Here is a 56,319-nt window from a genome sequence, read left to right as displayed (position 1 = left end):
TGGATGCGCGCCAGCAAATGGCGTTCGCACCATTGCAGCTCGTTGGCGGCCGGGCTGAAGTAGCCGCGCAGCACATAACCTTCGGCTTCCAGGCGGGCCAGGGCCTGTTCGACTGCCTGCGGCGGCATGCCCAACGGCGCGGCGATCTGTACCAGCGTCTGCGGGCCATGGGCGCTCAGGCGGCCACGCAGCAGTTCGCCCAGGGCATTGTCGGGCTCGATGGGCTGGTCGAAGCCAGGCAACTGTTCCAGCGCCGGTTCGAGGGGCGTCGCCGGGTAGATCGCCTGCAGCAGGTTCAGGCGCTCGCGGGCCAGCCACAACTGCTCACGGGGCAGGCGCAAGGTGCGGCCGGCCTTGGCCAGTTGCCTGAGGAACAGGTTCCAACCAGGGTTGGCGCTGACCTGCGCCTGGCTGATGGCGCCCAGGCTCATCAAGGTTTCGTGCATTTCGTCGCTATTGCGCGGCTGCGGCCAGGCCTCGGCGGCCACGGCAGCGATGGCGTCGGCGTCCAGTGCGCCCAGGTCGTCACTGCTGTGCACCTCGTTCCAGCGCCGGTTGAGCACCGCCTGGGTGCGCCGCTCTTCCAGCGGTGCGTCGTCGAGGAATGTATAAGGGCGGGCATTGAGAATGGCCGACGCCAGCGGCGATGGCGCAGGCAGATCGCGGCACAGCAGGCGTACTGCCCCGCTTTCCATGCGCCTCAACAGGGCCAGCCAGCCCGTGCAATCCAGGGCCTCGTGCAGGCAGTCGTCGAGGGTCTGCTCGACCAGCGGGTGCTCGGGTATCTGCCGCTCGCCGGCGATATTTTCCAGGCAGGCGATCTGGTCGGGAAATACCGCGGCAACCAGGTCTTCGCTTTTCATGCGCTGGATTTGCGGCGCTACTTTGCGCCCGCCCACGAAGCGCGGCAGGGCCATGGCGACACTGGCGTTCCAGCGCCAGCGCACACCGAACAGTGGCGCTTCGAGCACGGCCTGTATGAGGAGGGCTTCTGCGGTGCCGCTTTTCAGGTAACGCCAGACCTCGTCGAGGTCGAAACTGTGGCTGGTGGACAGCGACAGCACGATGGCGTCCTCGCTGGCGGCCGCCTGCAGTTCGAAATTGAAGGTGCGACAGAAGCGTTTGCGCAAGGCCAGGCCCCAGGCGCGATTGATGCGGCTGCCGTAGGGCGAATGGATGATCAGCTGGGTGCCGCCGGAGGCATCGAAGAAGCGCTCCATCACCAACGTTTCCTGCGAGGGCAGGGCACCGAGCACATCGCGGGTACGGGCCAGGTAGTCGAGCAACTGCTCGGCGCAGTCTTCGTCCAGCTCGAACGTACCCTGCAACCATGCCGACACCGCGCGGGTATCGCCGTCGGCCAGCGTCAGCTGCTGGTCAAGCTGTGCCTGCAGCCTGGCCACGGCCGCGGACAGTTCGTCGCTGCGGCCAGGCGCCTCGCCGAGCCAGAACGGAATGGTGGGCGGCAGCCCTTGGGCATCCTCCACCCGAACCCGGCCCGACTCGACGCGCAGGATGCGGTACGAGGCATTGCCCAGCTGGAAGATGTCGCCTGCGATGCTCTCCACCGCGAAGTCTTCATTGACGCTGCCAATGTTCAGCGCCTGCGGCTCCAGCAATACGCTGTAGTCGGCGTTGTCCGGAAGGGTGCCACCGCTGGTCAGCGCGGTCAGCTGGCTGCCGCGGCGGCCCCGCAATGTGCCGCTTACCGCATCGCGGTGCAGGTAGGCACTGCGTACGCCCTGGCGGCCGTGGTAGCCCTCGGCAAGCATGCGCAGCAGGGCCTGGTAGTGCTGCTGGTCGAGGTGGGCATAAGGTGTGGCCTGGCGCAGGCAGTCGAACAACGCCTGTTCGTGCCACGGCTGGTTGCAGGCTTCGGCGACGATCTGCTGGGCCAGCACGTCCAGGGGCGCCCGGGGTATGTGCAGCGCCTCAAGTTCCCCCCGGCGTACGCAGTCGAGCAGGGCCACGCACTCGATCAGGTCGTCACGCGATGTCGGGAACAAGCGCCCTTTCGGCACGCCATCGACCTGGTGGCTGGCGCGGCCAACCCGTTGCAGGAAGGCGGCAATCGAACCCGGCGAGGCCACCTGGCAGACCAGGTCGATGTCGCCAATGTCGATGCCCAGCTCCAGTGAAGCGGTGGCCACCAGTACCTGCAACTGGCCGTGCTTGAGCCGTTGCTCGGCGCTCAGGCGCAGCTCCTTGGCCAGGCTGCCATGGTGCGCGGCCACGGCATCCTTGCCCAGGCGGTCGCTGAGGTGGCGGGTGATGCGCTCAGCCAGGCGCCGGGTGTTGACGAATACCAGGGTGGTGCGATGCTCGCGGGCCAGGGCTGCCAGGCGGTCGTAGACCAAGCCCCAGACATCGGTGGCCATGACCGCCGCCAACGGTACCGGCGGCAGCTCGATGGCCAAGTCGCGTGGCCGGGCATGGCCAACATCGACAACCGCGCAGGGCCGGCCGCTCCCGACCAGAAACTGCGCCACCCGCGCCACCGGGCGCTGTGTGGCAGACAGGCCAATACGGCGCAAGGGCCGGCCTGCCAAGGCCTGCAGACGTTCCAGGGTCAGTGCCAGATGCGCCCCGCGCTTGTTGCCGGCCAAGGCGTGGATCTCGTCGACGATTACCGTATGCACGTTGCGCAGGCCTTCACGACCAGACGCCGAACCCATCAGTACATACAGGGATTCAGGGGTCGTGACCAGAATGTGCGGTGCCAGCTTGCGCATGGCGGCGCGTTCTTTTTGCGGGGTATCGCCGGTGCGCACGGCGGTAGTGATGCGGGGTGCAGCCAGGCCCTGTTCTGCCAGGGCCTGGCTGATACCCTCAAGCGGGGCTTGCAGGTTGACGCGGATGTCATTGGACAGCGCCTTGAGCGGCGAAACATAGACCACCTGGGTCTGCGCCGGCAGCTGACCCTGCTGCGCCAGGCCCTGGCAGAACAGTTCATCGAGCACGGCCAGGAACGCGCTCAGGGTCTTGCCCGAGCCGGTGGGGGCGGCCAACAGCATCGACTGGCCGCCATGGACCAAGGGCCAGGCCTGGGCCTGGGCATCGGTAACGGTTGCGAAGTGGCGGCCGAACCAGGTGCGTACGGCGGGGTGGAACAGTTCGAGCACCGGGTGCTGTTGGGCGGGCAGGTTCATGGGTTGGTTATGGAGGGGCACGGGCGCTTTGGCAAGGGGCCGTTCGTCTGGCCGGCACACCCGACAATGGCCTTGTCAGCCCAAGCGAGCCCGTGGGATCCTCCCCGGCCATTGTTGCCAGCGAGTTCAGCCCATGCCCAATACCATTCGCATCGCCGCCGCCCTGTTGCTCGACCCGCAGGGGCGCACCTTGCTGGTGCGCAAGCGTGGCACCGAAGCCTTCATGCAGCCGGGGGGCAAGATCGATGCGGGTGAAACGGCGCTGCAGGCACTGGTGCGCGAACTGCACGAGGAATTGGGCCTGCACATCGACCCGGCCCAGGCCGTGTACCTGGGCCAGTTCAGTGCCACGGCCGCCAATGAGCCCGGCTTCGAGGTGCAAGCCGAGCTGTTTCGAGTCGACAGCGCCGCTGCCGTGGTCCCGGCGGCAGAAATCGAGGAGGTGGTATGGCTGGCTGCAGATCAGGCGCCAGACCAGCCACTGGCGCCCTTGACCCGCGACCTGATCCTGCCGCTGTACCGCCAGTTGCTCAACGCACCGCGCTGACGCCGTCGAGGGTGGCGAAGGAGGTGTCCTTGGCGGTCAGCAGAAAGTCGCGCATGTACGGCGCATCGAGCATGTCGGTGCGCACAGCGGCATAAAGCGTGGCAAACAGGCCTTTCTCGCCCAGGCGCTTGCCTTTCACATAACCCCGCGCGCTGTACTCATGCAAAGCCCAGTGCGGCATGCCGCACACCCCCCGGCCGCTGGCGACCAGCTGCATCATCATCACGGTCAGCTCCGAGGTGCGCACGGCGGCCGGCTCGACGTCGGCCGGCTCCAGGAAGCGGGTGAAGATGTCCAGGCGGTCGCGCTCCACCGGGTAGGTGATCAGGGTCTGGTCGAGCAGGTCCTGGGGCACGATATACGGCTTGCTGGCCAGCGCATGCTGGTTGGCGACCGCCAGCATGGCTTCGTAGGTGAACAGCGGCACGTAGGTGATGCCGGCCAGGTCCACCGGGTCGGAGGTCACCACCAGGTCAAGGTCACCACGGGCCAGGGCTGGCAAGGGTGCAAAGGCGAAGCCGGAGGCCAGGTCCAGCTCGACTTCCGGCCAGGCATCGCGGAACTGGTCGATGGTCGGCATCAGCCACTGGAAACAGCTGTGGCATTCGATTGCCATGTGCAGGCGCCCGGCCGTACCGCCGGCCAGGCGTGCGATGTCGCGTTCGGCACCCCGTAGCAACGGCAGGGTGGCATCTGCCAGTTGCAGCAGGCGCAGCCCGGCGCTGGTAAAGCGTATCGGCTTGCTCTTGCGTACGAACAGCGGCAGGCCCAGGCGTTCTTCCAGCTCCTTGAACTGGTGAGACAGCGCCGACTGGGTCAGATGCAGGCGCTCGGCGGCTTCCACAAGGCTGTCGGCCTCGCGCAAGGCATGAAGGGTTTTCAGGTGGCGGATCTCCAGCACTGCTGACTCCGGGGTGTGAATGGGGTGAACGAAGCGATGAGTTGAGTTTCGCTCATGTTGGCAACGCTGTCGACTGGGCGTAGCGCCGCACCCCTTTGCGGCGGGCTCCACACCCACTGGGGCCCGAATACCCGCGCCGCAGGCGCTTCACACCGTTGTTGAGGTCAACCGAGGCCGTATTTTTTGACCTTGTCGAACAGCGTGGTCTTGGCCATGCCCAGCTCCTGGCTGGCCTGGCTGAGGTTGCCGCCGGTGCGTTGCAGTGCATCGCTGAGCAGGTTGCGTTCGAACGCCTCCACTGCCTCGGCAAAGCCCAGGCCTTGGCTGGCCCCACCGCTGGGCCCTTTCTTGAACGCCGGCAGGCCCAGGGCGTAGCGTTCGGCCACGTTGCGCAGTTCCCGCACATTGCCTGGCCAGTCGTGGGCGAGGAGGCGCGACAGGGTCTGGCTGTCCAGGGTCGGTGTTTCCCGATCGAAGCGCAGGGCCGATTGCTGCAGGAAGTGCTCGAACAATTGCAGGATGTCTTCGCGGCGCTCGCGCAGCGGTGGCAGCTCCAGGGTCACCACGTTCAACCGGTAGTACAGGTCGCTGCGGAACTGACCGCTCTGGCCCAGGCTATCGAGGTCGGCCTTGGTTGCCGCAATCACCCGGCAATCCACGGCAATGCTCTGGTTCGACCCCAACCGTTCCAGGGTGCGCTCCTGCAAGACGCGCAGCAGCTTGATCTGCAGGTTGATCGGCATGCTCTCCACCTCGTCGAGGAACAGCGTGCCGCCATTGGCGTGTTCGATCTTGCCGATACGGCGCTTGCCGGCACCGGTGAAGGCGTTGGCCTCGTGGCCAAAAATCTCGGTCTCGAACAGGTTTTCCGGCAGGCCGCCGCAGTTCAGTGCCACGAAGGGCTGGCCCTGGCGACGGCTGAAGTCATGCAGGCAGCGCGCGACCAGTTCCTTGCCGGTGCCGGTCTCGCCCTCGATGAGCACGTTGGCCGAGGTGTCGGCCACATTGGCAATCAGCTCGCGCAGGTGCTCCATGGCCGGCGAGCGGCCGATGATACGGCCTTCCAGGCTGCTCTGTTCGGCCAGCTGGCGGCGCAAGGCAACCACTTCGCGCGACAGCCCCCGTTGCTCCAGGGCGCGGCGCACCACGTCGACCAGGCGTTCCGGGGAGAACGGCTTTTCCATGAAGTCGTAGGCACCATTGCGCATGGCGCCAACGGCCATGTCGATGTCGCCGTGGCCGGTGATCAGTACCACCGGCAGGCTGCGGTCGCGGGCCTTGAGGCGGTTGAGCAGCTCCAGGCCGTCGATGCCGGGCAGGCGGATATCGCTGACGACGATACCAGCGAAATCGTCGCCGATGCGCTCCAGCGCCTGCTCGGCACTGCCCACACCTTCGCAGGCGATGTCCTCCAGGGCCAGTGCCTGCTGGCAGCCGAGCAGCACATGCGGGTCGTCTTCGACGATCAGGACGGTAAGAGGCGCTTGGTTCATGGGTGCTCTGCCGATTCGTTAGGGGGCGAAACCAGGGGCAGGGCCAGGACGAAGGCGCTCCCGCCGGTGACGGGGTGCTCGACGTTGAGGCTGCCCTTGGCCGCAGCCGCAAGGCTCGCCGACAGGGTCAGGCCCAGGCCCAGGCCGTGTTCGCCCGGTTTGGTGGTGAAGAACGGTTCAAACAGGTGCTTGCGCGCCTCGGCGTCGATGCCGTGGCCATTGTCACGCACCTGCAAACGGTATTTGTCGCCCTGCACTTCGCCCTCCAGCCACAGTTCGGGCTGTGGCTGCGCAGCCATGGCATCGAGGGCATTGCCGATCAGGTTGACCAGGATTTGCTCCAGGCGGGTCTGGTCGATGGCCAGTTGCTGGTCCTCGTAGTGGTTGTGGAGCTGCAAGTGGCAGGCGCTGATGCGGTTGCCCAGTACTTGCAAGGTGGCTTCTATCGCCTTGGCCAGGGAAGCCTGGCCACTGTCGTCGCTGCGCCGGGCGAACGAGCGCAGGCTGGCAGTGATGCGGCCCATGCGGTCAATCAGGTCGTTCATGGTGCGCAGGTTGGTACTGGCGGTTTCCAGCGCCCCGCGTTCGAGGAAGCGCACCGTGTTGCCAGAGAGCGTACGCAAGGCAGCCAGCGGCTGGTTCAGCTCGTGGGCGATGCTGGTGGACATCTGCCCGATGGCTGCCAGCTTGCCGGCCTGCACCAGCTCGTCCTGGGCGTGGCGCAGCGTTTGTTCGGCGTGTCGGCGCTCGCGAATCTGGCCTTTCAGGCGTTCGTTGCTGGCACGCAGGTCGGCGGTGCGTTCGGTAATCCGTCGCTCCAGCTGGCTGTTGGCTTCCTCCAGCGCCTCGCGTGCGGCCAGGCGGGTAGCGATGACTTTGCGCCGCTCGTTCCAGGCGATGCCGAGGATGGCCAGCAGGGCGAAGGCGACCCCCACCAGAATGCCCTGGACCATGGATTCGCGGCGCAGGTCCTGCAGCGGGGTGAGCAGGGTGAAATGCCAGGGCGTGTCGACCAGCCGGCGGGTCTGGGCCAGGTAGGCCACTTCGTGGGGCTCGCCGTGGGCAGTCTCGCTGTTGGCGGGGAAGGTCAGTTTTTCCACGCCATCGGCCAGGGTCTCGCGGGCCAGGGGCTGCAACTCGTTCAACGGCCACCAGTAATACTGCAGGCTGCGCGCCAGCCGTTCCTTGGTTTGCGCGGTCAGCGGGCGTACCGACTTCAGGCGCCTGGCAGGGTCGCTGGAAAGGATGATGATGCCGTTTTCGTCGCTGACGAATGCCTCCAGGCGCGCCCGCTGCCAACGTTCTTCCAGGGTATCCAGGCGTACCTTGATCACTGCCACGCCAATGATCTTGCCGTGTTCCTCGAGCCCGTGGGCAAGGTAGTAGCCAGCCTCGCCCGTGGTGCTGCCGATGCCGTAGAAGCGCCCAGGTTCGCCGCGTACGGCAGTCTGGAAATAAGCGCGGAACGACAGGTCTTCGCCCAGGAACGAATCGGCATCGCGCCAGTTGCTGGTGGCCTGGACCCGGCCATTGGTATCGAGCACGAAAATTGCCCGGCTGCGGCTGCGCCGGTTCAGGCCTTCGAGGTATTCGTTGACCGCCTGGCGCGAACCGCCATCCGGGTCGGTGAGCAGGTGCGAGACGCTGTCTTCCAGCTCCAGCAGGCTCGGCAGGTAGGTGTATTTGCTGATCTCGCTTTCGACCGTGCGCGCGTGCAGCTCCAGCTGGCGTTCACCGTTTTCGCTGAGGGTGCGGATACCGTTGCTCTCGCTGATCAGGTAGCCAGCCATACCCAGGCCGACCATCAGCAAAATGATCAGTGGTGGCAACAGCAATTGGCGGAGCAGGCGGGATTTCACGGCAGGCTTGGCAGGGAGAAGAAGCGAAGGATCGCATTTCATCACAGTGGCCTTGTCACGACCAGCGCCTGCTGCCCGATTGGGCAGCGGCGCCGACCGGTTCAATGAAGCAAAATCAGTGTTGCAGGATCTTGCTGAGGAAGTGCTGGGTGCGTTCGTGGCGGGCAGTCGGGTCGCCGAAGAACGCCTCCTTCTGGCAGTCTTCGATGATGTGGCCCTTGTCCATGAAGATCACGCGGTTGGCCACTTTGCGGGCGAAGCCCATTTCGTGGGTCACGCACATCATGGTCATGCCCTCGTGGGCAAGCTCCACCATCACGTCCAGTACTTCGTTGACCATCTCCGGGTCCAGCGCCGAGGTCGGCTCGTCGAACAGCATGACGATCGGGTCCATCGACAGTGCACGGGCAATGGCCACGCGCTGTTGCTGGCCACCCGACAGCTGGCCCGGGTGCTTCTTGGCATGGGCGCCAAGGCCGACGCGGTCGAGCAGGGCCAGGCCTTTCTTGGTGGCCTCCGCCTCACTGCGGCCCAGTACCTTGCGCTGGGCGATGGTCAGGTTTTCGGTGATGCTCAGGTGGGGGAACAGTTCGAAGTGCTGGAACACCATGCCCACCCGCGAACGCAGCTTCGGCAGGTTGGTCTTGGGGTCGGCGATCGAGGTGCCATCGACCACGATATCGCCCTTCTGGAACGGCTCCAGGGCATTGACGCACTTGATCAGGGTGGACTTGCCCGAACCCGAAGGGCCGCACACCACCACCACTTCACCTTTCTTGACCTCGGTGCTGCAGTCGGTCAGTACCTGGAAGTCCCCGTACCACTTGTTGACGTTCTTGATGGAAATCATACGGTGATCCTTTTTTGCAGGCGCTTGACCAGCCACGAAGCGGAGAAGCTGATGAGGAAGTACACGACCCCGGCGAAGATCAGGAACTCATGGGAGCGCCCGATGATGTCGCCGTTGGAGCGTGCCGAGTTGAGGAAGTCCACCAGGCCCACGGTGTAGACCAGCGAGGTATCCTGGAACAGGATGATGCTCTGCTGCAGCAACAGCGGGGTCATCTTGCGAAACGCCTGCGGCAGGATGATCAGGCGCATGGTCTGGCTGTAGGTCATGCCCAGGGCCTGGGCGGCGCCCATCTGGCCCTTGGAGATCGACTGCACGCCGGCGCGGACGATTTCACAGAAGTAGGCGGCTTCGAACATCATGAACGCCACCACGCACGAGGTGAAGGCACCCACCGGGGTGTCCTCGCCGGTGATCCAGCGCAGAACGAACGGTACCGCCAGGTAGAACCAGGTGATCACCAGCAGCAGCGGGATCGAGCGGAAATAGTTGACGTAGGCCCCGGCCAGCCGCGACAGCAGCTTGCTTGATGACAGCCGCATGAGCGCCAGGATGGTGCCCAGCACGATACCGCCCACCACCCCCATGACCATCAGTTGCAAGGTCATGAGCATGCCTTCCCACAGGGCGGGCAGGGCCGGGATGATTTCGCTGAAATCCATGTCCATTTACTTGCCCCCCACGGAAATCAGGCCAGGCACGGCGACTTTCTTCTCGACCATGCGCATCAGCAGCATCAGCCCCATGTTCAGGGTGAAGTAGATCAGCGTGGCCAGGGTGAACGCCTCGAACAGGTTGGCGGAAAATTCGGCGGTCTGTTTGGTTTGCGCCAGCAGCTCCATCAGGCCGATCAGCGATGCCACCGAGGAGTTCTTGAACACGTTGAGAAATTCGGAGGTGAGCGGCGGAATGATGATCCGGTAGGCCTGGGGCAGCAGCACGTTGGTGTAGATCTGCGGCAGGCTGAAACCCATGGCGCGGGCCGCGGATTCCTGGCCGCGCGGCAGCGCCTGGATGCCGGTGCGCACTTGCTCGCAGACACGGGCGGCAGTGAACAGGCCCAGGCAGATGACCACACTGATCAGCGCCGAGGTGGTCGGGTTGAGGTCTTGCTTGAACCATTCCTGCAGGCCTTCGGGCAGCAGGTCTGGCACCAGGAAGTACCAGATGAACAGCTGCACCAGCAGCGGCACATTGCGGAACAGCTCCACGTAGATGGTGGCGATGCCCGATACCAGGCGGTTCGGCACGGTGCGCATGACGCCGAGCACCGAGCCCAGCAGCAAGGCGATGATCCAGGCGGAGATGGCGATGGCGATGGTCCAGCCCAGGCCGGTGATGTACCAGTCGAGATAAGTCTCGCTGCCCACGCCGGTGGACTTGAAGAACACGCTCCAGTCCCAGTTGTAATTCATCGGGATTTCCCCTCAGACGGTTGTTTCACGGGCACCTTGGTACATCCGGGGGCGCTGGGCGCCCTCGGATGAAAGGTTAGACACTAATGAGTGGCCTGCAGGGTTTGATTCGTGCTGTCGAGCACCAGGCCGTTATCTGAGGATCAGGACTTCTTCTCGTCCGCGGCCTTGTCGGTAGGCTCGGCGATCAGTTTTTTCAGCTCATCGCTCATCGGGAACTGCAGGTTCAGGCCTTTTGGCGGGATCGGTTGCTGGAACCACTTGTCGTAGCTCTTGTTGACTTCGCCCGACTTGAAATAGGCAACGATGGCATCGTCGACCGCTTTCTTGAACGCCTCGTCACCCTTGCGCACCATGCAGCCGTAGATTTCATACGACTGCGGGGTACCGGTGATGACCCAGTCTGCCGGCTTGCGCGCCTTGGCCATTTCACCGGCGAGCAAGGCGTCGTCCATCATGAAGGCTACGGCGCGGCCGCTTTCTAGCATGTTGAAGGCTTCACCGTGGTCCTTGGCGGAAATCACGTTCATCTTCATCTGCTTGTCGGCGTTCATCGCCTTGAGAATGCGCTCGGAGGTGGTGCCGGCGGTGGTCACCACGTTCTTGCCAGCCAGGTCCGGGAAGTCCTTGTATGCAGGTTGACCGTCCTTGACCTTGGTCAGCAGGCGGGTACCGACTTCGAAGATGCCGACCGAGAAGCCGACTTGCTGCTGGCGCTCGACGTTGTTGGTGGTGGAGCCGCATTCCAGGTCGACGGTGCCGTTTTGCACCAGCGGGATACGGGTCTGCGAGGTGACCAGGTTGTAGCGGACCTTGATGTCCGTACCCAGTTGTTTTTTCAGGGCATCGACGACAGCCAGCTGAATGTCATGCGAGTAGCCCACGGGCTCGGGTTTGCCGGCCAGGTAGGAAAATGGAATGGAAGAGTCGCGGTGGCCCAGGGTGATGGTGCCCGAGTCCTTGATCTTCTTGAGGGTGCCGGTCAGTTCTTCGGCCATGGCTGGCGAAGCAATGATCGCAGCGGCAATGGTGGCGCCCAACAGATGACGAACGATACGCATCAAATTTTCCTCGACGTGTTTGTTTTTTTTATGGAGCCGTTGGCGGACTCTTTCGTTCAACGAATACAGCGAAGCGCTGTGCATTCGATTGAAGAGTGTAGAGCATGAGTCGTGCCAAACGGGTTTGACGAGCAAAAAACCTGATCGTCCGGGCGCTCGGGGCCCTGGCGGAGTGCGTCTATCTCGGGCTTTCGTTCGGTTTTCCGAACTATCCTGGTTGCCACGGTCGGAAAACCGATTGTTTGCCCGGGCGGGCTCGCTGCAGGAACCCAGGTTGGGGCTATGGGTGTACCTCAGCCTCTGGCTGGAGGGCTGGTTGACTCGGCGCCCTTGTCGCTGGAGCTGAACCGATGACCGAGCCATTGTTTCCCGCTGAATCGATCAATACCCTGATTGCCCGGCGCCTGCCTGCATGGCTGGTGGCCCATGGCAATGTCGACTGGCTGCTTGCCTTGCGCCGCGCGCTGCACGCCCAGGAAGAAGCGACCCATTCATTGCACCGAATCCTGCAAGCCATTCCGGCACTGGATGAGTTCGCAGCTACCCGTTTGAACCAGGTATTGAACCGTGCCGACCTGACGATCGCGGACTTGCGCCGCAGCCATGTGGGTATCGAGCGCACCGTTATATTGCCGCCGATGGCGCCGGGGTGGCCCATTCGCCGGCACATGCAACGATCTTCCACGCCGTTGCTGGCGGCGGTACTGCACAATTTCCATATCGTCGACACGCGCCCTTCGCCCAGCCGCCGGGGCTGGCTACTGGACGCAAAGGGCGAGCACGTGCCGGTGGGTTACGAGGTATTCGCCGGGCGCTGCCGCGAGGCCGATGTGGGCGGGCACTACCAGGCTATCCTGCGGCAGTGCCTGGCGCCGGACGATGCCCCAGGTGCTGCACCTGGCTCGGCCAAGGCCGCTGTACACCGGTGTTTCGAGGAAAACGCCCGCGCCGACCTGGAAGTGGCAGTGCGCTGCGCATTGCTCAAAGGTGACTTGGACGAGAACAGCTACCGTTTGCTATCGCCCTGTTTTACCGCGTTACCCATGGTGCCGGCGGTGCCGGGTGAGGTCGCACCACGCCAGTTGTACCTGCTGGGCAAATGTGTGCGCGGCGTGGTGACACTGGAGCTGCGGCCGGCGGTGGGTGCGGACTTGCAGGGTGTATGCGTCTGGGTACCGAATGACCCGCAGTCGCCGGTTCGCGTCTATCGGTCCTGGGAAGAGGTGTTCCGGGCGTTGGCCCGGCGCCTGACGACGGCACCCTACCGCCGGTTCTTCAGCCGCTTCATCAGCGAGCGCGACCGGGTTTGCTTTCAGCAGCTGCTCGAGGAGCGGATAGAGGCAAGTGCGGCGCACCAGGTGCCTGAGCTCGATGGCAGGCACCTGGCCATCGACACATCGCTGTTCAGCCATCTGCGTGGGTTGCAGATAGACAAACTGCTCGATGATGCCCACGTGCTGGCCGTACCTACCGCAGACCTCGATGAACATGAGCGCGATGCTCGGCTGCACGCCTATCGGGAACTGGGCCTGAACCTCTTGAACCTGGCAGGCATGTTCGTTCCGGTGCTGGGCGAGGGCTTGTTGGCCTACACGGCGGTGGAGTTGGCCGGGGAAGTGTACGAAGGCTACCAGGACTGGCACTCTGGAGTTCTGCGAGCGACATGAGGCTGTGCGTGTGCGCCTGTTCGCTGAAGCCGGTGGCCCAAGGACGTGTGAAGACCGGCTGCTGTTGACGTTGGAGCAGCTTGAGCTGGGTGTAATGGTGGAGCGCGCGGTAGGCGGTGAGCCGGCGGGGCTGGAGGGGCGTTTATGGCGTCTGGGGCGTTCGCTTTGGCGCCTGGACGAAGTCGACCGGCTTGCCGCGCGCCACATCGAGCGCCTGCGTGCGCAGCGTACGGTTGGCGTGGATGAGGTCGAGACCCGGCTGTACTACCGGCTCAAGTTGAGCGCCACCCTTGACCTGCCCATCGAGCACGATGAGATGCACTACCCAGGGTTTGCCCATGTCACCAGCAGCGACCTGCTGCGTGCTCGCGACCAGATTCTGGCAAACGAGACACCTGAGCAAGTGATTGGCTCCCTGGCGCAGCGGCCGTTCTGGGAGGTCCATGCCCGCGAGCGCCACCCGGCGCGCTTCGAGCACGCACTGCAACCGCTCAATGAGCGGATGGAAAGCCTCGAAGAGCAGGTAAGCCAGGGGCAGATCGACGACTGGACCTTCGCCCTGCGTTGCAAGGCCCTCAAGTACGAATACGAGCAGGCCGAGCGACGCTTGCTGCTAACCCTGGCGCAGGAGCTGCACAGCAGGCTTTGAGCCTGCGCAGCAGCGCCGCATCACGCGGCGTTGCCCTGGGCAAGCCCGACTCGGGTTTGTTGCAGGTAGTTTTCCAGGGCCAGGCGTTCTGCTGCATGGGTGAACAGGCCCAATTTGGTGCGGCGCCACAGGATGTCGTCGGCGGTCGTCGCCCACTCAGCCTCGCAAAGGTAGTCAACTTCGCGAGCGAATAGCCCACCGCCAATGGCCTGGCCGAGGTCATCCGGGCCATTCACGCCGTCGAGCAGTTGCCAGACACGGTTGCCATAGGTATTCGCCCAGCGTTTGGCGATATCCATCGGCAGCCAGCCATGGCGGGCCAACAGTTGCTCCAGCAGCGCTTGTGCGGTGGTCATGTGTTCGCCACCCGGCAGGGGGGCGGTGGCCGTCCAGCTGCCTCGCATCTGGCTGAAGAAGGGCTTCAGCTCGGCCATCGCCGATTCCGCCAGCTTGCGGTAGGTGGTCAGTTTACCGCCGAATACTGACAGCAGCGGGGCCTGACCGACCTCTGCCGACAGCGCCAGCGTGTAGTCGCGGGTGACGGCCGACGGGTTGTCCGACTCGTCGTTGCACAGCGGACGTACCCCGGAATAGGTATTCAGGATGTCGGCCTGGCTCAGCTGATGGTTGAAATGGGCGTTGACCACGTTGAGCAGGTACTGGGTTTCCTGGTCGGTAATGGCGACTTTCGCCGGGTCGCCGCTGTACTCCCGGTCGGTGGTGCCGATCAGGGTAAAGCGCTCCAGGTAAGGTATGCAGAAGACAATGCGCTGGTCTTCGTTCTGCAGGATATAGGCGTGTTCGCCTTCATACAGGCGCGGCACGATCAGGTGGCTGCCCTGGATCAGGCGAATACCATAGGGCGCATCGAGCTTGAGGTCGTCCTTGATGAAACTGGCCACCCAAGGGCCGGCAGCATTGACCAGGGCGCGTGCCCGAATGCGCTGTTGCTTGCCGTCGGCATGCAGCAGGTCTACCTGCCACAGGCCATCTACACGCTCGGCGCGCAGGCAGCGGGTGCGGGTCAGAATGTGAGCACCGTGTTCACGGGCGGCCATGGCATTGAGCACCACCAGGCGGGCATCGTCGACTGCACAGTCGGCGTACTCGAAACCACGGGTGATCTGCGGTTTGAACGGGTAGCCCGGGCCAAAGCGCAGGCTGCGCGAGGCGCCCAGGCGCTTGCGCTTGCCCAGGTGGTCATACAGGAACAGGCCAGCGCGAATCATCCAGGCCGGGCGCAGGTGCGGGCGGTGTGGCAGCACGAAACGCATGGGCTTGACGATGTGTGGCGCCTTGGCCAGCAGCACTTCACGTTCAGCCAGCGCTTCGCGTACCAGGCGAAACTCGTAGTGCTCAAGGTAGCGCAGGCCGCCGTGGATCAGTTTGCTGCTGGCCGATGAGGTGTGCTGGGCCAGGTCGTCCCTTTCGCACAGGAACACCTTGAGGCCCCGGCCAGCGGCATCGGCGGCAATGCCGACACCATTGATGCCACCGCCGATTACGGCAATGTCGTAGCAGTCGGCGAGTGCTGGCTGGGACGAAACGGACTGGGACACGGGCAAGGCCTCCTGAAACTGTTCATATCGAATATGAACATTAATGTTCGTTTTCGAAAATACTAGCGCAACAGCAGGGCGCTTGCCAGTCAGTTTTCATAGAAAAAACTGATCACATGGCAAGTAAATGAACATTAACGAAAATGCGCTTGAACCCTTCGCGCACCGAGTCGCCCGCAGATCGCGCAGCGCTCGATCTGAGGGCGTTACAGCCCGACGGCCGGTGGGGCGTTTACACCACTTCGATGCGGATCTTGTACTGGTTGAGCAGTTGAGTCAGGGCGGGGGCGGGGGCCTGGTCGGTCACCAGGCAATCCACCAGGCTGATCGAACCCAGGCGCACCATGGCGTTGCGCCCGAACTTGCTGGAGTCGGCGGCGAGGATAACCTGGCGGGCATTGGTGATGATGGCCTGGGACACCCGCACTTCCTGGTAGTCGAAGTCGAGCAGGCTGCCGTCCTCGTCAATGCCACTGATCCCTACCAGGGCGAAATCGACCTTGAACTGGTTGATGAAATCGACGCTGGCCTGGCCGACCACGCCGCCATCGCGGCGCACCGTGCCGCCTGCCACCAGCACCTCGAAATCATCCTTGGCCGCGAGAATGGCGGCCACATGCAGGTTGTTGGTGATGACTTTCAGGTGGTTGTGATTGAGCAGGGCCCGGGCGATGGATTCGGTGGTGGTACCTATGTTGATGAACACCGAGGCATGGTCGGGTATTTGCCTGGCCACGGCCTCGGCGATGCGTTGCTTTTCGTCGCGCATCTGGTCGGCACGCATGGCGTAGGCGGTATTTTCGACGCTCGAATCGTAAGCGGCACCCCCGTGGTAGCGGCGCAGCAGGTTGAGTTCGGCTAACTGGTTGATGTCACGGCGGATGGTTTGTGGCGTCACGACGAACAGCTGCGCCATTTCCTCGATACTGACATAACCGCGCTCTCGCACCAGTTCGAGGATTTGTTGTTGGCGTGGGGGCAGATTCATGGGCGGTCCTTTGGGGCTGCCGGACAAATTCTGCAATGATGCCGTAGGACGGAGACTACGGCCAGTGGGCTATGACGCATCGGCCCGGGCTGCGAACCGCGATCCGCGATCCCATGGCGGGACCGCGGCATCGCTGAGGGTGCCTCAGGCGTCGTGATCTTCCCAATCGCGGGTGCGATCGACGGCCTTCTTCCAGCCGGCATACAGCTTTTCTTTCTGCGCTTCATCCAACTGCGGGCTGAACTCGCGTTCGATGATGGCCTTGTCGCGCAACTCGTCCAGGCCGCACCAGAAGCCACAGGCCAGGCCCGCCAGGTATGCTGCGCCGAGGGCTGTGGTTTCACGCATCTTCGGGCGTTCCACGCAGGTGCCGAGGATGTCTGCCTGGAACTGCATGAGGAAGTTGTTGGCCACTGCGCCACCGTCTACGCGCAGTTCGGACAGGCGCTGGCCGCAGTCCTGTTGCATGGCGTCGAGCACGTCGCGGGTCTGGTAGGCAATCGACTCGAGGGCCGCACGAATGATGTGGTCCACCTTCACGCCGCGGGTCAGGCCAAACAGCGCGCCACGGGCATAGGGATCCCAGTACGGTGCACCCAGTCCGGTAAACGCCGGCACCAGGTACACGCCATTGCTGTCCTTGACCTTGCTGGCGAAGTACTCGGTATCCAGTGCGTCGTTGACGATCTTCAGCTCGTCACGCAGCCACTGCACGGTGGAGCCGCCATTGAACACGGCGCCTTCCAATGCATAGGCCACTTCGCCCCGTGGCCCGCAGGCAATGGTGGTGAGCAGGCCATGGGAAGACTTCACGGCCTGGCTGCCGGTGTTCATCAGCAGGAAGCAGCCGGTGCCGTAGGTGTTCTTGGCCTGGCCCGGTGCCACGCACATCTGGCCGAACAGGGCCGACTGCTGGTCACCGGCGATACCGGCGATGGCGATGCCGCTCTTGGTGTGGCCGTACACTTCCGACGACGGCCGCACCTCAGGCAGCATCTGCCGCGGGATGCCCAGGATCTCCAGCAGTTTGTCGTCCCACTGCAGGCTGTGGATGTTGAACATCAGCGTGCGCGAGGCATTGGTGTAGTCGGTGACATGGACCTTGCCACCGGAAAATTTCCAGATCAGCCAGGTATCGATGGTGCCGAACAGCAATTCGCCACGTTCGGCCCTTTCACGGGCGCCTTCGACGTTGTCGAGGATCCATTTCAGCTTGGTGCCGGAAAAGTACGGGTCGGTGACCAGGCCCGTGGTTTCGCGAATGTAGTCTTCATGGCCATCGCGCTTGAGCTGGGCGCAGATCTCGGTGCTGCGGCGGCACTGCCAGACGATGGCGTTGTATACCGGGCGCCCGGTTTCCTTGTCCCATACAACAGTGGTCTCGCGCTGGTTGGTGATGCCCAGCGCGGCAACCTGCGCATGGCTGATGCCCGCCTGGGCCAAGGCTTCGACCATGGTCGCGCTTTGGGTGGCGAAGATCTCCATCGGGTCGTGTTCGACCCAGCCCGCCTGCGGGTAGTGCTGGGCGAACTCGCGCTGGGAGGTACCCACCACGTTGGCGTCACGATCGAAAATGATCGCTCGCGAACTGGTGGTGCCCTGGTCCAGGGCGATGATGTAGTTCTTGTCCTGGGTGTCTGTCATGGTCGTAGGCCTTGCAAGAATAGGGGGTCAGGGCTGTATGTGATGCCGCGATCAACTGGCTTGAGTATCGCCCTGGCGGTTGTCATTTGTCTCAGGGTGCGCCGCAGTTGCAACAGGCAAGTTGCGGGCGATCAGGCCCCGATAGGCCGCGGCGCCCACGCAGGCGCCAACGATCGGCGCGAAGATCGGCACCAGGAAGTAAGGAATGCTTCGCCCACCTGTAAAGGCAATTTCGCCCCAGCCCGCCAGGAATGTCATGAGCTTTGGACCGAAATCACGGGCCGGGTTCATCGCGAACCCGGTCAACGGGCCCATGGCGCTGCCGATCACGGCGATCAGCAGGCCGATCAGCAGCGGCGCCACGGCACCGCGCGGCAGGCCATTGTTGTCGTCGGTCAGGGCCATGATCACCGCCATCAAAATAGCGGTGATCACCACTTCGACCAGAAAAGCCTGGCCGGTGGAGAGCGAGGGGTGCGGGTAGGTGGAGAACACCGACGCCAGCTCCAGGCTGGCTTCGCTTCCGCGTAGCATGGCGTGCGCCTGTTCGAAATCGAAGAACAGGTTGCTGTACAAGGTGTAGACCAGTGCTGCACCACAGAATGCGCCGCACACCTGGGCCAGCATGTAGAAAGGCAGCTTGCGCTTGTCGAAACCGGCGAACAGGGTGAGGGCGATGCTCACGGCCGGGTTCAGGTGCGCGCCGGAAATGCCGGCGCTGAGGTAGATGGCCATGCTTACCCCGACACCCCAGATGATACTGATTTCCCACAGGCCGAAGCTGGCGCCGGCGACCTTGAGCGCGGCGACGCAGCCGGTGCCGAAGAATATCAGCAAGCCCGTGCCGAGAAATTCGGCCAGGCATTGGCTGGACAGCGTGGGTTGGTGTAGAGCAGTCGTCATGTATGACCTCGTTGTTTTTGTTGTGAGGCGCTTGGCGCTCGACAGCAAAGCTCGGCGTCCATCCCCATTGATACCGAGCAGGGAAGTGCACCTTTAACGTGCACCACGTATTCAGAAACGAAAAAATATAGACAAGAAACGCTGATGTCAAAGGTCGAAAGTGAACGACCAGTCACGAAATGGCCGCTAAAATCGGTTTCGGATGCCCGTGCCAGAGCTGCGCGTTTGCGGTGCGCTGGCTGCCATGTGGGAATTGTCCTAAAGTAGCCGCCGAGCCGTCCCAGACCGGAGCCCCTGCATGACCCCCGCCCTAGACCTGTTGAAGAAGCATCGTGCCGAGCATCGCGTGCACAGTTACGAACACGACCCCAAGTCGGCGTCTTATGGGCTGGAGGCGGCAGAGAAGCTTGGGCTGGACCCGCAGCAGGTATTCAAGACGTTGCTGGCGAGCAGCGAGAAAGGCGAGTTGCTGGTGGCGGTGGTGCCAGTGGGAGGCACCCTGGACCTCAAGGCCCTGGCCCATGCTGCCGGGGTGAAGAAGTGCGAGATGGCCGACCCGGCGGCGGCGCAGCGCGCTACGGGCTACTTGGTGGGTGGAATCAGCCCCCTGGGGCAAAAGAAACGCCTGCGCACCTTCATTGATGAATCGGCGCAGAACTTTGCCACCATACATGTCAGTGCCGGACGGCGAGGGCTGGAGGTGGAGTTGGCGGCCGCCGTGCTGGCCGAGCATACCCAAGGTAAATTTGCCGGCATTGGCAGGGGCTGAGAAGTTGGGGCGGCCTTGCAGCCCCAATACGCTGTATCAGGTCGCCGAGCTGTAGCGACGAACCCCGTTCTCCAGGGGGGGCAACTGCGCTGCAACGCTACCGGGTGCCGGGAACAGCACCAGGTGGTCGGCTTTTACCGCAATGCCGACATCGTCACCCACCTGCTGATCGTCATGGCTGGGGAAGATCGCTTCCAGCTGGCTGCCAGTCGGCAACTGCAGGCGGTACAAGGTCGAGGCGCCGAGGAAGCTCTTGCCGACTATTTTGGCCTGCAGGGGGCTGCCTGGTGCATGCACGATATCGTCCGGGCGTAGCAACACATCCACCGAGCTGCCCGGGGCCATGATGTAGGCGCGGTTACCCCGCAACTCGCCCAGTTCGGTGCTGACCGCTTCGTGGCTGACCATCTGGCCACGAATGAAATAGCCCTGGCCGATGAAGCTGGCAACGAACGGTGTCTGTGGCTCGTGGTACAGATTGTAGGGTGTGTCCCACTGTTCCAGGCGGCCCTCCTTGAACACCCCGACCTGGTCGCTGACGGCAAACGCTTCCTCCTGGTCATGGGTGACCAGAACCGCACTGGTGCCGCGGCTTTTGAGAATGTCACGCACCTCATGGCTCAGCCGCCGGCGCAGTTCCACGTCGAGGTTGGAGAACGGCTCGTCGAGCAGTAGCAACTGGGGCTCGGGAGCCAGCGCACGGGCCAGCGCGACCCGTTGTTGCTGGCCGCCAGACAGCTCGTGCGGGTAACGCCCGCCCAGGCCAGCCAGCTTGACCAGTTCGAGCATTTCTTCGATGACTGCCGCCTGGCGGGGGTGCTTGGCAATGCCGAAGGCTATGTTCTGCGCCACGGTCAGGTGCGGGAACAGCGCGTAGTCCTGAAACACCATGCCGATGCGGCGCTTTTCCGGGGCCAGGGTGAAACCGGCTCGGGAAATCACTTCGCCAGCCAGCTGGATCTCGCCATCGTGCACCGGCTCGAAGCCGGCGATGGCGCGCAGGGTGGTGGTTTTGCCGCAACCCGATGAACCCAGCAGGCAACCGATGTCGCCTGCGTTCAGGTGCAGGTTGAGGTTCTGGACGATGCGCTGGTCGCCGTAGCCGCAGGCGAGGTTGCGCAGGTTGAGCAGTAAGGGTTGACTCATGCGTGGTGGTAAGCCGGTTCGACAAGGAATTCGAGGAGGGCCTTCTGTGCATGCAGGCGATTTTCAGCCTGGTCCCAAGCGACGGACCGAGGGTCGTCGAGCAGGTCATGGCTGATTTCCTCGCCACGGTGGGCAGGCAGGCAGTGCATGAACAGGGCGTCGGGTGCCGCCAGGTCGAGCAGTTCGCGGGTGACCTGGTAAGGCGCAAAGTGCGCCAGGCGCCGTGCAGTTTCCTCCTCCTGGCCCATGGAAGTCCAGACGTCCGTGGTCACCAGGTGGGCACCGCTTACGGCTTGCTTGGGGTCGCGCACGATTTGCACGTGGTCACCGCCAATGGCCATGAAGCGTGGGTCAGGCTCGTAACCTTCCGGGCAAGCGATACGCAACTGGAAGTCAAACTGCCTGGCCGCCTCGATGTAGGAGTTGCACATGTTGAAGCCGTCGCCGATCCAGGCCACGGTCTTGCCTTGAATGGTGCCGCGGTGTTCGAGGAAGGTTTGCATGTCGGCCAGCAACTGGCACGGGTGCGACTCGTCGGACAGCGCGTTGATCACCGGCACGCGCGAGTTGGCGGCGAATTCGGTGAGGGTGCTGTGGGCATGGGTGCGGATCATGACCACGTCGAGCATGCTCGACAACACGATGGCGCTGTCGCCAATCGGCTCGCCACGGCCCAGCTGGGTATCGCGCGGCGACAGGAAGATGGCCTGACCGCCGAGTTGGATCATGCCGGCTTCGAACGACACACGGGTACGGGTCGAGGACTTCTCGAAAATCATGCCCAGCACGCGGTTTTTCAGCGGCTCGAACAGCACGCCTCGCTTGCGCAGGTCCTTCAGCTCGATGCCGCGGCGGATCACCCCGAGCAATTCGTCGGTGGTGAAGTCCAGCAGGGAGAGAAAGTGCCTAGCGCTCATGATTGACTACCTTATCTGCAACAGTATGCAGGTCGACCGTATGGTTTTTTTGACAACGGGAGTGACCTGCGGCGTAAGCCGCACGGGGGCGGACGAAAAAGGGAAAGGCGCAATACTATAAGTAAATGTCGCCTAAAGCCAAGAGGGGAAACAGCAGCCCGCCTGCAAAGAAGTTGCAAGGCGTGCCTCTACCCATTGGGCTGTGCTGTTTTTTATTTGCTACAGCAGGTTGTACACGGCTTGCTGGCAATTTGGCAAATGGCTGTCGCAAATCGTGCCACTGATGTCGGTGGATTCACGCGGCGAAGCGCGCTGGCCGGGGTAGGGTGCGGGGCGCATAGTTTCAGCTCGTTCACTACCCAACAACAAGGCAGAGGCGGCCATGACCAAGACCCTGCATCACCGTGCGTGTCACCTGTGCGAAGCGATCTGCGGGCTCAACATCGAAATCAGCCATGACGACGCGGGGCGGGCGCAGATCAGCTCGATCAAGGGCGACCCCCTCGACCCGTTCAGCCGCGGCCATGTCTGCCCCAAGGCGGTGGCGTTGCAGGATATTCAGAATGACCCGGATCGTTTGCGCCAGCCCCATAAACGGGTAGGGGAGCACTGGCAGGCGATTGAGTGGGATGAAGCGTTTACCCTGGCCGCCGACAGGCTGTGGGCGATCCAGCAGGCCCATGGGCGCAATGCCGTGGCCGTGTACCAGGGCAATCCCAGCGTGCACAACTACGGGTTGATGACCCACAGCAATTATTTCCTCGGCCTGCTGAAAACCCGCAACCGTTTCTCTGCCACATCGGTGGACCAATTGCCGCAGCACCTGGTCAGCCACCTGATGTACGGGCATGGCTTGCTATTGCCGATCCCGGATATCGACCATACCGATTTCATGTTGATTCTCGGCGGCAACCCGCTGGCCTCCAACGGCAGCATCATGACGGTGCCCGACGTGGAGAAGCGGCTCAAGGCCCTGCGCGCGCGCGGTGGGCGCCTGGTGGTGGTGGACCCGCGGCGCAGCGAAACGGCGGCCATGGCCGACCGCCATCTGTTCGTTCGCCCCGGGGGCGATGCGGCGCTGTTGTGCGGCCTGCTCAGCACGCTGTTCGACGAGGGCCTGACGCGGCGCTCGCACGTGCCGGTCAATGGTCTGCAGCAGGTTCGCGCGGCACTGGCGCCTCTCAGCGCCGAGGCCATGAGCGCGCTGTGTGGCATCGAGGCGGCCGAGATCCGGCAGTTGGCACGGGATTTCGCCGCCGCCGACAAGGCGGTGTGCTACGGGCGCATGGGCGTGTCGACGCAAACCTTCGGCACCCTGTGCCATTGGCTGGTGCAACTGATCAACCTGGTGACCGGCAACCTCGACCGTGCCGGCGGGGCGTTGTGTACGGAGCCGGCCGTCGACCTGGTCGCAACCACCTCGGGTGGGCATTTCAATGCCTGGCAGAGCCGGGTATCGGGGTTGCCCGAATACGGCGGTGAGCTGCCGGTGGCGGCCCTCGCCGAAGAAATGCTGACGCCCGGCGAGGGGCAGGTGCATGCCCTGGTGACGGTGGCCGGCAACCCTGTGCTGTCCACGCCCAACGGTCGCCAGCTGGACGCTGCGCTGGAGGGGTTGCAGTTCATGCTCAGCATCGACCTCTACATCAACGAGACCACACGCCATGCCGACTTGATCCTGCCCTCGACCTCGGCGTTGGAAAATGATCACTACGACAGCACATTCAACCTGTTGGCCGTGCGCAACATCACGCGCTTCAACCGGGCGATCCTGGCCAAGCCGCAGGGCGCCTTGCATGACTGGGAAATTTTCGTCGGGCTGGCGCAGGCCTATGCCAGGCGTGCCGGGCTGGAGATCAAGCCGACCGTGGCGCCCGCACAGATGATCGACCTGGCCCTGCGCAAAGGCCGCTACGGCGAGGCAACCGCCTGGCAGCTATCCCTGGCCAAGCTCGATGAGCACCCGCATGGCCTCGACCTTGGCCCGTTGCGCGCCAACCTCGAGGCTCGCCTGGCCACTGCCAGCAAGGCGATCGAAGCGGCGCCCCAGGTGCTGCTGGACGATTTGCAGCGGCTGGCTCGGCAAGCACCGCCAGCGCCGAACGAATTGTTGTTGATCGGGCGCCGCCACGTGCGCAGCAACAACTCATGGATGCACAACTTTCATCGACTGGTCAAAGGCAAGCCCCGGCACCAGTTGTTGATGCACCCCCACGATCTGCAGCAGCGGCAACTGCAGGATGGCCAGCGGGTGCGGATTCGCTCGCGCACCGGTGCCCTGGAAGTCGAGGTACTGGCTTGCGAGGACATGATGCCCGGTGTGGTCAGCTTGCCCCATGGGTTCGGGCATGGCCGGCAGGGCGTACACCTGCAGGTCGCCCAGGCGCAGCCTGGCGTGAGTGCCAATGACCTGACCGACGAGCGCTTGCGTGATCAGGTGTCGGGCAATGCGGCGCTCAATGGCGTCCCTGTGCAGGTCGAGGCCGCTTGAGCGATGGTAAGGCCGAGCATGCTGCTCGGCTTTCCGTTACAATGCCTCACCGTGCCGACGATCGCGTCGGAAAGTTCAGCTGAGGTGCTAGATGGATATCATCGATACGATCAAAGAGCAGATTGCCAACAACACCATTCTGCTTTACATGAAAGGTTCGCCGAATGCCCCGCAATGCGGGTTCTCGGCCAAGGCATCGCAGGCTGTGATGGGTTGTGGCGAGAAGTTCGCCTACGTCGACATCCTGCAGAACCCGGAAATCCGCGCCAACCTGCCAAAGTACGCCAACTGGCCGACCTTCCCGCAGCTGTGGGTGGCCGGTGAGCTGGTCGGCGGTAGCGACATCATGCTGGAAATGTTCGAAAAGGGTGAGCTGCAGGCCCTGATCAAGGACGCCGCCGCCAAGGCCAAAGCTGCCGAAGCCTGATTTCGGCAAGCATGAAAAAACCCGCTGATCGCGGGTTTTTTTATGCAGCGGGTGGTTACTCTTCGCCCATCTGCGATTGCAGGTAGTTTTCGATACCGATCTTGTCGATCAGCCCCAGCTGGGTTTCCAGCCAGTCGATATGTTCTTCCTCGGACTCGAGGATATCTTCCAGCATGTCACGCGAGCCGAAGTCACCGGCGGTTTCGCAGTGGGCGATGGCGGCCTTGAGATCGGCCAGGCCCTTGTGTTCGAGCTTCAGATCGCACTCGAGCATTTCCTTGGTGTGCTCGCCGATCAACAGCTTGCCCAGGTCCTGAACGTTAGGGATGCCTTCGAGGAAGAGAATACGCTTGATCAACTTGTCAGCGTGCTTCATCTCGTCGATCGATTCCTTGTACTCGTGCTTGCCGAGTTTGTTCAGGCCCCAATCTTCGTACATGCGTGCGTGCAGGAAATACTGGTTGATCGCGACCAGCTCGTTTCCGAGGATCTTGTTGAGATGCTGGATGACGCTTACGTCGCCTTTCATTTGGGTTCCTGCCCTGTAGAAGTGTGCCAATAGCAGGAAGTTTGAGCCCGATGCGCAAGTGTGTCAAACCTAAGTGATTGAATAATAAATGAAAATTAATAGGAATAAGAATGTTTGTGAACCGCGTTGTTGCCCTAACTTATTGATATGTAGGCATAAAAAAACCGGACACTAGGTCCGGTTCTTGGAAATTCTGGTTTCAGGCGGTGGTGAATTCTACCGGGTAGGGTAGGGCGGCCTGGCTGACCTGCAACTCGGTCAGGGTCTCGCGGACTACTTGCTTGGCCAGGCAGGCACATTTGCCACACTGGCTGGCGACATTGGTCGCGGCTCGCACATCCTTGTAACTGCAGCATCCTTCATAGATCGCGTCGCGGATCTGTCCGTCAGTAACGCCGACACAAAGACACACATACATAAGGGCTGACCATCGCTGTTTGAGTCGATGGGTTGGAGCTTAATGTTAATGAGAATGCTTGTCAAAGCACTTTCTGCAAGGCCTGTGCTTGAGCGACCGGCGGTTGCCTGCTCGTTGGATTCGGCCTGTCATCAGAAGCCGTGTATGATGGTCCCCTTTGTTGGATGTCGGGCAGGCCCGTCTGGCCCGGCAAACGGTTCTACATCCTCATCAGGAGATTACAATGAGCGTACTCGTTGGTAAGAAAGCCCCCGATTTCACCGTACCGGCCGTGCTGGGCAACGGCGAGATCGTCGACAGCTTCAACCTGGCTTCGGCCATCAAGGGCAAGTACGGCCTGGTGTTCTTCTACCCGCTGGACTTCACCTTCGTCTGCCCGTCCGAGCTGATCGCCCTGGACCACCGCATCCCTGATTTCCAGGCGCGCAACGTAGAAGTGATCGGCGTGTCCATCGACTCGCACTTCACTCACAACGCCTGGCGCAACACCCCGGTCAACAACGGCGGCATCGGCCAGGTGAAGTACACCCTGGCTGCCGACATGACCCACGAAATCTGCAAAGCCTACGACGTTGAGTCCGAAGGTGGCGTGGCCTTCCGTGGTGCCTTCCTGATCGACACCAACGGTGTTGTTCGTTCGCAGATCGTCAACGACCTGCCACTGGGCCGTAACATGGACGAACTGCTGCGCCTGGTCGACGCCCTGCAATTCCACGAAGAGCACGGCGAAGTCTGCCCGGCCAACTGGAAAAAAGGCGACAAAGGCATGAACGCTTCGCCAGAAGGCGTAGCCGCCTACCTGAGCGAGAACGCCGGCAAGCTGTAATTGCGGCGCGCATGAAAAACCGGCCCTGGTGGCCGGTTTTTTTGTGCCTGGGTGGTGGCTGCGGGCTTGTGTTGCGAAAGGGCCGCCAGGCGGCCCACAGGTCAATCGTTGAAGTCGCGCCAGCCGCCCAGGTCCTTCCAGCGGTTGACGATGCCGCAGAACAGCTCCGCCGTTTTCTCGGTGTCGTACCGCGCCGAGTGCGCTTCACGCCCATCGAAGTCGATGTCGGCGCTTTGGCAAGCCCGCGCCAGTACGGTCTGGCCATAGGCCAGGCCGGCCAGGGTGGCCGTGTCGAAGCTGGAAAACGGGTGGAACGGGTTACGCTTCACGTCATTGCGCGCCACGGCCGCATTGAGGAAACCGAGGTCGAAGCTGCTGTTATGGCCGACCAGAATCGCCCGCTTGCAGCCATTGGCCTTCAGGGCCTTGCGCACACCGCGGAAAATATCGGTCAGCGCGGTTTCCTCGCTTACAGCCATGCGCAGCGGGTGGTCGAGCTTGATGCCGGTGAACTCCAGCGCGGCCGCCTCGATGTTCGCGCCTTCAAACGGCTCCACCCGGTGGAAGTACGTGTGCTCGGGGAACAGGAAGCCTTTCTCGTCCATGCCGATGGTCACTGCAGCAATTTCCAGCAAGGCATCGGTGGCGCTGTTGAAGCCGCCCGTTTCCACGTCCACTACAACCGGCAGGTAACCGCGGAAGCGCTCGGCCATTGGATGGCGCGACCCGCTGTTGCCTTGGCTTTCCAGGTCGTCTTCGTAGAGGTCTTCGCTCACGCGTTTTCCTCCAGCAGGCGCCAGCGCAATTTCTCGCCAGCGCGCAGCGGCACCACGGTTTGCTCGCCGAATGGCAGGCTCTGCGGGGCGGTCCATTCTTCGCGGACCAGGGTGATGGTGTCGGTATTCGCCGGCAGGCCATAGAAAGCTGGGCCGTGCAGGCTGGCGAAACCTTCCAGCTTGTCCAGCGCGTTGCGTTGCTCGAACGCTTCGGCGTACAGCTCGATAGCCGCGTAGGCGGTGTAGCAGCCGGCGCAGCCGCAGGCCGCTTCCTTGGCGTGACGGGCGTGCGGGGCCGAGTCGGTACCGAGGAAGAACTTCGGGTTGCCGCTGGTGGCTGCATCCAGCAGGGCCACCTGGTGGGTGTTGCGCTTGAGGATCGGCAGGCAGTAGAAGTGCGGGCGAATGCCACCGACCAGCATGTGGTTGCGGTTGTACAGCAGGTGTTGCGCGGTGATGGTCGCGCCAACATTGGCCGGTGCCTCGGTGACGAACTGCGCGGCATCGCTGGTGGTAATGTGTTCGAACACCACTTTCAAGGCCGGGAAGCGCTCGACCAGGCGGCGCATGTGCTCGTCGATGAAGCGCTTCTCGCGGTCGAACACGTCGATTTCGCTGCGGGTCACTTCGCCGTGCACCAGCAGCGGCATGCCGACCTCCGCCAATGCCTCGATGGCCGGGAAGATATTGTCGATGCTGGTCACGCCCGAGTCGGAATTGGTGGTGGCGCCCGCCGGGTACAGCTTGGCGGCATACACGATACCGCTGGCCTTGGCGGCACGCACATCTTCGGGGCTGGTACGGTCGGTGAGGTACAGGACCATCAGCGGCTCGAAGCGGCTGCCTGCCGGGCGGGCAGCGAGGATGCGTTCACGGTAGGCACCGGCCTCGGCGGCGTTGCGCACCGGCGGAACCAGGTTGGGCATGATGATGGCGCGGGCGAAAGTACGCGCCACATCGCCAACGGTGTGGGGCAGGACGGCACCATCACGCAGATGGATGTGCCAGTCGTCGGGGCGCAGGAGGGTCAGGCGATCGGACATTGGGGATTCCAGGCGGGTCGAACTCAAGCCCCAATGCTACCGGAAAACCCTGGGCCGAGCACGGCTATCAAGTTTTCCGGTTGGCGTCCGATAGCCTGCAGGTAAGCCGTTGAAATTGTGGAGCCGCCCGTGCGCCAGCGTTACCTGACCCTGTTGACCCTGTTCGCCAGCCTGCCGGCTGCCGCGCTGACTTTTCAGACGCGCATGGAGAACATTGCCTGGAAGGTCGAGGGTGACCCGTTCGAGTGCCGGCTAATCCAGCCGATCGATGGCTTTGGCAGTGGTGAGTTCGTACGCCGGGCGGGCGAGCAGGCAGTGTTCCAGTTGCGCTCGGCTAGCAACATACTGGGGGCCGGCACTGCCAGCCTGCTGGCGGCGGCGGCGCCGTGGCAACCCGGTCGTGGTGATATCAACCTGGGTAGCGTGCGCATGGCCCGTACCGGCGTGTTGTTCAGTTCTTCGCAAGGCCAGGCCAGCCGCCTGATCAATGGCTTGCTCGACGGGCGCAGCACGGTGGTGCGCAGCTTTGCGGGCGAAGCTGGCCGGCCCATGGAGGTGCGGGTACTGCCGGTGAGCTTTGCCAAGGCCTACAGCGATTACCAGGTGTGTGCCGCCAAGCTGCTGCCCATGAACTACGACCAGGTGCGCCAGACCCAGGTCGGTTTCCCGGGCGGGGGCATCGAACTGGATGACGCGGCCAAGGCCAGGCTGGATGTGATTCTCGAATACATGAAGGCCGACCCTTCGGTGAACCATGTCGAGCTCAACGGTCACTCCGACAACAGCGGTAATCGCCTGACCAACCGCGACCTGTCACGCCGCCGAGCGCTGGCGGTGGCGGACTACTTCAAGGCTCATGGCGTCAAGGATGAGCAGATCACCGTACGCTTCCACGGCGAGCGCTACCCGGTGGCCAAGAACAACACGGCGGCGAACCGGGCGCGGAATCGGCGAGTGAACATCGAGCTGGACCGGGTGGTGGTGCCTGAAAAACCGGTGGAGAAACCGACCGAGCAAGCCCCCCCTGCTGCTGCTGCGCCGGCCAGGCAACCTTGAGGTTGGACAGTCGCGTGCACCGCAGGCCCTTGACTTGCCTGCCTCACTACCGTCCGTCGCCCCTGTGAAAGTTCTTGTCGCTTTGTCGTCAGAAGCTGTCGCGCCACTGTAAATTTATCGTTAACGCCGTTAGAATCGGTCCTTTTCCGTACAACCCCGTGGAGTGATGGCATGGCGGACGTAAAAAAGGTCGTACTGGCGTATTCCGGCGGCCTTGATACTTCGGTGATTCTCAAGTGGCTGCAGGATACCTACAACTGCGAAGTGGTGACTTTCACCGCTGACCTGGGTCAGGGCGAAGAGGTCGAACCGGCCCGCGCCAAGGCTCAGGCAATGGGTGTTAAAGAGATCTACATCGACGACCTGCGCGAAGAATTCGTGCGTGATTTCGTGTTCCCGATGTTCCGCGCCAACACCGTCTACGAAGGTGAGTACCTGCTGGGTACTTCCATCGCCCGCCCGCTGATCGCCAAGCGCCTCATCGAAATCGCCAACGAAACCGGCGCAGACGCCATTTCCCATGGCGCTACCGGCAAGGGCAACGACCAGGTGCGTTTCGAGCTGGGTGCCTACGCGCTCAAGCCTGGCGTCAAGGTCATCGCCCCATGGCGTGAGTGGGACCTGCTGTCCCGCGAAAAGCTGATGGACTACGCCGAAAAGCACGGTATCCCGATCGAGCGCCACGGCAAGAAGAAGTCGCCGTACTCGATGGACGCCAACCTGCTGCACATCTCCTACGAAGGCGGTGTCCTGGAAGACACCTGGACCGAGCACGAAGAGGACATGTGGCGCTGGAGTGTCTCGCCTGAGAACGCCCCGGACCAGGCCACCTACATCGAACTCACCTACCGCAACGGCGACATCGTTGCCATTGACGGTGTCGAGAAAACCCCGGCAACCGTTCTGGCCGACCTGAACCGCATCGGCGGTGCCAACGGCATCGGCCGCCTCGACATCGTCGAAAACCGTTATGTCGGTATGAAGTCGCGTGGCTGCTACGAGACGCCTGGTGGCACCATCATGCTCAAGGCCCACCGTGCCATCGAGTCGATCACCCTGGACCGTGAAGTTGCTCACCTCAAAGACGAGTTGATGCCCAAGTACGCCAGCCTGATCTACACCGGTTACTGGTGGAGCCCGGAGCGCGTGATGCTGCAGCAGATGATCGACGCTTCGCAGGTCAACGTGAACGGTGTGGTGCGGCTGAAGCTGTACAAAGGCAATGTCACCGTGGTTGGCCGTAAATCGGATGATTCGCTGTTCGATGCCAACATCGCCACCTTCGAAGAAGATGGCGGCGCCTACAACCAGGCCGACGCTGCTGGCTTCATCAAGCTCAACGCCTTGCGTATGCGCATTGCCGCCAACAAGGGCCGTTCGCTGCTCTGATTGCTGGCCTGTGCCATGAAAGAACCCGGCTGCGGCCTAATGCCTGTCGGTTAAGCGTTACTGGGGCTGCTTTGCAGCCCTTCGCGGGCACGCCCGCTCCCACAGGCGCTGAACGCAAGAGATGCGCTATCCCCTGTAGGAGCGGGCGTGCCCGCGAAGGGTCGCGAAGCGGCCCCAAATTACTTAACTGACTGGCATTAGGCTGCGGCCGGGTTTTTTGTGCCTGCTCGAAATGAAGAGTTTCAGTTGCATGGGTTCGCGGCCTCACTGCCCAGTGGGCTGATGGACAATTGTGCGCATTGGCCTTTATCCACATTGCAAAAGCGCCAGGTGCGGGGCGGCGTTGGTGGTTGCGCAAGCGCTTGCAACAGTTGCTGTTCCATCAGGCGACAGGCATCCGGGCCAGAAAACATGAAGGTGACGGGCTCGCCTGGCAACCCCTCCTGCGGCATGGCAGCGAGGGCTTCACTGCTGGGTGGGGGCGCGCTGTCCGGTGCTGCCTTGTTGGGTAACGGGCTGTAGAACGACTTGTAGTTGAAGTTGAGTGTCAGGAAAAACAGCGCGGTCAGGAAGAACGGAAAGCCCACCAGGAACCAGGTATAGAGCTTCTGGCTGGACTCGCTGAGAAAGGGCAGTGTGGCCAGGGCGGAGGCTTCGATGATCCCGGCGAAGATGGCAATGATCGTCAGCGGGGCGACAGGTTGTGCTTGGCTCATGGTGGCTGCCTCCAGCGGTTTTGCCCATCTTTGCCCTACTGCGCCGGGCAACTAAAGACTGGACTGCTTCCCGGTGCGCGACAACGGGCTAAGTCCCTGATCCACGCTTCACCCCGAAGTCGGGCAGGGGTGTTTCAGCACCTGACAGTCTGTGCTCAAAGTGCAACTGGCCACCGGGTACACGCCTGTAATCGGTAATAAGGAATTTGTTTGTTACAACCATAGTCGCGATGTGTAGGAAGTTTCCGCAACTATTGTAGGTTTTGTCTGCACATGAGTTTCGTCGGCAAATCGCCGCGCCATCGGTCGTTCTGTCAGTTATCTTGGCGTGCCAAAGCCACAACAGTGAATGAATGGATGTCGCATGAATAAAGTGCTTATCGTTGATGATCATCCGGTCATACGCCTTGCCGTGCGCATGCTGATGGAGCGGCATGGGTATGACGTCGTGGGGGAGACCGACAATGGGGTGGCTGCATTGCAGCTGACGCGGCAACACCTGCCGGACATCGTGGTGCTGGATATCGGTATACCGAAGCTGGATGGCCTGGAGGTGATTGCCCGCATGGCCAGCTTCAGCCCAGGCAGCAAGGTGCTGGTACTGACGTCGCAGGCACCCGGCAATTTTTCGATGCGCTGTATGCAGGCGGGGGCGGCGGGTTATGTATGCAAGCAACAGGAACTTACCGAGCTGTTGAGCGCAATCAAGGCGGTGCTCTCGGGCTACAGCTACTTCCCCAACCAGGCCCTGCACGCGGCCCGGGGCAGGGGCACGGGCAGCGAGGTGGACATGGTCAACCGCCTCTCGGCCCGGGAAATGACCGTGTTGCAACAGTTGGCGCGCGGCCGTTCGAACAAGGAAATTGCCGACAGCATGTACCTGAGCAACAAGACGGTCAGTACCTACAAGTCACGCCTGCTACTCAAGCTCAATGCACGGTCGCTGGTAGACCTGATCGAGTTGGCGCAACGGCAAGGCCTGAGCTGAGCACAGGCCATGAAGCCTCCGGGCAGGAGGCTTTGCCAAGGTGGGGCTACAGGTCGTAATCGAAATCGGCCAGTTGTTTCTGCAGGCGCCGTTCTTCGAGCAAGTTGTCGATGGTGCGGCGTTTGCTGAGGTTGGTTTTTGCAGATTCCACCGGGGGCTCCGCGTCATCTTCTACGGCAACAAAATCATCTTCGATCGACAGGTCGTCTTTATCGGTACTCATGAGTCGCTCCAAGCCAAGGGGCCGTTGGCCGACCTTATAACCAGAAAGCAGGCGCTGGTAAAAAAGATTTTTTCAATCGACTGCAGTGGTTTTCAGCTATCCGCTCAATCGTCAGAAGTTTTGTGCTTGTACTCGCACAGGTCTTCGATCCTGCAGCTGCCGCACCTTGGCTTGCGTGCCTGGCAAACATAGCGGCCATGGAGAATCAGCCAGTGGTGGGCGTCCAGCAGGTAGTCCTTGGGTACGAACTTGACCAGTTTCTTTTCCACTTCCAGCACAGTCTTGCCCGGCGCTATGCCCGTGCGATTGCTGACCCTGAAAATATGCGTATCGACGGCCATGGTCGGCTGGCGGAACGCCGTGTTCAGCACCACATTCGCCGTCTTGCGGCCGACACCTGGCAGTGCCTCCAGCGCTTCACGGGTTTGGGGTACCTGGCTACCGTGACGCTCGATCAGTAAGCGGCAGGCTTCGATGACGTTCTTGGCCTTGCTGTTGTACAGCCCAATGGTCTTTATGTATTCGCTGAGGCCTTCGACGCCCAGGGCATAGATGGCCTCGGGGGTGTTGGCGACGGGGAACAGGCGCGCCGTAGCCTTGTTGACGCCGACGTCGGTCGATTGCGCGGACAGTGTCACTGCCACCAGCAATTCAAATGGCGTGGTGTAGGCCAGTTCGGTTTTCGGGTCAGGGTTGTCTTCATGCAGCCTGCGAAAAATCTCCAGGCGTTTGGCGGCGTTCATGAAACAGAGCTTTCCTTGATGGCGCGCACAGGCCGGGATTGCCCTGGCCCGCCGCAGAAGCCAACGGGGCTGCCAGGCAGCCCCCACGGTCAATTACTTGATGCGCTGGCCTGGCTTGGCGCCGCTGTCCGGGCTCAGCAGGTAGATTTCTTCACCACCAGGGCCTGCGGCCATGACCATCCCCTCGGACACGCCAAAGCGCATTTTCCGCGGTTTCAGGTTGGCGACCATCATGGTCAGGCGGCCTTCGAGCTTGGACGGGTCCGGGTACGCCGACTTGATGCCGGAGAACACATTGCGGCGTTCGTCCCCGATGTCCAGGGTCAGCTGCAGCAGCTTGTCAGCACCCGCCACGGCTTCGGCCTTGACGATCAGTGCCACACGCAGGTCCACAGCGGCAAAGGTGTCGAACTCGATTTCTGCCGACAGCGGGTCCTTGGCCAGCTCGCCGTTGCCTGCCGGGGCCTTGGGTTCGGCGGCCAGCAGGTCTTCCTTGCTGGCGGCGACCATGGCTTCGACCTTGGCCAGCTCGATACGGCTCATCAGTGCCTTGAACGGGTTCAGCGTGTGGTTTTCCAGACGCGACAGGTGGTCGTTCCAGGTCAGCGGGGCCACGTTGAGGAAGGCCTCGGCGTCGGCAGCCAGCAGCGGCAGTACCGGCTTGAGGAAAATCACCAACTGGCGGAACAGGTTGATGCCCTGGGCGCAGATCGCCTGCACTTCGTCCTGCTTGCCCTCCTGCTTGGCCAGGGACCACGGCGCTTTGTCGGCAATCCAGGCATTGGCACGGTCGGCCAGCGCCATGATTTCGCGCATGGCGCGGCCGAAATCGCGGCCTTCGTAGGCCTCGGCAATGGACGGGGCGGCAGCCAGGAAGGCTTCGGTCAGTTCAGGCGCGGCATCACCGCTAACCATCACGCCCTGGTTACCCTTGTGGATGAAGCCGGCACAGCGGCTGGCGATGTTGACCACCTTGCCAACCAGGTCAGAGTTGACCTTCTGCACGAAGTCTTCCAGGTTCAGGTCGAGGTCGTCGACGCCGCGGCCCAGCTTGGCGGCGTAGTAATAGCGCAGGTACTCTGGCTGCAGGTGGTCGAGGTAGGTACGGGCCTTGATGAACGTACCCCGCGACTTTGACATCTTGGCGCCGTTGACGGTCAGGTAACCGTGCACGTTGACGGCGGTCGGCTTGCGGAAGCCCGCGCCTTCGAGCATGGCTGGCCAGAACAGGGCGTGGAAGTTGACGATGTCCTTGCCGATGAAATGGTACAGCTCGGCTTTGGAGCCCTCGCGCCAGAACGCATCGAAGTCCAGTTCCGGGCGGCGCGCGCAAAGGTTCTTGAAGCTGGCCATGTAGCCGATAGGCGCATCGAGCCAGACATAGAAGTATTTGCCCGGCTCACCCGGAATTTCGAAACCGAAGTACGGCGCGTCACGGGAGATGTCCCATTCCTGCAGGCCGGAGTCCAGCCATTCGGCCAGCTTGTTGGCGACTGCGTCCTGCAGCGTGCCGCTGCGGGTCCACTGTTGCAGCATGGCCTGGAAGTCGGGCAGCTTGAAGAAAAAGTGCTGCGAATCGCGCAATACCGGGGTGGCCCCGGAAATGGCCGACTTGGGGTTCTTCAGTTCGGTCGGTGCGTAGGTGGCGCCGCATTTCTCGCAGTTGTCGCCGTACTGGTCTTCGGCCGCGCACTTCGGGCAGGTGCCCTTGATGAAGCGGTCGGCCAGGAACATGCCCTTTTCCGGGTCGAAGTACTGGGTCACCGAACGGGTGGCAATGTGCCCGGCCTCACGCAGGCGTGTGTAGATGAGGCTCGACAGCTCACGGTTTTCTTCGCTGTGGGTGGAGTGGAAGTTGTCGAAGTCCACCAGGAAGTCGGCGAAGTCGCTGCTGTGTTCGGCCTGGACGTTGGCAATCAGTTGTTCCGGGGTGATGCCTTCCTTTTCCGCGCGCAGCATGATGGCCGAGCCGTGAGCGTCGTCGGCGCAGACGTAAATGCACTGGTTCCCGCGCAGCTTCTGGAAGCGTACCCACATATCCGTCTGGATGTACTCCAGCATATGGCCAAGGTGGATCGATCCATTGGCATAGGGCAGGGCGCTGGTGACGAGAATCTGGCGTGGCTCGGACATGGTGGCTCGGCTACTTATCTGGCTCGGGGTAAAAATGAGGATGATCGGCCACTATAAAGGGCTGGCGAAGATATTTCACCCCGCAAGCGCATCTGCTGATGATTGACGGGTTAGGATAGGCGCCTGTTTTACATTCAGTTTGCCAATGGGAGTCTCCATGAGTGCCGTCACCCGTGCCGCCATCGAAGGCGTGCTTCGCCAGTACACCGACCCCTACCTGAACCAGGACCCGGTCAGCGCCGGCTGCGTGCGCGCCATCGATATCCAGGGCGGGCAGGTCAGCGTGCAGTTGCAGTTGGGCTATGCCGCCGGGCTGTTCAAGAACGGCTGGGCCCAGGTGCTGCAGACCGCCATCGGCAACCTCGAGGGCGTCAGCGGCGCCCAGGTGTCGATCGACTGCGTGGTTGCCGCGCACAAGGCCCAGGCCCAGGTGCCGGCCATGGCCAACGTCAAGAACATCATCGCCGTGGCCTCGGGCAAGGGCGGCGTGGGCAAGTCGACCACCGCCGCCAACCTGGCCCTGGCGCTGGCCCGCGAGGGTGCCCGGGTGGGTATTCTGGATGCCGACATCTATGGCCCCAGCCAGGGCGTTATGTTCGGTATCGCCGAAGGCACCCGCCCGCAGATTCGCGAACAGAAGTGGTTTGTGCCGATCAAGGCGCATGGCGTGGAAGTGATGTCCATGGCGTTCCTGACCGACGACAACACGCCGATGGTCTGGCGTGGCCCGATGGTCTCGGGTGCGCTGCTGCAGTTGGTGACCCAGACCGCGTGGGACGACCTGGACTACCTGGTGATCGACATGCCCCCGGGCACCGGTGACATCCAGCTGACCCTGGCCCAGAAGGTGCCGGTGGCCGGGTCGGTGATCGTTACCACACCACAGGACCTGGCCTTGCTCGATGCCCGCAAGGGTGTGGAAATGTTCCGTAAGGTCAACATCCCGGTACTGGGCGTGGTCGAGAACATGGCCGTGCACATCTGTTCCAACTGCGGCCATGCCGAGCACCTGTTCGGCGAAGGCGGTGGCGAGAAACTGGCCAGCCAGTATGGCGTCGATCTGCTGGCCTCGCTGCCACTGTCGATGGTCATCCGCGAGCAGGCCGACAACGGCAAGCCGACCGCCATTGCCGAGCCGGAAAGCCAGATTGCCATGGTCTATCAGGAGCTGGCGCGCCAGGTAGGGGCGCGGATCGTGCTGCAGGAAGCTGCGGCGCCGGCGATGCCGAGCATCACCATCAGCGAAGATTGACCTGAGAGCGAGCCCGAGCGTTCGCAGGGGCCATCGGCATCAAAGCCAAAACCGATGCTATCGATGCCCAAGCGTTGGCCCATTACGCTGAAGTCAGTCCAGATCAGCCCACCCTGCGGATCAGTCCGGAGCGTGCGCTTCTTAGGGAGTTGCTGCAGCAACGTGATCGACTGGTTCAACAGCGCGATGATGACCTGAGGCGCTTGAGCTAGGCGCAGTCCACCGTTGGACTCGAAGATCACACGGTTCCTGTGGGAGCGGGCGTGCCCGCGAACACCGGCGCAGCCGGTGCCAGACACCGCGTCGCCTGCTTCGCGGGCAAGCCCGCTCCCACAATGAATCGCGCAGGCTTTTCAAATTTTGGAAAGACAGTTGCCCCTACAAGCACTGCACAGCACTTGAAGCCTGCGCGATTCCTGTGGGAGCGGGCGTGTCCGCGAACACCGGCGCAGCCGGTGCCAGACACCGCGTCGCCTGCTTCGCGGGCAAGCCCGCTCCCACAATGAATCGCGCAGGCTTTTCAAATTTTGGAAAGACAGTTGCCCCTACAAGCACTGCACAGCACTTGAAGCCTGCGCGATCCCTATGGGAGCGGGCGTGCCCGCGAAGAAGCCAGCGGCGAATTTCGACCAAGCATAAAAAAACCCGCCAGAAGGCGGGTTTTTTGAAAGCTAGGAAGCTAGATCGGCTTAGGCGATCTGAACTTCTTCAGCCTGCATGCCTTTCTGGCCGCGGGTAGCGACGAAAGTAACAGCCTGGCCTTCTTTCAGGGTTTTGAAGCCGTCAGCTTGGATGGCTTTGAAGTGCACGAACAGGTCGTCGCCCGACTGAGGGGTGATGAAGCCGTAGCCTTTCTCATCGTTGAACCACTTAACAACACCGGATTGACGGTTGGACATTTTTCTGTCTCCTTGGACAATTTGATAACGGTCAGGAAACACCCTGACCGGGACTGAGCGCAAAGAGAGCAGAAAATTCAGCGATGGGCCGATCAGGATCGTGCATCAAACTAGAGATTCTCGGTGTCACGTGCAGCACAGTGGCGCCACCTTACCCCACTTTCCGCAACCTGCCAATGGTCTGAATGCGGTTTAGGCAAATTCGGATCGACGGCGGCTGCAAGCCGCGCCCGACGCGGGGTGAGGGATGGAACTTTAACCTGGGCGCCGGGACCGGTAAGATGCGCACCACGTTTTCCACCACGCAACTCTTCAGGACACCCCGCCATGAGCATCAAATCGGACAAGTGGATTCGCCGCATGGCGCAGGAACACGGCATGATCGAGCCGTTCGTCGAGCGCCAGGTGCGCGGCGAGCAGGACAGCCGGGTCATCTCTTTCGGTGTTTCCAGCTACGGCTACGACGTGCGCTGCGCCGACGAATTCAAGGTGTTCACCAACATCAACTCGGCGACCGTCGATCCGAAAAACTTCGACGCTGGCAGCTTCGTCGACATCAAGAGCGACGTGTGCATCATTCCGCCGAACTCGTTCGCCCTGGCGCGCACGGTCGAGTACTTCCGCATTCCGCGCGACGTGCTGACCATCTGCCTGGGCAAGAGCACCTACGCCCGTTGCGGCATCATCGTCAATGTCACCCCGCTGGAACCTGAGTGGGAAGGCCACGTGACCCTGGAATTCTCCAACACCACCACGCTGCCGGCAAAGATCTATGCCAACGAAGGCGTGGCGCAGATGCTGTTCCTGCAGTCTGACGAAGCGTGCGATGTGTCGTACAAGGACCGCGGCGGCAAGTACCAGGGCCAGCGCGGTGTGACCCTGCCGCGGACCTGAGCCGACGAGCGCGGGGAATTACCTGCGCTTTTGCCACTCCAACGAAGTACGCCGGTGCTCATGATGTGCATCGGTTTCGTCAGGAGCAGCCAATGAAACTCCATCCCGCAATCAGTGCCAAGCTGGCAGGTCTGCAGCCCAACCACATCGGGTTGTTGCCCTGGGCTTTGCTGGCGCATCCGTTGCCCATGCAGGCCGGGGGCGTGCCCCATCAGCCTGACCCCGATACGCCGCAGCCTGCGCAGCCAGGTGAATCCCCACCCATGGAACCGGGCGAGCCGACCTTGCCTGACGAGCCTCCCCCAGCGCCTGTAGCGTGATGCGCTGCTAAAGCGGCCAGACTCGGCCGGCGCCAGCCAGGTAGACCTGGCTGGTGGGCAGCGGCGCTATTTCCCAGCCGCCGGTGAACTCACCGAATGCGGGCAGCAGGCTCACTTGTTCGTCGATCAGAAAGCACGGCAGGCGCAGGCGTTGCCTGGCCCTGCCACGCAGGATGAAGACCGGGTGCACGTGGCCGGCCAGCACTGGCCGTTCCGGGTGAGCATGCGGTTCGTGCTGCAGGGCGAAGGGACCCAGCAGCCAGGGTTCATCCAGCACTGTGATGCCCAGCGTTTCGGGGGGATCGCCGGCGTTGTGATCGTGGTTGCCGCGTATCAGCACGATGTGCAGGCCAGGATGGCGGTCGCGCCATGCCTGCAGACGAGCCAGCGTGGCAGGTGCCCGTGCGCTGCGCGCGTGCAGGAAGTCGCCGAGTACGATCAGCTGTTCGCAAGCGTAGTGGGCCAGCAGGTCATCCAGCCGCGCCAGGGTCGCCTCGGTGGTGCCGCGCGGCACCGGTTGGTGCAATGCGCGATAACTGGCGGCTTTGCCGATATGCACGTCGGCAACCAGCAATGCACGCTGCGCCGGCCAGTAGATGGCCTTGTCCGGGAGCAGCCATAACTCCTGGCCGCAATGTTCGATGGCCTGATGCTGTTGAGTCATTCCTTGTTCGCCGCCTGTTCCAGTTCTGCCACCATTCGCGCAATACGGTCCGCCAGCTTCTCGGTGCTCAACGTCTCGCGCATGCCCTCCACCAGCAAGGCGAACGCCAGCGGCCCCGGCCGCTTCAATGCCCGCAGGTCCAGTTGCAGGCCGGCCATTTTCAACAGTTGGCGATGCAGGCGGTCAATTTCCAGTTCCTCGCTCAGCACCTCGTCACGGGCCTGGCCGAGCAGCAGGTTGCCTGCATCATGTTTGCGAAACACCTCGTAGAACAGGCCACTGGAAGCTTGAATCTGCCGCATGCTTTTCTGCGCCGCCGGATAGCCGCCAAACACCAGCCCGGCAATCTGGGCAATTTCCCTGAAACGGCGTAGCGCCATTTCACCCGCGTTGAGGCTGGCCAGCACATCCTCCAGCAGCTGCTCGGTGCCCAGCGCCTGCGGTAAGTGCGTCGCCCAGTCCACATGGCCAGGGCTGAGCAGCTCGAAGCCATAGTCATTTACGGCAATCGATACCGACAGGGGTTGCTGGCGGCTCACCCGCCAGGCAATCAGGTTGGCCAGGCCCAGGTTGGCCATGCGCCCGGCGAAGGGGTACAGGAACAGATGCCAGCCCTGGCGCGACTTGAAGGTCTCCGCCAGCAGCGTAGCCGTGGTGGGTAGAGCCGACCATTGGGCTTGCAGTGCCAGCAGCGGGCGCACGGCGCGCATTTCCGGGCCGGTAAAACGTTCGTGGGCGGCAGCGTCGAGCTGTTCGACCAGCGCATCGGCCAGCTCGCTCGACAAGGGCATGCGCCCGCCGTTCCAGCGTGCTATGGCAGCCTTGCGTGCGGTGCTGCGGCGTACGTAGGCGGTCATGTTTTCCACCCGCACCAGTTCCAGCACCCGCCCGGCGAACACCAGCGTATCGCCGGGCCGCAGGCGGGCGATGAAGGCCTCCTCGACACTGCCCAGCGTCTTGCCGCCGCCGCCCTTGCTCCAGTACTTGAGCTGCAGGCTGGCATCGCTGACGATGGTGCCGATGCCCATGCGATGGCGCCGCGCCAGGCGCTCGCTGGCCACTCGATAAACGCCGTCGGCATGGCGCTCGACGCGCTGGTAGTCGGGGTAGGCCGTCAGTGAACTGCCGCCGTGGCAGACAAAGTCCAGGGCCCACTGCCACTGGCTGTCGCGCAAGCCGGCGAACGCCCAGGTGCTGCGCACTTCGGCCAGCAACTGGTCGGCGCGAAAGCCACTGCCCAAGGCCATGCTGACCAGGTGCTGCACCAGTACGTCCATGCACAGCCGGGGGGAGAAACGCGCCTCGATGTGCCCAGCTTCCAGTGCCTGGCGAGCGGCTGCTGCCTCGACCAGCTCCAGGCTGTGGGTAGGTACGAGGGTTATCCGGGAGCGCCGCCCGGGGGCATGGCCCGAGCGGCCGGCCCGTTGCATCAGGCGTGCGATGCCCTTGGCCGAGCCGATTTGCAGCACCCGCTCCACGGGCAGAAAGTCTACCCCCAGGTCCAGGCTGGAGGTGCAGATCACCGCCTTCAGGCTGCCCTGCTTGAGGCTGCGTTCGACCCAGTCGCGGGTTTCCCGGGCCAGTGAGGCATGGTGCAAGGCGATCAGGCCGGCCCAGTCGGGGCGGCTTTCCAGCAGGGCCTGGTACCAGAGCTCGGCTTGGGCCCGGGTATTGGTGAACACCAGGCAACTGGCGCTGGCGTCGACCTCGCGGCTGACCTGGTCGAGCATTTTCAGGCCCATGTGCCCGGCCCAGGGAAACCGTTCTATGGCCCCGGGCAGCAGGGTATCGACCTGCAGTGCTTTGTCTTGACGGCCTTGCACCAGCAGGCCGCCCTCGGGCAGCAGCACGTCCCGTGCATGCTGCAGGTTGCCCAAGGTGGCAGACAAACCCCAGGTCGGCAGGCCAGGGTGCCAGCGGCGCAGGCGGGCCAAGGCCAACTGCAGTTGTACGCCGCGTTTGTTACCCAGCAACTCGTGCCATTCGTCGACCACGATCAAGCGCAGCGTGGCGAAATCGGCTTCGGCCTGGGCACGCGTCAGTAGCAGGGTCAGGCTTTCCGGGGTGGTGACCAGCACGCTGGGCAGGCGCCGCGCTTGCCGGGCCCGCTCGGCACTGCTGGTGTCGCCGCTGCGTACGCCGACACTCCACGGCAAACCCAGCTCATCGAGGGGCGCTTGCAGGGCGCGCGCAGTGTCGGCGGCCAGGGCACGCATGGGCGTGATCCATATCACCTGCATGGGGGCTGCCTGGCGCCCCTGTGCCTGGGCCTTGAATGCGCGCAGTGCCGCCAGCCACACCGCGTAGGTTTTGCCGGCACCGGTGCTGGCGTGCAGCAGGCCAGACTCGCCGCGCTCTACCGCCGCCCAGACCCGGCGCTGGAACGCGAACGGTTTCCAGCCACGTTTGCTGAACCAGGCGTTGGCGAGGTCGGTGGTGGGCATGGGGCGCAGGGTCCTTCGAAGGTTGTGCTTCTACAGACCACCCGCCGGCGGCAATGGTTTTACCGGATCAATTGCCCAACAGGTAACCGCTCCGGCACACCTGCTCGCCGGCCACATGGGCGATGACCATGCCCGAGGTAGCCATGCGCCGTACGCTGCGAGCGTACAACAGACCGGCCTGGCTATTGCGCACGGCAGTGACCCGGTCGCTGAGGGGGTCGATGACTTCGGCGATCAGTTGGCCTGCCGCCAGTTGCTGGCCTGGTTTGGCGTGGTACACCAGCAACCCACCCAGGGGTGTCGCCACCGGTTCTACGGCGGCCAGCGGTGTAGCCGGGCGCAGCAGGGCGGGGAGTGCCGGCTTGGCACCCTCGATAATGCCGGCATGGGTGAGGAAGTCGAGAATCGCCCCGCAATCCTTGCTGGCCAGTGCGTGGCTGACGTCGGCCTGCCCGCGCAACTCGACCGTGACCGAGCAACAGCCCAACGGGATAGGGAAGCGTTTGCCGAAGCGCTGCTGCAACTGCCACCAGACCAGGCTGAAGCACTCGTCGAACGACTGCCCGCCCGAATCGGTGGCCAGCAGGCTGGCCTGTGCACCCAGGTAGCGAGCCAGCGGCTCGATCTGCGGCCAGGCGTCAGGTGTTGTGTACAGGTGCTCCACCGCTTCGAAGTCGCAGTGCAGGTCCAGTATCAGGTCGGCATCGCAGGCCAGCCGTTGCAGGATCAGGCGCTGGGCCTGCAGCGGCGTACGCGCCGGGTGCGCGTCCAGCCCGCGGCGCAGGTACTCGCGGATCAGCGCAACGTTGTGGGCAGGGTCCTGGCTGAGGTGCTCTTCGATCTGGTCGCCGATGGTGTCCGACAGATCGACGAAATTACGGTTGAAATTCTCGCCACTCTGTAGCTCAAAGCGCCCCAGTGGCGCGTCCAGCAGCACCTGCTCCAGGCCAACCGGGTTGGCCACCGGCACCAGGATGATCTCGCGCTGCAGACGGCCCTGTTGTTCCAGTTCTGCCAGGCGGCGCTTGAGGTGCCAGGCGACCAGCATGCCGGGTAGCTCGTCGGCGTGCAGCGATGCCTGGATATAGACTTTGCCACCACCGCGGGGGCCGAAGTGGAAGCTGTGCAGTTGGCGGGTGATGCCCGGAACGGGTGAAAGCAGGTCGTGTGTTGAATGGTGCATGGTGGTCCTGGCTGCGTGGCGAAAACGGTCTGCGACACGGGTCGGCACACAGATAGAAGCACAGTTTTCGGCGTTGCGCCTGCACAGGGTTTGCCGAAACTCGGTGAGGGTGGGCTGCGCGAGCGAGCCCGCCCACACCGCGGCCACCCAGCCAGCAACCTACGCCAGCAAGGCCTGCAGCGTCGCCAGGTCGTCGGCCTCTTCCACCGGTTTGTCCAGGCGCCAGCGCAGCATGCGCGGGAAGCGCACGGCGATACCGCTTTTGTGCCGGCGGGACAGGGCGATGCCCTCGAAGCCTAGTTCGAACACCAGGGTGGGGGTCACGCTGCGCACCGGGCCGAAGGTTTCCACGGTGGTTTTGCGGATGATGCTGTCGACCTTGCGCATCTCCGCGTCGCTGAGCCCTGAGTACGCCTTGGCAAACGGCACCAGTGCCCGCCCAGGCGTGCCGGCCGGGGCGTCCCACACGGCGAAGGTGTAGTCGCTGTACAGGCTGGCCCGGCGGCCATGGCCACGTTGGGCATAAATGAGCACGGCATCGACGCTGAAGGGGTCGATCTTCCACTTCCACCAGGTGCCCATGTCCTTGGTACGGCCCACGCCGTACAAGGCCTCACGCTGCTTGAGCATCAGGCCCTCGACGCCAAGGCTGCGGGATTGCTCACGCTGGCGGGCAAGGTCGGCCCAGTCCGGGCCTTCGAGCAGTGGCGACAGCAGGACCGGGGCAAGCGGGTGTTCTTCCACCAGGCGTTGTAGCTGGGTGCGGCGTTCGTGCTGCGGTCGGCTACGCCAGTCTTCGCCTTGCCACTCCAGCAGGTCGTAGGCTTGCAGCACGACAGGCGCGTCGGCCAGCAGCTTCTTGCCCAAGGTTTTGCGGCCAAGGCGCTGCTGCAGCAGCGCGAATGGCTGCACGGCCAGTTCCGTCGATGACTCGCCCGGCTTCCACACCAGGATCTCGCCATCCAGCACCACCCCATCAGGCAGTGTCTGCGCCAGGCCATGCAGTTCGGGGAAGCGCTCGGTGACCAGCTCTTCGCCCCGCGACCACACCCAAAGCTGGCCCTCGCGCTTGACCACCTGGGCACGGATGCCGTCCCACTTCCATTCGATCTGCCAGTCACTCGGCGGGCCGAGCAAGGCGTCGAACTGCTCGCTGGGCACCTGCAGTGGGTGGGCCAGGAAGAAGGGGTAGGGCTGGCCGCCGCGCTGACTGTGTTCATCGGCGGACTCCTCGGCGACCAGCTTGTGGTAGCTGGCGGCGTTGGGGCGGTGACTGATGTCGGTATACCCAACCAGCCGCTGGGCCACGCGTTTGGCGTCCAGCCCGGCCAGTTGCGCCAGCGCACGGGTGACCAGCAGCTTGGACACGCCCACGCGGAAGCTGCCGGTGATCAGCTTCAGGCACAGCATGAGGCTGGGGCGTTCCAGTTGCGCCCACAGCGCTGGCAAGCGTTCGCGGACCTGCTCGGGCGGCAGGCCTCGCAAAGGCAGCAGATGGTTTTCAACCCAGGCTGCCAAGCCTTCGTCGTTGCCTTCTGCATGCTGCGGCAGCAGCAATGAAATGGTTTCGGCCAGGTCACCGACTGCCTGGTAGCTTTCCTCGAACAGCCAGTCCGGCAGGCCGGCCATGGCCGTTGCCAGTTCGCGCAGCAGGCGCGTCGGCACCAACTGCCGAGGGCGCCCACCGGCCAGGAAATACACCGCCCAGGCAGCGTCTTCGGCGGGCGCGGTGGCGAAGTAATCACGCAGCGCTTCGAGCTTGGCATTGCTGGAAGTGGTCGCGTCCAGGCGCAGGTACAACGCAGCGAACGCTTTCATGGCGCAGGCTCGGGTGTGGCTGCATCGTCTTCGTCGCCGTACTCGGTCACGAAGGCACGGGCATCCAGGCCTTGTTCGTTGAGGTAACGCACCAACACATTGACCGAACCGTGGGTCACCATCACCCGTTCGGCACCGGTCTGGCTGATGGCCCAGAGCAGGCCTGGCCAGTCGGCATGGTCGGAAAGCACAAAGCCCCGATCCACACCGCGGCGCCTGCGCGTGCCGCGCAGCAGCATCCAGCCGCTGGCGAACGCGTCGCTGTAGTCACCGAAGCGGCGCATCCAGCTGCTGCCGCCGGCTGACGGAGGCGCCAGGACCAATGCCCGGCGCAGCATGGGGTCGTTGCGCGCGATATCGCCGGCATAGCGGGTATCGGGCAGATGCACACCGGCTTCACGGTACACCCGGTTGAGCGGTTCGACGGCGCCATGCACCAGGATCGGGCCGATGCTCGCGTCCAGGCCGTGCAGAATGCGCTGGGCCTTGCCGAAGGCGTAGCAGAACAGCACGCTGGCCTTGCCCAGCTCGCAATTGGCCCGCCACCAGGCATTGATGCCGGCGAAGATCTCGCTTTGGCTTGGCCAGCGATAGATCGGCAAGCCGAAGGTCGACTCGGTGATGAAGGTGTGGCAGGGCACCGGCTCGAAGGGCGTACAGGTGCCATCAGGCTCGACCTTGTAGTCGCCGGAGGCCACCCAGACTTCGCCCTGGTACTCCAGGCGCACCTGCGCCGAGCCCAGCACATGCCCGGCCGGGTGCAGGCTCAGGGTCACGCCGTGGTGCTGCAGGCGCTCACCGTAGGGCAGGGTCTGCAAATCGATGTGCTGGCCCAAGCGGCTGCGCAGGATGCCGGCGCCCGGGCTGGCGGTCAGGTAGTGGCCGTTACCGGTGCGGGCGTGGTCGCCGTGGCCATGGGTGATCACGGCGCGGTCCACGGGCCGCCACGGGTCGATGTAGAAATCACCGGGTGGGCAGTACAGGCCTTCGGGGCGGGCGATGACGAGGTCCATGGCGTAGGCGCTGGTTACCGAGAGTACTTGTTAGGAGCTCGGAACCAGCTTGGGAGTTCGAACCATTTCTTCAAGGGAAAGGGTCACAGGCTTCCATGCCCGGGTACGCTACTTGCCCGGCACCAGCGTCAAGCGCTGGTTGCCATACGCTCGCGCGAAGTTCTGCTGTTGCAGCGGCAAGCTCATGAAGCGCCCTTTGAACCAGGCATCCAGCCCATCGCTGTAATGGGCGCTGGCCGGGTTGCCGGACTGGCCACTGCTGGTCAGCACCTGCAGCGGTTCGGCCTGGCCGAAGTCGACGATCATGCGCGCGGAGGCGGGCAGGCGCGTGGTGAAGTCACTGCCCCAGGCGTAAGGGGTGAGCGCGAGGGTAGTGAAGTCGCCACCTGCGGCTTGCGGCGCACGGCTGAGGGCATCGCCCAAGCCATGGTAGGCCGGCGCCGGCCAGTGGTACTGGTGCAGCTTGCCCCATTGCCAGGCGCGGCGGTCGGCGCCCAGCTGCGCAGTGCCGGCATCCACGGCTGCCGCCAGGCTGCGGGCCAGAATGGCTGGCTTGTCTTCTTTCTGCGGGGTGTTGCGGTCGTCCCAGAACGGGCTGTCGTCGCGCCCCAGCAGGTGATCGGCCTGTGCCGAGAACGACAACCGCGCGTTGCTTACGAAGGCCTGCCAGGCAGGGCTGGACGCAGGGCCGAGGTCATCGAGGAAAGTCTGCCTGGCGACTTCCTGCAGGAACAGTTCATACAGCGCGGCGTCTGCCGATACCGGGCTCAGGCGACCGTCGAATGCCTTGAGCCGCGCCAATGCCTCGCGGGCCTTGTCGCGTTGTGCGCCTGGCAGGGCGTCGATTGCCTGCTTCAGCGGCTGGGCCATGCCGGGGGCGTCGAACATCTGCTTGAGCTGATTGGCCATTAGCGTGACCTGGTCGTTCTGCAGGGCCATCAGGCTGCGGCTGTCATGGCGGCCATTGCCAGCCAGCTGGGCCAGACGCTCGGCACGCTCAGGGTAGTACCAGGTGCTGGACAGCTGCATGCCATAGCCGCGTGGCTGGCTGCGCTGGTTGGCATGGCCGATCCAGCCAGCAGTGGGGTCCTGGTCGTACGGGTGCAGCATCGGGTCGGCGTAGCCGTCCCAGTCATAGCGCCCGTCCCAACCAGGGGAGGGCAGCAGGCCCTGGCCTTCGCGGCGGTTGGGGTAGCGCCCGCTGACCTGCCAACCGATGTGCTCGGGCTCGGCGAACACGAAGTTGAGGGCGGCCGCAGTGACCTCGCGGGTGCTGTCGAAGGCGCGCTCGAGGTTGCCGGCGCGGGTCAGGTCGAAGAGCGCATCCAGGCTCCGGTCGCCCTTGAACTGCGGCAAGTTCAGGGCCAGGCCCAGGCTGGCGTTGTCGGGCTGGGCCAGCAGGGTGCCGTGGCGGGTGTCATACATCACTTCGCGCTGTGGCCGCTGGCCGCGCACGAAGAAGGTTTCGCTGCGCGCGCGGGCCGGCACCCACTTGCCATCTGCCAGGTAGCTCAGCTGGCTGCCCTGGCGGCGCAGTCGTTCGAGGAACAGGTCCTGGTTGTCGGCCATGACTGCGCTGCTGCTCCAGGCCAGTTTGCCGTTGTAGCCGGCCAACACGATCGGCAGGCCCGGCAGCGACAGGCCGGCAACCTGGTACTTGCTGGTGTGGATCTGCACCGGGCTGAGGGCCCAGGCGGCGCGGCTGTCACTGGCCAGCAGGCTTTTGCCGCTGCGGCTGCGTTGCGGGCCCAGGGCCAGGTTGGCCGAGCCTGGGCTACCGAGCAGGTCGAGGTCGGCCAGCTTCTGGCTGGCGGCCGCCAGCGCCGGCAGCCCTGGCAACTGGCTGGCCAGGTTGAGGCCCTTGAGCTTGTCGACTTCGCTTGTGGCCAAGGGCTCGTCCGGTGCACCGGGCAGCAGCCAGGCCAGTTTGTCGCTGCCGACTTTCTGCGCCAGGGTCAGGGCGCTGAGTTCTTCCTGCAGGTTCACCGACTGGCTGAACGCATACAGGCAGAAAAGCAGCGCCGAATCTTCAGGCTTCCAGTATTCGGGGCGATAGCCACTGTTGGCCAAATCCGCTGGCAGCTTGTCGCGGTAGCGGAACAGGTAGGCATTGACCCCGCGTGCGTACACCTCGAAAAAGCGCTTGAGCCGTGGCGATGCGTCGGCGTATTGCTGGGCGGCGCTTTGCTTGAGGTTGGCGGCGCGCATCAGGCGGTCGATGTCGAGCGCGTCGCTGCCGGCCAGTTCCGCCAGGCGGCCTTGGGCCAGCAGGCGCATGGCGACCATCTGCTCGATGCGGTCGCCGGCATGCACATAGCCCAGGCTGAAAAGGGCGTCATGGAAACTGCTGCTTTCGATCAGCGGTGCGCCCATGGCATTGCGCCGCACCGAGACGTTCTGTGCCAGGCCCTTGAGCGGCTGCACGCCGCTGGCGGGTGGCACGCTGCCCTGGTAGCCGCCGGTCTGGCAGCCGGCCAGCCCAAGCAGGCCGAGCAGCGTGGCAGCGGTGGTGAACCGCGGGCGGAAGTGAGGAAAGGCGGCGGCGGCCATGGCAAGGGCTCCTGCAGGGCGAGGCGAGTTTGCAAAGGCGCTAAGGTAGTGAGCGCGCAGGCGCCATGCAAGGTCCCAGGTCGGTTTATTTGCCGGTGGCGGGTCAAACCTCGAAGTGCCCTGCCAGGGCGTCGGAAAAATGCGTGCAATTGATGCGGGCGTAACGCCGGTAATCACGGCTGACAGCGAACGCCGAGCCGGGCATCAGCAGGATCTTGTGCTGCTCCAGCTTGCGCATCAACGGCTGCAGGTCGGGCAGTTGCGGGTGGTAGACCCAGAGGAACATGCCACCCTGCGGCGCGATCTCGAACTGCCAGCCGCGCTCGAGCAGCAAACGCTGTGTCTGTACTTGCTGGCGGATCAGCCGCTGCTGCACATCTTTCATGTGCCGGGCGTAGGTGCCGTCCGACAGGATGGTGTTGACGAAACGCTCGCAAAACGCCGGCACCGCCACGCAGGTCAGCAGCTTGAGGCGGGTCAGCGGCTCGATCAGGTCTTGCGAGCAGGCGATGAAACCTACCCGTAACGACGCCGACAGGCATTTGGAAAAGCTGCCGACGTAGATGACCCGGTCCAGGTTGTCCAGTTCGGCAAACGTCTGGCGCACGGCCGGGCTGAAGTCGCCATACACGTCATCCTCCACCACGTAGAACTCGTGTTCCACGGCCAGGCGCAGCACGCTGAAGGCGTTGTGCGGGCTGATGTTGCTGCCAGTGGGGTTGTGGAAAGTGCTGTTGCAGAAAAACGCCTTGACCTTGTGCCTGGCCAGGTAGCTGCGCATCTCTTCTACGTCTGGCCCGTCCTGGGTTCGGCGGATGCCGACCACCTGGCCGCCGGCCAGTTGTATCAGCTTGATCAGGTTGCCGTTGCCCGGCTCGTCGACGAACACATGGTCACCCGGCTTGATCAGCAACCGGGCGACCAGGTCCAGGCCCTGGGTGGCGCCAAGCGTGGTCAGCAACTGGTTGGGGCGAACCTCAACCCGGGTCAGGCGTTTCATGTGCACGCACAGCTGTTTGCGCATGGGCAGGTAGCCCTGGATATCGCCGTACTCGGCCAGGGAGCTTTGCTCCAGCCGCGCCGTGCGCCGAATCGCCTTGGCCAGCAGCTCGGTGTCGCGCCACGCCGGGGGCAGCCAGCCGCTGCCAAGTTTGGTGTAGTGCTGGCCGCCCTGCAGCAGCCGGAACAGCGGGTCGCCGGCCATGCACTCGGGTTCGTGGATCACGTTCGCCTGCCGGCTGCGGTTGGCGACGAAGTAGCCGCGCCCTGGCGAGGCGGTCAGTACCCCTTCGCTGACCAGCTGGGCATAGGTCGAGACCACATCGTGGTAACTGAAATCGACCGCCGCCGTGAGCTTGCGAATGGAGGGCATGCGCTGCCCAGGCAACCATTCCCCTGCATCCAGGCGTTGCTTGAGCAATTGATGAAGGCTGCAGGTGCTCATGGCAGGTTCCCAACCGTTAGAAAAAAAAGCCTAACAGTTAACGGAAATGCTTGTCGACTGTTCGTTTGCACATGGCCATTACCTGCCACTATTCCCTCGTCGGAACTTTCGGCTGCCAGCCCTGGCAGCCCGTTTAACGTCTGTAAACACCAGACAACTGGATATCGAGCCGTGCACCCTATGGACATGCAATCAGCCGTCATTGCCAGGCTTCCTGTGCCTGAAGAACTGGAGTCATTCAACGTTGTAAAAAACCTTGTGACCTCGGCGTTACTGGAGTGCTGTTCAATTGAAGAATTCGAAGCGCTGAAACAAACCGATGTTATTGAACGGGTGGCGGAACAGGCCCATGACGACTTGTTGGCATTCGCCAGCAAAGACCCTGCCGCCGGCCGCGACCTGGTATTCATTGCCAGAACTTATACGTCCTATGCGGCGGTTTTGCATTATCGGCTTGCACACTGGGTGTACCGCCATGGCGCTTCGGTATATGGCGCCGGTGGGCAGTGCCTGGCCGCCATGATCTCGCGCCGCGGCAAGATGCTGTCGGGCGCAGAGATCCACTTCCGCAGCCGTATTGGCGCGCGCTTCATCATCGACCACGGCATGGGCACCGTCATTGGTGAAACCGCGACCATCGGTGACGACTGCTACGTGCTCGGCGGCGTCACCCTGGGGGCCCGCGGCATCAGCGGCAACCCTTCCAGCCCCCGCCACCCGACACTGGGCGACCGGGTTCAGGTCGGCGCGTTCGCCAGCGTGCTAGGGGCTATCCACATTGGTGACGGCGCCTTCATCGGGCCGGGCTGCATCGTTACCAAAGACATCCCTGCCGCCGCCCGGGTGCAGGTTAAAACATCATTGCAGGTGGTACTCGAGTCATGAATGCTCTGAATTACGAAGTTCTGCGCAATACCGAAAAACTGTATTACAAGGATCAATACCTGGCCGCTGCCAATACGCAAGTAACGCGCGTGCACAGCGACGGTATCGAGTTGCAAAGTACCGTGGCTTATCCGGAAGGCGGTGGCCAGGAAGCTGATTATGGAATCATTGAACTTCCGATCGGCAAGGTGCGTTTTGTCTGGGTCAAGAAACTCTATGGCAGCCCTATTCGCCTGGAAGGTTTCAAAGGCGGGAAACTGGGCGGCATCATCATTCACACCGTGCACCCGGACGACTTGCACTTACTCGATGAAGTGACTGTCGATATGCCCGCCCGTGTGAGCATCGATATTCAACGGCGCGAGCGGCTAACACTCTCTCACAGTGCCAGCCACTTCCTGTATGCCGCTGCCATCGGCGTGCGTGAGGAACTGAAGCAGTGGACCATCGGCTGCCACATCAAAGAGGACACGGCTCGGTTCGACTTTCTGGTCGAGGACGCCTTCACCGCTGAGGAGGTGATCGAGATAGAACGGCGCGCCAACGAACTGATCGGTGGCGACGCGCCCATCGAGCATTACGCCGTCGAGGGGCTGGAAGACGCACGCTTGTGGACCTACAACGGCATCGAGATTCCGTGTGGTGGCACCCACCTCGATTCGCCAAGGCGCATAGGGCGCCTGAGCGTGAAGCGCAAACGGCTGGGCAGAGGCAAGGAACGCCTGATCTGCGTGTTCCCGGATGCCGAAATCGACCTTAGCGCCTACCACGAGCATGCCTTATGAACACTACCCTGCCGCGGCGCACCTACCTGTACTTCACCGCCCAGTCGATCAACCTGACCACCGCCGTGATGTCGGTGACCATGGCGGCCATCGTTGGCGCCGCACTGGCCCCCGACGCCGCATGGTCGACGGTACCGTATGGGTTCCAGTTCCTGTGCCTGATGCTGGCAACCTACCCGGTTTCCAGGTTGATGAGCCGTATCGGCCGCAAGAAGGCCTTCATGCTGGGGGCCATTCCGCTGGCGGTGTCTGGTGTCAGCGGCTTTCTGGCGGTGGAGCACCAGCATTTTGCCACGCTGGTACTCAGCCACTCGGCGCTGGGTGTTTACATCGCCTTCGCCAACTTCAACCGTTTTGCCGCCACCGACAACCTTTCCCAGGCCCTCAAGCCAAAAGCCCTGTCGCTGGTCGTGGCCGGGGGCGTGATTGCCGCCGTGGTGGGCCCGACGCTCACCGAGTGGCTGCGTGACGTGGGTGGCTACCCACTGTTCTCGCTGTGTTATGCCGCGTTCATCGGGCTGGCGCTATTGTCGTTGCTGATTGCAGTGTGCCTGCCCAACGACACCGGCCTGGCCGCTGCAACCGGCAGCGCTGCCACGTCGGCCAGCAGCCGCAGCGAGCCTTTGAGCCCCAGCGTGTTGGTGGCAATGGCGGTCGCGGCGCTGGGCTACGGCATCATGAACCTGCTGATGATCCAGGCCTCGATGCACATGAAGCATATGCACGAAGACTTTACCGACGTGCGCCTGGCCATCCAGTGGCACGTGATCGCCATGTTCGCCCCGTCATTCTTCACCGGGGCGATCATCCAGCGCCTGGGCATCCGGACTACCATCTGCGCGGGCCTGGCGCTGTTGATCGGCTGCTCGGCGCTGAATATCTGGTCGCACAGCTACAGCATGATGACCGCGGCGCTGATCGCCCTGGGGCTGGGCTGGAACCTGACTTACGTCGGCGGCGGAGCCTTGTTGGCGCAGTCGCTGCAAAACAGCCCGGCAGCGATGCAGATGCAGGGCAAGAACGATCTGGGCATTGCCATCTGCGCCACCATCGGTGCGTTCAGCCCCGCGCTGCTGTTGAGCACAGTGGGCTGGGACGGCACCAACGCCATCTGCATGGCCCTGTGCATCGGCCTGCTGATCGCCACCGTTGGCCTGTTGCAGAGCAAGGCCTGCCTGCAGACTTCCATGGAAGGGAGCCGAAAATGAGCGAACTCATCAACGTCAGCGAGCGCATCTACACCAAGCTGGAAATGAACAACCCCGGTGGCAGCCACAAGTACCGCGCCGCCCGGCGCATCGTTGAGCACGCCGTGCGCAATGGCGACATCATCCCTGGGGTGACCACGGTCATCGAAAAAACCGGCGGCAGTTTTGGCTTCGGCTTGCTGGCGGCATGCCACGCGTATCAGGTGGCCGTCGAGCTGGCGGTTGGGCTGAGTTTCAGCCAGACCAAGCGGGACTTGCTGGAATGCTTCGGCGCCCGGCTGATTGGCAAGGAAATGCTGATGGCCGGTGCCACGCCCAAGGACGTGGTGATGCACCACCTGGAAAACCAGGCCGCGCTGGGCAAGTCATACTTCTATACCGACCAGTTCAACAACCCGGTGGGTATCGAAGCGCACCGCTACCAGACAGCCAGTGAACTGGCGCTGCAACTGACCAACGCGGGCGCCGGCAAGGACATCCTGTTCGTTGGCTGCGCGGGCACGGGCGCCAGTTTCACGGGCATTACCCTGGGGCTGAAGGATCACGGTTTCGAGGTGTCGACAGTGCTGGTCGACCCCAACGGCTGTGACTCCAAGGCTGGCGTATTCACCGATCACCGCTTCGAAGGCATGGCGGTAGGCGTCAGCCCGCCATTCCTGGACTGGTCGCTGGTGGACGAACGGGCCCAGGTGCAGCATGCCGAAATGTTGGCAGCGCAACGTTGGTTCTACATGCAAAGCGGGGTCTTCGTCGGTAACACGGCCGCCGCCTGCCTGGCGGTTGTCCAGCGCATGGCCCAGCAGCCGCGCTATGCGGGGACCACCTTGGTGACCATCGCCTATGACGCCGGCCTGTGGTACCAGGACTTGCTGGGGGCGAACCGGCGCAAGGCCGCGTAGCGCCAGGCACGGCGGGCAGTGCTGGACCGGGGGCATGGTGCGCGAAGCAGGCGCGGCGGGCCATACCCCCACAGACGCGCTAGATCAGGCGCCGTGGCACTTCTTGAATTTTTTCTCGCTGCCGCACGGGCACGGGTCGTTACGGCCAACGTCCTTCAGGGCGTTGCGTACCGGCTCCTGATGGCCGTGGTTGCAGTGTGGGCCGTGGACATGGCCGTGGTCGTGGTGATGGTCATGGTCGTGGTTGCAGTCAGGGCCATGAACGTGGGGTTGCTGGGACATTGCAGGGTTACTCCGGGATGTGATCGCCGGGGATTATCTCACCACTGCGCGATAAGTGCAGGTCCCGGTGAATCAGCAGGCCAGTGGCCAGGTCGCCCTGCAGGGTGTAATGCAGCGGCTGCCCACTTTTCAGCAGCTTGGCCAGTGGCTTGAGTTGCCGCCAGAGGTTGGTGCGTGCGGTGATCTTGAAGGTCCGCCGGTCGTGGCCGCCTACGCTTCGCCACAGGCTGGTTTCATCCTGCACCAGCAGCAGGTCATTGAGCCGCACGGCATAGGCCAGGCTGCGAATGAACAGACGGCTGTCGTTGGGGTTGATGACCTCCAGGTGCAGTACGAATTCCTGCTGCAGCAACCTGGCCTTGACCGTTTCGACCTCGACCAGGTGCACTTCAGGCGGGCGCCAGTCGTCTGCGCTCCAACTGGCGCAGCCCGTCAGCAATGCCAGCAGCGAACCGAGCAGCAGCAGACGGGCGCGTTCGATCATGCTCGGTTCCCCATGTAACTGGCGCAGCATTTCTTGAACTTCTGCCCGCTGGCGCATGGGCAGGGGTCATTGCGCCCGGCCTTCAACGCGACCGTGGGGTCTATGAAGTACCAGCGCCCGGCGTGCTGGACGAATGCCGAGCACTCGCGGTGCTGGTGGTCGCCGTCCGGGTCGTGCCAGCGTGCGGTGAACGTGACAAAGGCATGCTCGGGCTGGCCGCCCAGCACCTGCGCGCTTTCCACTTCCAGCCCCAGCCAGGTGCTCTGGGCGCTCCAGGCGGCCATGCCGGCGCGGTCCAGCTGGGCCTGTTGGGCGGGCAGGGTGGTGGCGACCAGGTAGTCGACCAGGCCCAGCACGTAGGCACTGTAGCGTGAGCGCATCAGCGTCTGGGCATCGGGTGCGGGGGTACCGGCATGGTAATGCCCACAGCAGGCATCAAGCAGGTTGCCACTGCCACAAGGGCAGACCGAGACACTCATCATCACCACCAGTACTTGCCAAAGTTTTCCGGGTTGGCCCAGAACTGAGTGGGGTATGGCGGCAGGCCAAGCGTAGCGGGCTTCATAGAGGACCTCAAGGAGTTTGGTGACAAAGCTGGTGACAGTGTTGGTGACAGACAGCAAGACCGCAAGGGCGAATTAACCGGGGTCCTTAACGCGCCCACGGGCACCCATGCGAGGGCCTACGGGGGAGCCTGCGCGGGAAGTCTTGTAATGGTGACCTTTCAGATTTTTCTGTCAGATTCTCAAGAGGGTCGGCGAGACCACAACCAGAACCCCAGTTGAACGGCCAGACAGACCCAGTAGAGGGCCTGTAGGTGGTCCATGGGGTTCTCCTTGAGGGATTAGAGTGACTTGTGAAAGCGAACGTCTGTGAGTTCGTGTTGCAGGGCTACCTCAAGGAGGCGCTCATATGAATGCGGCCAGCTCCCTTGGGATTGGTCGTCAGAGGCGCCTGATTGAAGCAAGGCATAGCATAGCGCCGCATGTGGAGTCAGAGACTCGACAGGCACTTTGGTTACTACCCGTTTACCCTTGTAGGTGTAACACAGCGTGACACTCATGGAGGCGTCTCGTCAGGACAAGTTAGTCATTCAGCATAGCCCGTCACGCTTCGTTTGAGGAAGTGTCATTCAACTCTCAGCGGGCCTTGAGACGCCTTGCAGCGGTCCTGATGTCCCTCATTGCGATTCGATAGTTGTCCTTCTCTCGTTCGAGCAGGTGAACCACAGCAGCCTGTATCGACACACGTTCAAACCCTGAGCCTTCCAGTTCAAGCCAGCGCTTGACGATCATGTTGGACAGCTTGAAGGAATACCGGGAGAGCAGCGTAAAGGTCAGCTCTTTGTCGAGGATGGTCATAGGCTGGAAACGACCATAGCCATCTGGTGCTTTGGTCTCGACATACTGACATTGGTCCAAATCTGGGCCGATCTCGTTGAGCATCTTTCGGATGTCCCGAAGGACGTGCTTATGGTTCTTGCCGGTGATCTCAGCGATCTCCAAGGACGACATACCGGGCAGGCCGTTGAGGGTCGTTGGGGATACCGCTCCGGCCTTGGAGATGTTCTCGAAGATGGTTGCTGTGTTGGTGGTCATGTTCATGCCTCCACCTCATAGCCCATAGCTTCAATGAGGGCCACAGCGCCCTTGCGGACAGCCTTTACCTCACCTTCAGGAGTGATCCAGACGTTGCCCTTGCGGACCTCAGCGAGCATCTCAGGGGCCATCAGGGTCGTCCTCAAGGACTTGGGTCGGACTGGCTTAACGAGCGCCTTAGCAGCCTTCAGGGACAGGAGAGTGGTTACATTGTTGTTCATGTTCATTGGTCTTTTCCTCTTGTTTGCTCCCTCAAGTTCGCTCCCACGGGCAGCCGAAAGACCCGACCAAGGGTTCTGCCGGTGGCATGAAGGAACAAACAGGAAGACTTTCGATTAGATGGATGCCCAGCGACGGGCGATGATGCGGATAGGTGAAGCTGTGCCCCTGCCGGTCCCTCTTTAGGTCCGGCCTTACGGGGC

General features: G+C 63.0%; 52 protein-coding genes (1 of these 52 only partly in view). 17 read left to right on the top strand and 35 right to left on the bottom strand.

Annotated elements, in window-relative coordinates; all coding sequences use genetic code 11:
* On the bottom strand, positions 1–3,149 hold the 5' portion of the coding sequence (locus QME24_RS17800) for a DEAD/DEAH box helicase (protein ID WP_281690942.1). Its footprint begins 1,126 nt before the window's first position; 3,149 of the gene's 4,275 nt are visible here — the first part of the coding sequence; its start codon is at positions 3,147–3,149; the stop codon falls past the left edge of the window.
* Positions 3,150–3,282: 133 nt separating this feature from the next.
* Between QME24_RS17800 and QME24_RS17795 the strand changes: the two genes are divergently transcribed.
* A complete protein-coding gene (locus QME24_RS17795) occupies positions 3,283–3,696 on the top strand; it encodes an NUDIX domain-containing protein (protein WP_161891671.1) in 414 nt (137 codons plus the stop codon).
* Here QME24_RS17795 and metR read toward each other — a convergent pair.
* From metR to QME24_RS17760, 7 genes are all read right to left on the bottom strand, one after another.
* Positions 3,680–4,597 (bottom strand): transcriptional regulator MetR, encoded by a 918-nt coding sequence (metR, locus tag QME24_RS17790; RefSeq protein WP_009684539.1) that lies wholly within the window; start codon positions 4,595–4,597, stop codon positions 3,680–3,682. The two genes, QME24_RS17795 and metR, sit on opposite strands and share 17 nt — an antisense overlap.
* Positions 4,598–4,761: 164 nt before the next feature.
* Entirely contained in the window at positions 4,762–6,090 is a 1,329-nt protein-coding gene (locus QME24_RS17785; RefSeq protein ID WP_009684540.1) for a sigma-54 dependent transcriptional regulator, read from the bottom strand.
* Positions 6,087–7,991, bottom strand: coding sequence for an ATP-binding protein (locus tag QME24_RS17780; RefSeq protein ID WP_029887761.1), 1,905 nt, complete (start codon positions 7,989–7,991; stop codon positions 6,087–6,089). Before QME24_RS17780 ends, QME24_RS17785 begins: the two co-directional genes overlap by 4 nt.
* A gap of 73 nt (positions 7,992–8,064) precedes the next feature.
* Positions 8,065–8,799 (bottom strand): amino acid ABC transporter ATP-binding protein, encoded by a 735-nt coding sequence (locus tag QME24_RS17775; protein WP_009684542.1) that lies wholly within the window; start codon positions 8,797–8,799, stop codon positions 8,065–8,067.
* Positions 8,796–9,467 (bottom strand): ABC transporter permease subunit, encoded by a 672-nt coding sequence (locus tag QME24_RS17770; RefSeq protein ID WP_009684543.1) that lies wholly within the window; start codon positions 9,465–9,467, stop codon positions 8,796–8,798. Before QME24_RS17770 ends, QME24_RS17775 begins: the two co-directional genes overlap by 4 nt.
* Positions 9,468–10,214: an amino acid ABC transporter permease gene (locus QME24_RS17765; protein WP_054904046.1), complete on the bottom strand. Its 747-nt coding sequence runs from the start codon at positions 10,212–10,214 to the stop codon at positions 9,468–9,470. It lies immediately after the preceding gene.
* A 143-nt stretch (positions 10,215–10,357) separates the two neighbouring features.
* Entirely contained in the window at positions 10,358–11,275 is a 918-nt protein-coding gene (locus QME24_RS17760; RefSeq protein WP_009684545.1) for a glutamate/aspartate ABC transporter substrate-binding protein, read from the bottom strand.
* Positions 11,276–11,625: 350 nt separating this feature from the next.
* On the opposite strand from QME24_RS17760, the gene QME24_RS17755 reads away from it, so the two are divergent.
* Entirely contained in the window at positions 11,626–12,942 is a 1,317-nt protein-coding gene (locus QME24_RS17755) for a DUF6543 domain-containing protein (protein WP_054904047.1), read from the top strand.
* Positions 12,943–12,952: 10 nt separating this feature from the next.
* On the top strand, positions 12,953–13,591 hold the full coding sequence (locus tag QME24_RS17750) for an NEL-type E3 ubiquitin ligase domain-containing protein (protein WP_054904048.1): 639 nt from the start codon (positions 12,953–12,955) through the stop codon (positions 13,589–13,591).
* A gap of 20 nt (positions 13,592–13,611) precedes the next feature.
* Here the strand turns inward: QME24_RS17750 and glpD are convergent, their stop codons facing one another.
* The 4 genes from glpD to QME24_RS17730 form a co-directional block, all read right to left on the bottom strand.
* A complete protein-coding gene (gene glpD / locus QME24_RS17745) occupies positions 13,612–15,150 on the bottom strand; it encodes a glycerol-3-phosphate dehydrogenase (RefSeq protein ID WP_280091581.1) in 1,539 nt (512 codons plus the stop codon).
* A gap of 232 nt (positions 15,151–15,382) precedes the next feature.
* Positions 15,383–16,138 carry a DNA-binding transcriptional repressor GlpR gene (gene glpR, locus QME24_RS17740; RefSeq protein ID WP_009684548.1) on the bottom strand — a complete coding sequence of 252 codons (756 nt, stop codon included), beginning with the start codon at positions 16,136–16,138 and terminating at the stop codon, positions 15,383–15,385.
* A 144-nt stretch (positions 16,139–16,282) separates the two neighbouring features.
* On the bottom strand, positions 16,283–17,782 hold the full coding sequence (glpK, locus tag QME24_RS17735) for a glycerol kinase GlpK (RefSeq protein ID WP_054904050.1): 1,500 nt from the start codon (positions 17,780–17,782) through the stop codon (positions 16,283–16,285).
* A 51-nt stretch (positions 17,783–17,833) separates the two neighbouring features.
* Positions 17,834–18,685 carry an MIP/aquaporin family protein gene (locus QME24_RS17730; RefSeq protein ID WP_054904051.1) on the bottom strand — a complete coding sequence of 284 codons (852 nt, stop codon included), beginning with the start codon at positions 18,683–18,685 and terminating at the stop codon, positions 17,834–17,836.
* 298 nt (positions 18,686–18,983) lie between these two features.
* Between QME24_RS17730 and ybaK the strand changes: the two genes are divergently transcribed.
* A complete protein-coding gene (ybaK, locus tag QME24_RS17725; protein WP_054904052.1) occupies positions 18,984–19,454 on the top strand; it encodes a Cys-tRNA(Pro) deacylase in 471 nt (156 codons plus the stop codon).
* 36 nt (positions 19,455–19,490) lie between these two features.
* Here ybaK and QME24_RS17720 read toward each other — a convergent pair whose 3' ends face one another.
* On the bottom strand, positions 19,491–20,600 hold the full coding sequence (locus QME24_RS17720; RefSeq protein ID WP_054904053.1) for an ABC transporter ATP-binding protein: 1,110 nt from the start codon (positions 20,598–20,600) through the stop codon (positions 19,491–19,493).
* Entirely contained in the window at positions 20,597–21,517 is a 921-nt protein-coding gene (argF, locus tag QME24_RS17715) for an ornithine carbamoyltransferase (RefSeq protein ID WP_009684553.1), read from the bottom strand. The genes QME24_RS17720 and argF overlap by 4 nt, the downstream gene beginning before the upstream one ends.
* 382 nt (positions 21,518–21,899) lie before the next feature.
* Between argF and QME24_RS17710 the strand changes: the two genes are divergently transcribed.
* Both QME24_RS17710 and grxD read left to right on the top strand, forming a co-directional pair.
* The gene (locus QME24_RS17710; protein WP_054904055.1) at positions 21,900–24,008 is read left to right on the top strand and encodes a molybdopterin oxidoreductase family protein; all 2,109 of its coding nucleotides are present in this window, start codon (positions 21,900–21,902) and stop codon (positions 24,006–24,008) included.
* A 91-nt stretch (positions 24,009–24,099) separates the two neighbouring features.
* Positions 24,100–24,435, top strand: a complete 336-nt coding sequence (grxD, locus tag QME24_RS17705; protein WP_009684557.1) for a Grx4 family monothiol glutaredoxin — start codon at positions 24,100–24,102, stop codon at positions 24,433–24,435.
* A gap of 55 nt (positions 24,436–24,490) precedes the next feature.
* Here the strand turns inward: grxD and bfr are convergent, their stop codons facing one another.
* Positions 24,491–24,964 (bottom strand): bacterioferritin, encoded by a 474-nt coding sequence (gene bfr, locus QME24_RS17700; RefSeq protein WP_009684558.1) that lies wholly within the window; start codon positions 24,962–24,964, stop codon positions 24,491–24,493.
* A 199-nt stretch (positions 24,965–25,163) separates the two neighbouring features.
* Positions 25,164–25,382: a bacterioferritin-associated ferredoxin gene (locus QME24_RS17695; protein ID WP_009684559.1), complete on the bottom strand. Its 219-nt coding sequence runs from the start codon at positions 25,380–25,382 to the stop codon at positions 25,164–25,166.
* A gap of 223 nt (positions 25,383–25,605) precedes the next feature.
* Here QME24_RS17695 and QME24_RS17690 point away from each other — a divergent pair, with 223 nt between their 5' ends.
* Positions 25,606–26,208: a peroxiredoxin gene (locus QME24_RS17690; protein WP_009684560.1), complete on the top strand. Its 603-nt coding sequence runs from the start codon at positions 25,606–25,608 to the stop codon at positions 26,206–26,208.
* A 101-nt stretch (positions 26,209–26,309) separates the two neighbouring features.
* Here the strand turns inward: QME24_RS17690 and rnt are convergent, their stop codons facing one another.
* A complete protein-coding gene (rnt, locus tag QME24_RS17685; RefSeq protein WP_009684561.1) occupies positions 26,310–26,984 on the bottom strand; it encodes a ribonuclease T in 675 nt (224 codons plus the stop codon).
* Positions 26,981–28,027, bottom strand: coding sequence for a dihydroorotase (pyrC, locus tag QME24_RS17680; protein WP_029887753.1), 1,047 nt, complete (start codon positions 28,025–28,027; stop codon positions 26,981–26,983). The genes rnt and pyrC overlap by 4 nt, the downstream gene beginning before the upstream one ends.
* A 129-nt stretch (positions 28,028–28,156) precedes the next feature.
* Here pyrC and QME24_RS17675 point away from each other — a divergent pair, with 129 nt between their 5' ends.
* Together QME24_RS17675 and QME24_RS17670 are read left to right on the top strand one after the other, a co-directional pair.
* Positions 28,157–29,083: an OmpA family protein gene (locus QME24_RS17675; RefSeq protein ID WP_054904056.1), complete on the top strand. Its 927-nt coding sequence runs from the start codon at positions 28,157–28,159 to the stop codon at positions 29,081–29,083.
* Positions 29,084–29,254: 171 nt separating this feature from the next.
* Complete coding sequence (locus tag QME24_RS17670; RefSeq protein WP_029886602.1) at positions 29,255–30,472, top strand: argininosuccinate synthase; 1,218 nt, start codon at positions 29,255–29,257, stop codon at positions 30,470–30,472.
* A 242-nt stretch (positions 30,473–30,714) separates the two neighbouring features.
* Here the strand turns inward: QME24_RS17670 and QME24_RS17665 are convergent, their stop codons facing one another.
* On the bottom strand, positions 30,715–31,188 hold the full coding sequence (locus tag QME24_RS17665) for a hypothetical protein (RefSeq protein ID WP_054904057.1): 474 nt from the start codon (positions 31,186–31,188) through the stop codon (positions 30,715–30,717).
* Positions 31,189–31,552: 364 nt separating this feature from the next.
* On the opposite strand from QME24_RS17665, the gene QME24_RS17660 reads away from it, so the two are divergent.
* The gene (locus tag QME24_RS17660) at positions 31,553–32,176 is read left to right on the top strand and encodes a response regulator transcription factor (RefSeq protein ID WP_009684566.1); all 624 of its coding nucleotides are present in this window, start codon (positions 31,553–31,555) and stop codon (positions 32,174–32,176) included.
* Between the two features lie 46 nt (positions 32,177–32,222).
* Here QME24_RS17660 and QME24_RS17655 read toward each other — a convergent pair whose 3' ends face one another.
* The 3 genes from QME24_RS17655 to metG form a co-directional block, all read right to left on the bottom strand.
* Complete coding sequence (locus QME24_RS17655) at positions 32,223–32,399, bottom strand: hypothetical protein (protein WP_009684567.1); 177 nt, start codon at positions 32,397–32,399, stop codon at positions 32,223–32,225.
* Positions 32,400–32,503: 104 nt separating this feature from the next.
* A complete protein-coding gene (gene nth / locus QME24_RS17650) occupies positions 32,504–33,142 on the bottom strand; it encodes an endonuclease III (RefSeq protein ID WP_009684568.1) in 639 nt (212 codons plus the stop codon).
* A gap of 93 nt (positions 33,143–33,235) precedes the next feature.
* On the bottom strand, positions 33,236–35,275 hold the full coding sequence (gene metG / locus QME24_RS17645) for a methionine--tRNA ligase (protein WP_054904058.1): 2,040 nt from the start codon (positions 35,273–35,275) through the stop codon (positions 33,236–33,238).
* A 157-nt stretch (positions 35,276–35,432) separates the two neighbouring features.
* On the opposite strand from metG, the gene apbC reads away from it, so the two are divergent.
* On the top strand, positions 35,433–36,527 hold the full coding sequence (gene apbC / locus QME24_RS17640; RefSeq protein ID WP_054904059.1) for an iron-sulfur cluster carrier protein ApbC: 1,095 nt from the start codon (positions 35,433–35,435) through the stop codon (positions 36,525–36,527).
* 689 nt (positions 36,528–37,216) lie between these two features.
* On the opposite strand, the gene QME24_RS17635 is transcribed toward apbC, so the two are convergent.
* The gene (locus QME24_RS17635; protein ID WP_003254922.1) at positions 37,217–37,426 is read right to left on the bottom strand and encodes a cold-shock protein; all 210 of its coding nucleotides are present in this window, start codon (positions 37,424–37,426) and stop codon (positions 37,217–37,219) included.
* A 327-nt stretch (positions 37,427–37,753) separates the two neighbouring features.
* Between QME24_RS17635 and dcd the strand changes: the two genes are divergently transcribed.
* On the top strand, positions 37,754–38,320 hold the full coding sequence (gene dcd, locus QME24_RS17630; RefSeq protein ID WP_009684571.1) for a dCTP deaminase: 567 nt from the start codon (positions 37,754–37,756) through the stop codon (positions 38,318–38,320).
* A 92-nt stretch (positions 38,321–38,412) separates the two neighbouring features.
* Positions 38,413–38,640, top strand: a complete 228-nt coding sequence (locus QME24_RS17625; RefSeq protein WP_009684572.1) for a hypothetical protein — start codon at positions 38,413–38,415, stop codon at positions 38,638–38,640.
* Positions 38,641–38,647: 7 nt separating this feature from the next.
* Here the strand turns inward: QME24_RS17625 and pdeM are convergent, their stop codons facing one another.
* From pdeM to QME24_RS17590, 7 genes are all read right to left on the bottom strand, one after another.
* Entirely contained in the window at positions 38,648–39,304 is a 657-nt protein-coding gene (gene pdeM / locus QME24_RS17620; protein WP_047149549.1) for a ligase-associated DNA damage response endonuclease PdeM, read from the bottom strand.
* Complete coding sequence (locus QME24_RS17615) at positions 39,301–41,748, bottom strand: ligase-associated DNA damage response DEXH box helicase (RefSeq protein WP_054904060.1); 2,448 nt, start codon at positions 41,746–41,748, stop codon at positions 39,301–39,303. Before QME24_RS17615 ends, pdeM begins: the two co-directional genes overlap by 4 nt.
* Positions 41,749–41,815: 67 nt before the next feature.
* Entirely contained in the window at positions 41,816–42,931 is a 1,116-nt protein-coding gene (locus QME24_RS17610) for a succinylglutamate desuccinylase/aspartoacylase family protein (RefSeq protein ID WP_054904061.1), read from the bottom strand.
* A 159-nt stretch (positions 42,932–43,090) separates the two neighbouring features.
* Positions 43,091–44,749 carry an ATP-dependent DNA ligase gene (locus tag QME24_RS17605; RefSeq protein WP_235768023.1) on the bottom strand — a complete coding sequence of 553 codons (1,659 nt, stop codon included), beginning with the start codon at positions 44,747–44,749 and terminating at the stop codon, positions 43,091–43,093.
* Complete coding sequence (locus QME24_RS17600) at positions 44,746–45,762, bottom strand: ligase-associated DNA damage response exonuclease (RefSeq protein ID WP_009684579.1); 1,017 nt, start codon at positions 45,760–45,762, stop codon at positions 44,746–44,748. The genes QME24_RS17605 and QME24_RS17600 overlap by 4 nt, the downstream gene beginning before the upstream one ends.
* 108 nt (positions 45,763–45,870) lie before the next feature.
* A complete protein-coding gene (locus tag QME24_RS17595; RefSeq protein WP_054904063.1) occupies positions 45,871–48,312 on the bottom strand; it encodes a penicillin acylase family protein in 2,442 nt (813 codons plus the stop codon).
* Between the two features lie 103 nt (positions 48,313–48,415).
* Positions 48,416–49,756 (bottom strand): PLP-dependent aminotransferase family protein, encoded by a 1,341-nt coding sequence (locus QME24_RS17590; RefSeq protein WP_054904064.1) that lies wholly within the window; start codon positions 49,754–49,756, stop codon positions 48,416–48,418.
* 180 nt (positions 49,757–49,936) lie between these two features.
* Here QME24_RS17590 and QME24_RS17585 point away from each other — a divergent pair, with 180 nt between their 5' ends.
* The 4 genes from QME24_RS17585 to QME24_RS17570 are packed head-to-tail and all read left to right on the top strand — an operon-like array spanning position 49,937 to position 53,533.
* The gene (locus QME24_RS17585) at positions 49,937–50,641 is read left to right on the top strand and encodes a serine O-acetyltransferase (protein ID WP_054904065.1); all 705 of its coding nucleotides are present in this window, start codon (positions 49,937–49,939) and stop codon (positions 50,639–50,641) included.
* Positions 50,638–51,426: an alanyl-tRNA editing protein gene (locus QME24_RS17580; protein WP_054904066.1), complete on the top strand. Its 789-nt coding sequence runs from the start codon at positions 50,638–50,640 to the stop codon at positions 51,424–51,426. The genes QME24_RS17585 and QME24_RS17580 overlap by 4 nt, the downstream gene beginning before the upstream one ends.
* On the top strand, positions 51,423–52,634 hold the full coding sequence (locus QME24_RS17575; RefSeq protein WP_054904067.1) for an MFS transporter: 1,212 nt from the start codon (positions 51,423–51,425) through the stop codon (positions 52,632–52,634). Before QME24_RS17580 ends, QME24_RS17575 begins: the two co-directional genes overlap by 4 nt.
* Positions 52,631–53,533 (top strand): pyridoxal-phosphate dependent enzyme, encoded by a 903-nt coding sequence (locus QME24_RS17570; protein ID WP_235768021.1) that lies wholly within the window; start codon positions 52,631–52,633, stop codon positions 53,531–53,533. The genes QME24_RS17575 and QME24_RS17570 overlap by 4 nt, the downstream gene beginning before the upstream one ends.
* A gap of 84 nt (positions 53,534–53,617) precedes the next feature.
* Here QME24_RS17570 and QME24_RS17565 read toward each other — a convergent pair whose 3' ends face one another.
* The 5 genes from QME24_RS17565 to QME24_RS17545 form a co-directional block, all read right to left on the bottom strand.
* Positions 53,618–53,815 (bottom strand): SEC-C metal-binding domain-containing protein, encoded by a 198-nt coding sequence (locus QME24_RS17565; protein ID WP_009684590.1) that lies wholly within the window; start codon positions 53,813–53,815, stop codon positions 53,618–53,620.
* Between the two features lie 7 nt (positions 53,816–53,822).
* Positions 53,823–54,299 carry an LEA type 2 family protein gene (locus QME24_RS17560; protein WP_009684591.1) on the bottom strand — a complete coding sequence of 159 codons (477 nt, stop codon included), beginning with the start codon at positions 54,297–54,299 and terminating at the stop codon, positions 53,823–53,825.
* Positions 54,296–54,778, bottom strand: a complete 483-nt coding sequence (locus QME24_RS17555) for a YchJ family protein (protein WP_009684592.1) — start codon at positions 54,776–54,778, stop codon at positions 54,296–54,298. The genes QME24_RS17560 and QME24_RS17555 overlap by 4 nt, the downstream gene beginning before the upstream one ends.
* Before the next feature lie 660 nt (positions 54,779–55,438).
* Positions 55,439–55,903 carry a Rha family transcriptional regulator gene (locus QME24_RS17550; RefSeq protein ID WP_103438344.1) on the bottom strand — a complete coding sequence of 155 codons (465 nt, stop codon included), beginning with the start codon at positions 55,901–55,903 and terminating at the stop codon, positions 55,439–55,441.
* Positions 55,900–56,124 carry a hypothetical protein gene (locus QME24_RS17545; protein ID WP_103438343.1) on the bottom strand — a complete coding sequence of 75 codons (225 nt, stop codon included), beginning with the start codon at positions 56,122–56,124 and terminating at the stop codon, positions 55,900–55,902. The genes QME24_RS17550 and QME24_RS17545 overlap by 4 nt, the downstream gene beginning before the upstream one ends.
* Positions 56,125–56,319: the final 195 nt, after the last annotated feature.

Source organism: Pseudomonas sp. PARCl1 (assembly GCF_947311875.1).
Lineage (GTDB): Bacteria > Pseudomonadota > Gammaproteobacteria > Pseudomonadales > Pseudomonadaceae > Aquipseudomonas > Aquipseudomonas juntendi.
Note: the sequence above shows the minus strand (reverse complement) of the source record. Positions and strands in the feature narration are given on the sequence as shown.

Bases quoted from the DNA above. Each gene is read 5' to 3' on its own strand.
- QME24_RS17795 (WP_161891671.1), top strand. From the start codon at position 3,283: ATGCCCAATACCATTCGCATCGCCGCCGCCCTGTTGCTCGACCCGCAG.
- QME24_RS17785 (WP_009684540.1), bottom strand. From the start codon at position 6,090: ATGAACCAAGCGCCTCTTACCGTCCTGATCGTCGAAGACGACCCGCAT.
- QME24_RS17780 (WP_029887761.1), bottom strand. From the start codon at position 7,991: ATGAAATGCGATCCTTCGCTTCTTCTCCCTGCCAAGCCTGCCGTGAAA.
- QME24_RS17775 (WP_009684542.1), bottom strand. From the start codon at position 8,799: ATGATTTCCATCAAGAACGTCAACAAGTGGTACGGGGACTTCCAGGTA.
- QME24_RS17770 (WP_009684543.1), bottom strand. From the start codon at position 9,467: ATGGACATGGATTTCAGCGAAATCATCCCGGCCCTGCCCGCCCTGTGG.
- QME24_RS17765 (WP_054904046.1), bottom strand. From the start codon at position 10,214: ATGAATTACAACTGGGACTGGAGCGTGTTCTTCAAGTCCACCGGCGTG.
- QME24_RS17760 (WP_009684545.1), bottom strand. From the start codon at position 11,275: ATGCGTATCGTTCGTCATCTGTTGGGCGCCACCATTGCCGCTGCGATC.
- QME24_RS17755 (WP_054904047.1), top strand. From the start codon at position 11,626: ATGACCGAGCCATTGTTTCCCGCTGAATCGATCAATACCCTGATTGCC.
- glpR (WP_009684548.1), bottom strand. From the start codon at position 16,138: ATGAATCTGCCCCCACGCCAACAACAAATCCTCGAACTGGTGCGAGAG.
- glpK (WP_054904050.1), bottom strand. From the start codon at position 17,782: ATGACAGACACCCAGGACAAGAACTACATCATCGCCCTGGACCAGGGC.
- QME24_RS17730 (WP_054904051.1), bottom strand. From the start codon at position 18,685: ATGACGACTGCTCTACACCAACCCACGCTGTCCAGCCAATGCCTGGCC.
- ybaK (WP_054904052.1), top strand. From the start codon at position 18,984: ATGACCCCCGCCCTAGACCTGTTGAAGAAGCATCGTGCCGAGCATCGC.
- QME24_RS17720 (WP_054904053.1), bottom strand. From the start codon at position 20,600: ATGAGTCAACCCTTACTGCTCAACCTGCGCAACCTCGCCTGCGGCTAC.
- argF (WP_009684553.1), bottom strand. From the start codon at position 21,517: ATGAGCGCTAGGCACTTTCTCTCCCTGCTGGACTTCACCACCGACGAA.
- QME24_RS17710 (WP_054904055.1), top strand. From the start codon at position 21,900: ATGACCAAGACCCTGCATCACCGTGCGTGTCACCTGTGCGAAGCGATC.
- grxD (WP_009684557.1), top strand. From the start codon at position 24,100: ATGGATATCATCGATACGATCAAAGAGCAGATTGCCAACAACACCATT.
- bfr (WP_009684558.1), bottom strand. From the start codon at position 24,964: ATGAAAGGCGACGTAAGCGTCATCCAGCATCTCAACAAGATCCTCGGA.
- QME24_RS17695 (WP_009684559.1), bottom strand. From the start codon at position 25,382: ATGTATGTGTGTCTTTGTGTCGGCGTTACTGACGGACAGATCCGCGAC.
- QME24_RS17690 (WP_009684560.1), top strand. From the start codon at position 25,606: ATGAGCGTACTCGTTGGTAAGAAAGCCCCCGATTTCACCGTACCGGCC.
- pyrC (WP_029887753.1), bottom strand. From the start codon at position 28,027: ATGTCCGATCGCCTGACCCTCCTGCGCCCCGACGACTGGCACATCCAT.
- QME24_RS17670 (WP_029886602.1), top strand. From the start codon at position 29,255: ATGGCGGACGTAAAAAAGGTCGTACTGGCGTATTCCGGCGGCCTTGAT.
- QME24_RS17665 (WP_054904057.1), bottom strand. From the start codon at position 31,188: ATGAGCCAAGCACAACCTGTCGCCCCGCTGACGATCATTGCCATCTTC.
- QME24_RS17660 (WP_009684566.1), top strand. From the start codon at position 31,553: ATGAATAAAGTGCTTATCGTTGATGATCATCCGGTCATACGCCTTGCC.
- QME24_RS17655 (WP_009684567.1), bottom strand. From the start codon at position 32,399: ATGAGTACCGATAAAGACGACCTGTCGATCGAAGATGATTTTGTTGCC.
- nth (WP_009684568.1), bottom strand. From the start codon at position 33,142: ATGAACGCCGCCAAACGCCTGGAGATTTTTCGCAGGCTGCATGAAGAC.
- metG (WP_054904058.1), bottom strand. From the start codon at position 35,275: ATGTCCGAGCCACGCCAGATTCTCGTCACCAGCGCCCTGCCCTATGCC.
- apbC (WP_054904059.1), top strand. From the start codon at position 35,433: ATGAGTGCCGTCACCCGTGCCGCCATCGAAGGCGTGCTTCGCCAGTAC.
- QME24_RS17635 (WP_003254922.1), bottom strand. From the start codon at position 37,426: ATGTCCAACCGTCAATCCGGTGTTGTTAAGTGGTTCAACGATGAGAAA.
- dcd (WP_009684571.1), top strand. From the start codon at position 37,754: ATGAGCATCAAATCGGACAAGTGGATTCGCCGCATGGCGCAGGAACAC.
- QME24_RS17625 (WP_009684572.1), top strand. From the start codon at position 38,413: ATGAAACTCCATCCCGCAATCAGTGCCAAGCTGGCAGGTCTGCAGCCC.
- pdeM (WP_047149549.1), bottom strand. From the start codon at position 39,304: ATGACTCAACAGCATCAGGCCATCGAACATTGCGGCCAGGAGTTATGG.
- QME24_RS17615 (WP_054904060.1), bottom strand. From the start codon at position 41,748: ATGCCCACCACCGACCTCGCCAACGCCTGGTTCAGCAAACGTGGCTGG.
- QME24_RS17610 (WP_054904061.1), bottom strand. From the start codon at position 42,931: ATGCACCATTCAACACACGACCTGCTTTCACCCGTTCCGGGCATCACC.
- QME24_RS17605 (WP_235768023.1), bottom strand. From the start codon at position 44,749: ATGAAAGCGTTCGCTGCGTTGTACCTGCGCCTGGACGCGACCACTTCC.
- QME24_RS17600 (WP_009684579.1), bottom strand. From the start codon at position 45,762: ATGGACCTCGTCATCGCCCGCCCCGAAGGCCTGTACTGCCCACCCGGT.
- QME24_RS17595 (WP_054904063.1), bottom strand. From the start codon at position 48,312: ATGGCCGCCGCCGCCTTTCCTCACTTCCGCCCGCGGTTCACCACCGCT.
- QME24_RS17590 (WP_054904064.1), bottom strand. From the start codon at position 49,756: ATGAGCACCTGCAGCCTTCATCAATTGCTCAAGCAACGCCTGGATGCA.
- QME24_RS17585 (WP_054904065.1), top strand. From the start codon at position 49,937: ATGGACATGCAATCAGCCGTCATTGCCAGGCTTCCTGTGCCTGAAGAA.
- QME24_RS17580 (WP_054904066.1), top strand. From the start codon at position 50,638: ATGAATGCTCTGAATTACGAAGTTCTGCGCAATACCGAAAAACTGTAT.
- QME24_RS17575 (WP_054904067.1), top strand. From the start codon at position 51,423: ATGAACACTACCCTGCCGCGGCGCACCTACCTGTACTTCACCGCCCAG.
- QME24_RS17570 (WP_235768021.1), top strand. From the start codon at position 52,631: ATGAGCGAACTCATCAACGTCAGCGAGCGCATCTACACCAAGCTGGAA.
- QME24_RS17565 (WP_009684590.1), bottom strand. From the start codon at position 53,815: ATGTCCCAGCAACCCCACGTTCATGGCCCTGACTGCAACCACGACCAT.
- QME24_RS17560 (WP_009684591.1), bottom strand. From the start codon at position 54,299: ATGATCGAACGCGCCCGTCTGCTGCTGCTCGGTTCGCTGCTGGCATTG.
- QME24_RS17555 (WP_009684592.1), bottom strand. From the start codon at position 54,778: ATGAGTGTCTCGGTCTGCCCTTGTGGCAGTGGCAACCTGCTTGATGCC.
- QME24_RS17550 (WP_103438344.1), bottom strand. From the start codon at position 55,903: ATGAACATGACCACCAACACAGCAACCATCTTCGAGAACATCTCCAAG.
- QME24_RS17545 (WP_103438343.1), bottom strand. From the start codon at position 56,124: ATGAACATGAACAACAATGTAACCACTCTCCTGTCCCTGAAGGCTGCT.